The 57,671-nt window shown below is 69.4% G+C and carries 46 protein-coding genes, 3 pseudogenes and 3 CRISPR repeat arrays (1 of these 52 running past the window's edge); of the genes and pseudogenes, 18 read left to right on the forward strand and 31 right to left on the reverse strand.

Annotated features, from left to right (window positions below; translation table 11 throughout):
* Nucleotides 1-1,532, reverse strand: a 1,532-nt coding sequence (locus ACWDSL_RS11105) for an ABC transporter substrate-binding protein (protein WP_450483965.1), incomplete at its 3' end; no start/stop codon positions are given.
* Between the two features lie 323 nt (nt 1,533-1,855).
* On the opposite strand from ACWDSL_RS11105, the gene ACWDSL_RS11110 reads away from it, so the two are divergent.
* The 4 genes from ACWDSL_RS11110 to ACWDSL_RS11125 all read left to right on the forward strand — a co-directional run bounded on the left by ACWDSL_RS11110 (nt 1,856) and on the right by ACWDSL_RS11125 (nt 6,020).
* Entirely contained in the window at nt 1,856-2,140 is a 285-nt protein-coding gene (locus ACWDSL_RS11110) for a hypothetical protein (RefSeq protein ID WP_450483967.1), read from the forward strand.
* Nucleotides 2,141-2,428: 288 nt separating this feature from the next.
* Nucleotides 2,429-3,274, forward strand: a complete 846-nt coding sequence (locus ACWDSL_RS11115; protein ID WP_089505032.1) for a hypothetical protein — start codon at nt 2,429-2,431, stop codon at nt 3,272-3,274.
* A 17-nt stretch (nt 3,275-3,291) separates the two neighbouring features.
* Nucleotides 3,292-5,253 carry a fumarate reductase/succinate dehydrogenase flavoprotein subunit gene (locus ACWDSL_RS11120; RefSeq protein ID WP_450483969.1) on the forward strand — a complete coding sequence of 654 codons (1,962 nt, stop codon included), beginning with the start codon at nt 3,292-3,294 and terminating at the stop codon, nt 5,251-5,253.
* The gene (locus ACWDSL_RS11125; RefSeq protein ID WP_450483971.1) at nt 5,250-6,020 is read left to right on the forward strand and encodes a succinate dehydrogenase/fumarate reductase iron-sulfur subunit; all 771 of its coding nucleotides are present in this window, start codon (nt 5,250-5,252) and stop codon (nt 6,018-6,020) included. The genes ACWDSL_RS11120 and ACWDSL_RS11125 overlap by 4 nt, the downstream gene beginning before the upstream one ends.
* 40 nt (nt 6,021-6,060) lie before the next feature.
* Here the strand turns inward: ACWDSL_RS11125 and ACWDSL_RS11130 are convergent, their stop codons facing one another.
* From ACWDSL_RS11130 to ACWDSL_RS11155, 6 genes are all read right to left on the reverse strand, one after another.
* Nucleotides 6,061-8,847 (reverse strand): SpoIIE family protein phosphatase, encoded by a 2,787-nt coding sequence (locus tag ACWDSL_RS11130; protein ID WP_450483973.1) that lies wholly within the window; start codon nt 8,845-8,847, stop codon nt 6,061-6,063.
* 169 nt (nt 8,848-9,016) lie between these two features.
* The gene (locus ACWDSL_RS11135; RefSeq protein ID WP_450484055.1) at nt 9,017-9,460 is read right to left on the reverse strand and encodes an ATP-binding protein; all 444 of its coding nucleotides are present in this window, start codon (nt 9,458-9,460) and stop codon (nt 9,017-9,019) included.
* Nucleotides 9,461-9,602: 142 nt separating this feature from the next.
* Nucleotides 9,603-9,998: a (deoxy)nucleoside triphosphate pyrophosphohydrolase gene (locus ACWDSL_RS11140; RefSeq protein WP_450483975.1), complete on the reverse strand. Its 396-nt coding sequence runs from the start codon at nt 9,996-9,998 to the stop codon at nt 9,603-9,605.
* An 85-nt stretch (nt 9,999-10,083) separates the two neighbouring features.
* Nucleotides 10,084-10,269 carry an SPOR domain-containing protein gene (locus ACWDSL_RS11145; RefSeq protein WP_014176736.1) on the reverse strand — a complete coding sequence of 62 codons (186 nt, stop codon included), beginning with the start codon at nt 10,267-10,269 and terminating at the stop codon, nt 10,084-10,086.
* Nucleotides 10,270-10,488: 219 nt separating this feature from the next.
* Nucleotides 10,489-12,165 (reverse strand): APC family permease, encoded by a 1,677-nt coding sequence (locus ACWDSL_RS11150; protein ID WP_450483977.1) that lies wholly within the window; start codon nt 12,163-12,165, stop codon nt 10,489-10,491.
* Between the two features lie 471 nt (nt 12,166-12,636).
* A complete protein-coding gene (locus tag ACWDSL_RS11155; protein WP_450483979.1) occupies nt 12,637-13,389 on the reverse strand; it encodes a GntR family transcriptional regulator in 753 nt (250 codons plus the stop codon).
* Between the two features lie 263 nt (nt 13,390-13,652).
* Here ACWDSL_RS11155 and ACWDSL_RS11160 point away from each other — a divergent pair, with 263 nt between their 5' ends.
* The gene (locus ACWDSL_RS11160) at nt 13,653-15,083 is read left to right on the forward strand and encodes a M1 family metallopeptidase (protein WP_450483981.1); all 1,431 of its coding nucleotides are present in this window, start codon (nt 13,653-13,655) and stop codon (nt 15,081-15,083) included.
* Between the two features lie 43 nt (nt 15,084-15,126).
* Here the strand turns inward: ACWDSL_RS11160 and ACWDSL_RS11165 are convergent, their stop codons facing one another.
* The gene (locus tag ACWDSL_RS11165) at nt 15,127-15,795 is read right to left on the reverse strand and encodes a nitrilase-related carbon-nitrogen hydrolase (RefSeq protein WP_450483983.1); all 669 of its coding nucleotides are present in this window, start codon (nt 15,793-15,795) and stop codon (nt 15,127-15,129) included.
* Nucleotides 15,796-15,847: 52 nt separating this feature from the next.
* Nucleotides 15,848-16,198 (reverse strand): DoxX family protein, encoded by a 351-nt coding sequence (locus tag ACWDSL_RS11170; RefSeq protein WP_450483985.1) that lies wholly within the window; start codon nt 16,196-16,198, stop codon nt 15,848-15,850.
* A 99-nt stretch (nt 16,199-16,297) separates the two neighbouring features.
* On the opposite strand from ACWDSL_RS11170, the gene ACWDSL_RS11175 reads away from it, so the two are divergent.
* The 3 genes from ACWDSL_RS11175 to ACWDSL_RS11185 all read left to right on the forward strand — a co-directional run bounded on the left by ACWDSL_RS11175 (nt 16,298) and on the right by ACWDSL_RS11185 (nt 17,804).
* Nucleotides 16,298-17,209, forward strand: coding sequence for a LysR family transcriptional regulator (locus ACWDSL_RS11175; protein ID WP_450483987.1), 912 nt, complete (start codon nt 16,298-16,300; stop codon nt 17,207-17,209).
* A 69-nt stretch (nt 17,210-17,278) separates the two neighbouring features.
* On the forward strand, nt 17,279-17,548 hold the full coding sequence (locus tag ACWDSL_RS11180) for a type II toxin-antitoxin system Phd/YefM family antitoxin (RefSeq protein WP_450483989.1): 270 nt from the start codon (nt 17,279-17,281) through the stop codon (nt 17,546-17,548).
* Nucleotides 17,541-17,804 (forward strand): type II toxin-antitoxin system RelE family toxin, encoded by a 264-nt coding sequence (locus ACWDSL_RS11185; protein WP_450483991.1) that lies wholly within the window; start codon nt 17,541-17,543, stop codon nt 17,802-17,804. The genes ACWDSL_RS11180 and ACWDSL_RS11185 overlap by 8 nt, the downstream gene beginning before the upstream one ends.
* A gap of 344 nt (nt 17,805-18,148) precedes the next feature.
* On the opposite strand, the gene ACWDSL_RS11190 is transcribed toward ACWDSL_RS11185, so the two are convergent.
* From ACWDSL_RS11190 to ACWDSL_RS11225, 8 genes and pseudogenes are all read right to left on the reverse strand, one after another.
* Complete coding sequence (locus ACWDSL_RS11190) at nt 18,149-19,567, reverse strand: ATP-binding protein (RefSeq protein WP_450483993.1); 1,419 nt, start codon at nt 19,565-19,567, stop codon at nt 18,149-18,151.
* Nucleotides 19,568-19,720: 153 nt separating this feature from the next.
* A pseudogene (locus ACWDSL_RS11195) lies at nt 19,721-20,546 on the reverse strand (SDR family oxidoreductase).
* Nucleotides 20,547-20,886: 340 nt separating this feature from the next.
* The gene (locus ACWDSL_RS11200) at nt 20,887-21,021 is read right to left on the reverse strand and encodes a hypothetical protein (protein ID WP_450484065.1); all 135 of its coding nucleotides are present in this window, start codon (nt 21,019-21,021) and stop codon (nt 20,887-20,889) included.
* Nucleotides 21,022-21,976: 955 nt separating this feature from the next.
* Nucleotides 21,977-22,554: a CRISPR direct-repeat array (repeat unit 29 nt; unit sequence GGGACCATCCCCGCGGGTGCGGGGAGCAG).
* A gap of 274 nt (nt 22,555-22,828) precedes the next feature.
* Entirely contained in the window at nt 22,829-23,593 is a 765-nt protein-coding gene (cas6e, locus tag ACWDSL_RS11205) for a type I-E CRISPR-associated protein Cas6/Cse3/CasE (RefSeq protein WP_450483994.1), read from the reverse strand.
* A complete protein-coding gene (gene cas5e / locus ACWDSL_RS11210; RefSeq protein WP_450483996.1) occupies nt 23,590-24,432 on the reverse strand; it encodes a type I-E CRISPR-associated protein Cas5/CasD in 843 nt (280 codons plus the stop codon). Before cas5e ends, cas6e begins: the two co-directional genes overlap by 4 nt.
* Nucleotides 24,429-25,805, reverse strand: coding sequence for a type I-E CRISPR-associated protein Cas7/Cse4/CasC (locus ACWDSL_RS11215; RefSeq protein ID WP_450483998.1), 1,377 nt, complete (start codon nt 25,803-25,805; stop codon nt 24,429-24,431). The genes cas5e and ACWDSL_RS11215 overlap by 4 nt, the downstream gene beginning before the upstream one ends.
* Nucleotides 25,802-26,419: a type I-E CRISPR-associated protein Cse2/CasB gene (casB, locus tag ACWDSL_RS11220; protein ID WP_450484000.1), complete on the reverse strand. Its 618-nt coding sequence runs from the start codon at nt 26,417-26,419 to the stop codon at nt 25,802-25,804. The genes ACWDSL_RS11215 and casB overlap by 4 nt, the downstream gene beginning before the upstream one ends.
* Nucleotides 26,406-27,926 (reverse strand): type I-E CRISPR-associated protein Cse1/CasA, encoded by a 1,521-nt coding sequence (locus tag ACWDSL_RS11225; RefSeq protein ID WP_450484002.1) that lies wholly within the window; start codon nt 27,924-27,926, stop codon nt 26,406-26,408. Before ACWDSL_RS11225 ends, casB begins: the two co-directional genes overlap by 14 nt.
* 110 nt (nt 27,927-28,036) lie before the next feature.
* On the opposite strand from ACWDSL_RS11225, the gene cas3 reads away from it, so the two are divergent.
* Nucleotides 28,037-31,051, forward strand: coding sequence for a CRISPR-associated helicase Cas3' (gene cas3 / locus ACWDSL_RS11230; protein WP_450484004.1), 3,015 nt, complete (start codon nt 28,037-28,039; stop codon nt 31,049-31,051).
* 174 nt (nt 31,052-31,225) lie between these two features.
* A CRISPR array of direct repeats spans nt 31,226-31,922; the repeat unit is 29 nt; unit sequence GGGACCATCCCCGCGGGTGCGGGGAGCAG.
* A gap of 705 nt (nt 31,923-32,627) precedes the next feature.
* Here cas3 and ACWDSL_RS11235 read toward each other — a convergent pair.
* Both ACWDSL_RS11235 and ACWDSL_RS11240 read right to left on the reverse strand, forming a co-directional pair.
* Nucleotides 32,628-33,845 carry a tyrosine-type recombinase/integrase gene (locus ACWDSL_RS11235; protein ID WP_450484006.1) on the reverse strand — a complete coding sequence of 406 codons (1,218 nt, stop codon included), beginning with the start codon at nt 33,843-33,845 and terminating at the stop codon, nt 32,628-32,630.
* Nucleotides 33,846-33,881: 36 nt separating this feature from the next.
* On the reverse strand, nt 33,882-34,064 hold the full coding sequence (locus ACWDSL_RS11240) for a helix-turn-helix domain-containing protein (protein ID WP_450484008.1): 183 nt from the start codon (nt 34,062-34,064) through the stop codon (nt 33,882-33,884).
* 1,447 nt (nt 34,065-35,511) lie between these two features.
* On the opposite strand from ACWDSL_RS11240, the pseudogene ACWDSL_RS11245 reads away from it, so the two are divergent.
* Nucleotides 35,512-35,827: pseudogene (locus ACWDSL_RS11245) on the forward strand (TrmO family methyltransferase domain-containing protein); the annotation flags it as partial.
* A gap of 476 nt (nt 35,828-36,303) precedes the next feature.
* Here ACWDSL_RS11245 and alaS read toward each other — a convergent pair.
* The 6 genes from alaS to ACWDSL_RS11275 form a co-directional block, all read right to left on the reverse strand.
* Nucleotides 36,304-38,964, reverse strand: a complete 2,661-nt coding sequence (alaS, locus tag ACWDSL_RS11250; RefSeq protein WP_450484010.1) for an alanine--tRNA ligase — start codon at nt 38,962-38,964, stop codon at nt 36,304-36,306.
* 238 nt (nt 38,965-39,202) lie between these two features.
* Entirely contained in the window at nt 39,203-39,868 is a 666-nt protein-coding gene (locus ACWDSL_RS11255; protein ID WP_450484012.1) for an HAD family hydrolase, read from the reverse strand.
* A gap of 8 nt (nt 39,869-39,876) precedes the next feature.
* The gene (locus ACWDSL_RS11260) at nt 39,877-40,422 is read right to left on the reverse strand and encodes an orotate phosphoribosyltransferase (RefSeq protein WP_450484014.1); all 546 of its coding nucleotides are present in this window, start codon (nt 40,420-40,422) and stop codon (nt 39,877-39,879) included.
* Complete coding sequence (locus ACWDSL_RS11265; RefSeq protein ID WP_450484016.1) at nt 40,419-40,991, reverse strand: SLOG cluster 4 domain-containing protein; 573 nt, start codon at nt 40,989-40,991, stop codon at nt 40,419-40,421. The genes ACWDSL_RS11260 and ACWDSL_RS11265 overlap by 4 nt, the downstream gene beginning before the upstream one ends.
* A complete protein-coding gene (locus ACWDSL_RS11270; protein ID WP_450484018.1) occupies nt 40,988-41,887 on the reverse strand; it encodes a nucleotidyltransferase domain-containing protein in 900 nt (299 codons plus the stop codon). The genes ACWDSL_RS11265 and ACWDSL_RS11270 overlap by 4 nt, the downstream gene beginning before the upstream one ends.
* Before the next feature lie 36 nt (nt 41,888-41,923).
* Entirely contained in the window at nt 41,924-42,757 is an 834-nt protein-coding gene (locus ACWDSL_RS11275; protein WP_450484020.1) for an aspartyl/asparaginyl beta-hydroxylase domain-containing protein, read from the reverse strand.
* Between the two features lie 337 nt (nt 42,758-43,094).
* On the opposite strand from ACWDSL_RS11275, the gene ACWDSL_RS11280 reads away from it, so the two are divergent.
* Nucleotides 43,095-44,666, forward strand: coding sequence for a tetratricopeptide repeat protein (locus tag ACWDSL_RS11280; protein WP_450484022.1), 1,572 nt, complete (start codon nt 43,095-43,097; stop codon nt 44,664-44,666).
* Between the two features lie 9 nt (nt 44,667-44,675).
* A complete protein-coding gene (locus ACWDSL_RS11285) occupies nt 44,676-45,035 on the forward strand; it encodes an ASCH domain-containing protein (RefSeq protein ID WP_450484024.1) in 360 nt (119 codons plus the stop codon).
* A gap of 90 nt (nt 45,036-45,125) precedes the next feature.
* A CRISPR array of direct repeats spans nt 45,126-46,740; the repeat unit is 29 nt; unit sequence GGGACCATCCCCGCGGGTGCGGGGAGCAG.
* A gap of 334 nt (nt 46,741-47,074) precedes the next feature.
* Here ACWDSL_RS11285 and ychF read toward each other — a convergent pair.
* Nucleotides 47,075-48,163, reverse strand: a complete 1,089-nt coding sequence (ychF, locus tag ACWDSL_RS11290) for a redox-regulated ATPase YchF (RefSeq protein ID WP_450484026.1) — start codon at nt 48,161-48,163, stop codon at nt 47,075-47,077.
* 518 nt (nt 48,164-48,681) lie between these two features.
* On the opposite strand from ychF, the pseudogene ACWDSL_RS11295 reads away from it, so the two are divergent.
* Nucleotides 48,682-48,912 (forward strand): annotated as a pseudogene (locus ACWDSL_RS11295) (DUF6542 domain-containing protein); the annotation flags it as partial.
* A 70-nt stretch (nt 48,913-48,982) separates the two neighbouring features.
* Here the strand turns inward: ACWDSL_RS11295 and ppgK are convergent.
* Both ppgK and ACWDSL_RS11305 read right to left on the reverse strand, forming a co-directional pair.
* The gene (gene ppgK / locus ACWDSL_RS11300; protein WP_450484057.1) at nt 48,983-49,834 is read right to left on the reverse strand and encodes a polyphosphate--glucose phosphotransferase; all 852 of its coding nucleotides are present in this window, start codon (nt 49,832-49,834) and stop codon (nt 48,983-48,985) included.
* Nucleotides 49,835-49,958: 124 nt separating this feature from the next.
* Entirely contained in the window at nt 49,959-50,969 is a 1,011-nt protein-coding gene (locus tag ACWDSL_RS11305; protein ID WP_450484028.1) for a 4-hydroxy-3-methylbut-2-enyl diphosphate reductase, read from the reverse strand.
* 54 nt (nt 50,970-51,023) lie between these two features.
* On the opposite strand from ACWDSL_RS11305, the gene xseA reads away from it, so the two are divergent.
* The 3 genes from xseA to ACWDSL_RS11320 all read left to right on the forward strand — a co-directional run bounded on the left by xseA (nt 51,024) and on the right by ACWDSL_RS11320 (nt 53,296).
* Complete coding sequence (gene xseA, locus ACWDSL_RS11310) at nt 51,024-52,256, forward strand: exodeoxyribonuclease VII large subunit (protein ID WP_450484030.1); 1,233 nt, start codon at nt 51,024-51,026, stop codon at nt 52,254-52,256.
* A gap of 10 nt (nt 52,257-52,266) precedes the next feature.
* Entirely contained in the window at nt 52,267-52,560 is a 294-nt protein-coding gene (locus ACWDSL_RS11315) for an exodeoxyribonuclease VII small subunit (protein WP_450484032.1), read from the forward strand.
* A 145-nt stretch (nt 52,561-52,705) separates the two neighbouring features.
* Nucleotides 52,706-53,296: a malonic semialdehyde reductase gene (locus ACWDSL_RS11320; RefSeq protein ID WP_450484038.1), complete on the forward strand. Its 591-nt coding sequence runs from the start codon at nt 52,706-52,708 to the stop codon at nt 53,294-53,296.
* 73 nt (nt 53,297-53,369) lie between these two features.
* Here the strand turns inward: ACWDSL_RS11320 and ACWDSL_RS11325 are convergent, their stop codons facing one another.
* Entirely contained in the window at nt 53,370-53,909 is a 540-nt protein-coding gene (locus tag ACWDSL_RS11325; protein ID WP_450484059.1) for a DUF4245 domain-containing protein, read from the reverse strand.
* 171 nt (nt 53,910-54,080) lie between these two features.
* Between ACWDSL_RS11325 and glpX the strand changes: the two genes are divergently transcribed.
* Nucleotides 54,081-55,112, forward strand: coding sequence for a class II fructose-bisphosphatase (gene glpX / locus ACWDSL_RS11330; RefSeq protein ID WP_089505048.1), 1,032 nt, complete (start codon nt 54,081-54,083; stop codon nt 55,110-55,112).
* 122 nt (nt 55,113-55,234) lie between these two features.
* Here the strand turns inward: glpX and ACWDSL_RS11335 are convergent, their stop codons facing one another.
* On the reverse strand, nt 55,235-55,591 hold the full coding sequence (locus ACWDSL_RS11335) for a WhiB family transcriptional regulator (protein ID WP_014176756.1): 357 nt from the start codon (nt 55,589-55,591) through the stop codon (nt 55,235-55,237).
* Between the two features lie 149 nt (nt 55,592-55,740).
* The gene (locus ACWDSL_RS11340) at nt 55,741-56,421 is read right to left on the reverse strand and encodes a DUF1707 SHOCT-like domain-containing protein (RefSeq protein WP_450484043.1); all 681 of its coding nucleotides are present in this window, start codon (nt 56,419-56,421) and stop codon (nt 55,741-55,743) included.
* A 413-nt stretch (nt 56,422-56,834) separates the two neighbouring features.
* On the opposite strand from ACWDSL_RS11340, the gene ACWDSL_RS11345 reads away from it, so the two are divergent.
* Nucleotides 56,835-57,671, forward strand: the 5' portion of a protein-coding gene (locus ACWDSL_RS11345; protein WP_450484045.1) for a fumarate hydratase. Its footprint extends 825 nt past the window's final position; only the first 837 of its 1,662 coding nucleotides appear in the window; it begins with the start codon at nt 56,835-56,837; its stop codon lies off the right edge, out of view.

Consider the following 57,671-nt stretch of genomic DNA (forward strand, 5'->3'; position numbering starts at 1 on the left):
GAGCGGCCCGCGTCGCCCGCGCCGGGGCCCGCGCCCCGGCCGCCGTCGCGCTTCCCGCCGTCCCGCTGCCCGCTGTCGCGCTTCCCGCCGTCCCGGGCGGTGTCGTGGCCCTGATCGTCCGTCTTGGCGCCGAGCGCCTTCTGCCGGGCCGAGGCGGGGGCGGCGCGCCAGCCGGCGTCGGCGAGCAGGGCCTGGGCGGCGTGGGTGTCCTTGCCGCCGAGGGCGCCGCTGTGGTCCTTGTAGCCCTGCTGGCCGGCCATCAGCAGATGGTTGCCGAGCGGCTTGGCGGGCAGCCCCAGGGGGCCCAGCACCAGCTTCGCGAGGTCCTTGCGGTCGATCGCGCGGGCCACCGCCCGGCGCACCCGCTCGTCGGCGAGCGGGCCCTTGGTGCCGTTCAGGGCGAGCTGGGTGTACGCGGGCTCCAGGGCCTTGCGCACGACAAGCCTGCGCAGGGCCGCCTTCTCGGCCCGCGCCTCCTTGGAGGAGTTCTCCTCCGCCCAGGCGCGCATCGCGTCGGCCGCGTCCCGGCCGCCCGCCGCCAGGTCCGTCCCGGCCTCGGCCCCGTGCTGAGCCGACGGCTCGGCCGCGGCCTGTTCGTCCGTCCCCCTCTTCCCGTTCTCCGCCTTCTGCGCCTTCTCCGCCGCCTTGCCCTTCTTCTTGGGCACCTCGGCCGCGTCCTCGATCCGCTCGGCCATGGCCCGGTCGACCTCGGCCAGATCGAGCTTCCCGGCCAGCAGCGCGGCGGGCCTGTCCTTGACCGGTACGGCCTTGAAGACCAGCTTGTCGAGCCGGGCCCGGTCACCCCACCAGCGGGGGTTGCGCACCAGCGTGACGCTCTTCGTGCCGCCCGTGATGCTGCGCATCAGATACGGTCCCGCGCTGACCGCGAGCCCCCGGCGCCGTCCGTCGTTGAAGGCCGTCGCGTCGCTCATCACGGTCTTCGGGTAGAGCGGGGTGAACAGCGAGCGCCAGTCCGCGTACGGCTTGGCGAAGGTGACCTCGACCTCGTGCTCCCCGTCGCCGGGCTCGACCTTGGCGATGCGGTCGTACCCGGCGTTACGGGCCGTCCAGTACGCGCCGTCCGCGCCGCGCAGCGCCTTCCACTGGGCGGTGAAGTCCTCCGCGCCGATCGTGCGCCCGTCGGTCCACACGGCCTTCGGGTTGAGCTTGTAGCGCACGACCTGCTTGGGCTCGCGGTCCACCACGTCGGCGGCCTGGAGATAGTCGGAGTTGCGCTGCGGGCGGCCCCGGCCGTCCAGGGTGAACAGGGACGGCAGGACGGCTCCGGCGATCCGCTGGGTGCCGCTGTCGGCGTTGGTCTGGAAGGCGTTGAACGTCCCGGGCGCGGCGTCCAGGGCCCAGCGCAGCGTCCCCGTATCGGCCACCCGGTCGCGGGCGGCCGTGGCCACGTCCCGGCGGGCGGCGGCGGGCGAGCTGTCGTCGCCGCCGGAGCTGCATCCGCTCGCCCAGGGCAGCGGCAGCAGCACTCCCGCGGCGAGCAGCACGACACGGCGGCGCTTGGCGATGGACATGGCGCGGTACCTCCGGGGTGGGCCTGCTCGGCCGGACGGGCCGGGCGAGCCGGAATTGTGCATATTTGGCATATTGTGACGCTCATCGCATATACTCCTCACTCAAAGCGACGGTTCAGGAAACAGCACGCCGAGACGGCCATGGAGGGGAAAGGATCACCCGAGCGGGTCAATCCGGTGGGCGCGTACCCCGCGCGCGAAGGTGCCTTCGCTCCGGTGGCCGCGCCAATCCCGACAGATCCCTTCCCAACCGCGACCATGACGCGTAACACTCGCTGTCGCATGAGCGTCGCCAACCGCAACCGCGGAAGTGAGGGCAAGTCATGTCCTTGAACGACGACTTGACGGCCGTCCAGCGCTGTCTCGACGATCTGGTCCGCTCCGTCCACCGGCTGGAACAGTCGGTCGGCCCCGGAGGCCTGGACATACGTCGCGTCCGTACCGACGCGGACCATCTGCGCGAAAGCCTGGCCCTGCTGCGCGCGACCACCCCCGGCGAGCGGTCGAGCCCGGAGATGGTGCTGGTCCCCGACGCGCCGTACAACAGCGCGCTCTGGTTGGACGTCGACGACGAGGGGCTCGGCGCGCGCGACCGCCACGCGCCCTGAGGCGCGCACGCGGCGTGACCGGCGCCCCGCCCCACGAGGCGGACCCGCCCCACCAGGCGATCCGCCCCACGGGACGATCCGCCCCACGGGACGATCCGCCCCACGGGACGATCCGCCCCACGGGGCGACCCGGCACCCGGCGCCCCGCCCCAGCGGGCGACGCGCCACGAGGCGACCCGGCAGCTGACGCATACGGGCGCCTACCCGAGGGGCCCGAGCGTGTCCCGCCCTCACGCCGCGTGAGTGCCGCCCCATCACCCACCCGCACACTCCACCACGGAGTCCCTTTTGGCCACAGGCACCGACCCCCAGGCCCGTACGGCCTCCGGAAAAGACCCCGCCACGCACGGCGTACACGCGCCCTCGCGCGCCGCCGTCCCGGCCCGCCATCTGCGCACCGACCGCTGGTGGCTCTCGCCCGCGGCGACCGCCGCCGGTCTTTTCGCCTTCGTCGTCTACTCGACCTGGCGGGCCTTCTCCGGAGACGACTACTACGCCGAGCCGTATGTCTCGCCGTTCTACTCGCCCTGCGTCGCGCAGAACTGCGTGCCCATGAAGGGCGGCGCGAACTGGGAGATCTTCGGCGCGTGGTGGGGCCTGTCCCCCGCCCTGCTGATCCTGATCTTCCCGCTGGGCTTCCGGCTGACCTGCTACTACTACCGCAAGGCGTATTACCGGGGCTTCTGGGCCTCGCCGCCGGCCTGCGCGGTCCCCGAGCCGCGCGCCAAGTACTCCGGCGAGACCCGCTTCCCGCTGATCCTGCAGAACATCCACCGCTACTTCTTCTACTTCGCGGTGATCGTCGCCGGGATTCTCAGCTACGACACGGTGCTCGGCTTCCGCGACGAGCACGGCCGGTGGGGCCATATGGGCCTCGGCACCCTGGTGCTGCTCGCCAACATCGCGCTGATCTGGGCGTACACCCTCTCCTGCCACTCCTGCCGGCATATCGTCGGCGGCCGGCTCAAGCACTTCTCCCGGCATCCGGTGCGCTACCGACTGTGGGGCTGGGTCAGCAAGCTCAACGCCCGCCATATGCAGCTGGCCTGGGCGTCGCTGGTGAGCGTCGCCGTGGCCGACTTCTACGTCTATCTGGTGGCCAGCGGCGCCTTCGACGACCCGCGCTTTTTCTAGGAGAGGTGCCCAACAAGATGACCCAAGTCGAACGGCAGTCGTGGGACGTGGTCGTGATCGGCGCCGGCGGCGCCGGGCTGCGGGCCGCGATCGAAGCGCGCGAAGCGGGCAAGCGCTGCGCCGTCATCTGCAAATCGCTCTTCGGCAAGGCCCACACCGTGATGGCCGAGGGCGGCATCGCCGCCAGCATGGGCAATGTCAACGAGGGCGACAACTGGCAGGTGCACTTCAGAGACACCATGCGCGGCGGAAAGTTCCTCAACCACTGGCGGATGGCGGAGCTGCACGCACAGGAAGCCCCGGACCGGGTCTGGGAGCTGGAGACCTGGGGCGCGCTCTTCGACCGCACCGCCGACGGAAAGATCTCCCAGCGGAACTTCGGCGGCCATGAGTATCCGCGCCTCGCCCATGTCGGCGACCGCACCGGCCTGGAGCTGATCCGCACCCTCCAGCAGAAGATCGTCTCCCTGCAGCAGGAGGACAAGGCCGAGTTCGGCGACTACGAGGCGCGGCTGAAGGTCTTCCAGGAGTGCACGGTCACCCGCATCCTCAAGGACGAGGCGGGCGAGCGGGTCGCCGGGGTCTTCGGCTACGAGCGCGAGTCCGGCCGCTTCTTCACCATCGAGGCCCCCGCGGTGGTGCTGGCCACCGGCGGCATCGGCAAATCCTTCAAGGTGACGTCCAACTCCTGGGAGTACACCGGCGACGGCCACGCGCTGGCGCTGCTGGCCGGGGCGCCGCTGGTGAACATGGAGTTCGTGCAGTTCCACCCGACCGGTATGGTCTGGCCGCCCTCGGTCAAGGGCATCCTGGTGACCGAGTCGGTGCGCGGCGACGGCGGGGTGCTGCGCAACAGCGAGGGCAAGCGCTTCATGTTCGACTACATCCCGGATGTGTTCAAGGAGAAGTACGCCCAGACCGAGGACGAGGGCGACCGCTGGTACGAGGACCCGGACCACAACCGCCGCCCGCCCGAACTGCTCCCCCGCGACGAGGTCGCCCGCGCCATCAACTCCGAGGTCAAGGCGGGCCGCGGCTCCCCGCACGGCGGGGTCTTCCTCGATGTCTCCACCCGGATGCCCGCCGAGGTCATCAAGCGGCGGCTGCCCTCCATGCACCACCAGTTCAAGGAGCTTGCGGACGTCGACATCACCGCCGAGCCCATGGAGGTCGGCCCGACCTGCCACTACGTGATGGGCGGCGTGGACGTCGACCCTGACACCACGGCCGCGACCGGAGTGCCAGGGCTGTTCGCCGCCGGCGAGGTCGCGGGCGGGATGCACGGCTCCAACCGGCTGGGCGGCAACTCCCTCTCCGACCTGCTGGTCTTCGGCCGGCGCGCGGGGCTGCACGCGGCCCGGTACGCGGACGAGACAGCCTCCTCGGGAGCGCGGCCGGCCCCGGACGACGCGCAGATCGATCTGGCGGCGGCCGAGGCGCTGCGCCCGTTCAGCGCGGAGGGCGGCGACCCGTCGCGAGCACCTCGGTCCACGGTTCCGGCCGAGAATCCGTACACGCTCCACCAGGAGCTCCAGCAGACCATGAACGACCTGGTCGGCATCATCAGGAAGGCCGGCGAGATGGAGGAGGCGCTGCACCGCCTGGCCGCCCTGCGGGTGCGGGCGCGGCGCGCCGGGGTGGAGGGGCACCGGCAGTTCAACCCCGGCTGGCACCTGGCCATCGATCTGCGCAACATGCTGCTGGTCAGCGAGTGCGTGGCGCGCGCCGCGCTGGAGCGGACCGAGAGCCGCGGCGGGCACACCCGCGACGACTATCCGGAGATGGACCGCGAATGGCGGCCGGTCAACCTGGTGTGCCGGCTCGCCGACCCCTCGGACGGGCCGGCGGCGCCGGACGCGCGCCAGGGCCAGATCCGGCTGGAGCGGCGCCTGACCCCGCCCATCCGGCCCGATCTGCTCGGCCTGTTCGAGAAGGACGAGCTGGCGAAGTACCTGACGGACGAGGAGCTGACCCAGTGAGCGCGTACGAGGCCCACTTCAAGGTGTGGCGGGGCGATGTGGAAGGCGGCGGTCTGAAGGACTTCCACGTCGAGGTCAATGAGGGGGAGGTCGTTCTGGACATCGTCCACCGGATCCAGGCGACCCAGGCCCCGGACCTGGCGGTCCGCTGGAACTGCAAGGCGGGCAAGTGCGGCTCCTGCAGCGCCGAGATCAACGGGCGGCCCCGGCTGATGTGCATGACCCGGATGTCGGTTTTCGGCCGCGACGAGACGCTCACCATCACCCCGCTGCGCGCCTTCCCGGTCGTACGGGACCTGGTGACCGATGTGTCGTTCAACTACGAGAAGGCGCGCGAGGTGCCGTCCTTCGTACCGCCGGAGGACCTGGGTCCTGGCGAGTACCGGATGTGGCAGGAGGACGTGGGGCGGTCCCAGGAGTTCCGCAAGTGCATCGAGTGCTTCCTGTGCCAGGACACCTGCCATGTGGTGCGCGACTTCGAGGAGAACAAACAGGTCTTCGCCGGGCCCCGGTTCCTGATGCGGGTCGCCGAGCTGGATATGCATCCGCTGGACGGGGCGGCCGAGACCGGGCTCGACCGCAAGCGCACGGCCCAGGAGGAGCACGGTCTGGGCTACTGCAACATCACCAAGTGCTGCACCGAGGTCTGCCCGGAGGGGATCAAGATCACGGACAATGCGCTGATCCCGCTCAAGGAGCGGGCGGTGGACCGTAAGTACGACCCGCTGGTCTGGCTGGGCAACAAGATCCGCCGCCGCGAGTCCTGACCGTTTACAGATGGCCCGGGCCGGGTTTCCGGTCCGGGCTTCACCACATGCTCAGCAGCGCCTCCACCGAGTCCGGGCCGGACGACTGCCCGCCCGGCAGCGCCAGCTCGAACCAGACCGTCTTGCCGTGCGGCGTGCGCCGGCTGCCCCAGCCCGCGCTGAGCAGACCGACCAGCTGCAGCCCGCGCCCGCCCTCGTCGGTGTCGCGGGCGCGCCGGCGCCGGGGCTGGACCAGGCCGCTGTCCCAGACCTCGCAGACCAGCGTGCGGTCCAGCAGCAGCCGCAGCCGGATCTCGCCCTCGCCGTACCGCAGTGCGTTGGTGACCAGCTCGCTCACCAGCAGCTCGGTGGTGTCCACCAGTTCGTCCATGCCCCAGGACTCCAGCTGCTGCCGGGCCAGTTCACGGGCGCGGCCGACCGACTTGGGCTCGCTGGGCAGCTGCCAGTCCCCGACCGACTCCGCCGACAGGCCCTGCATCCTGGCCATCAGCAGGGCGATGTCGTCCTCGCCGTGGTGGGTGTCCAGGGTGGACAGCACGTGGTCGCAGACGTCCTCCAGGGACACCACGCTGTCCGGGGTGTTGAGGGACGCGCGCAGGGCTTGTAGGCCCTCGTCGAGGGTGTGGTCGCGGGACTCGACCAGGCCGTCGGTGTAGAGGGCCAGCAGCGCCCCGTCGGGGAGTTCGACCTCGATCTCCTCGAACGGTTCGCCGCCGACGCCCAGCGGCATCCCGGGCGGGACCTCCATCAGCAGGGCGGATTCGCCCGGCTCGACGAGGACGGGGGGCGGGTGACCGGCGTTGGCGAACGTACAGCGGCGGGTGACCGGGTCGTAGACGGCGTAGACGCAGGTGGCCAGGTACACCTCGGCCAGGTCGGAGGAGCCGTCGGCGGCCTTGCCGCGGCGGGCGCGCGAGCTCGCCCGGCCTCCGGAGTTCGAGCCGCCGGGCGCGCCGAGCCCGCTGGCGATCTCGTCGAGCGCGGAGAGTACCTCGGCGGGCTCCAGGTCGAGCAGCGCCAGGGTCCGTACGGCGGTGCGCAGCTCGCCCATGGCGACGGCGGCGCGCAGACCGCGGCCCATCACATCGCCGACCACCAGGGCCGTGCGGTGGCCGGGCAGCTCGATGACGTCGAACCAGTCGCCGCCCACCTCGGTCGCCGCGTTGCCCGGCAGATAGCGGCAGGCGATATCGAGCCCGGCGGCCTCCGGGTCGCCGGGCGGTAGCAGGCTGCGCTGGAGTATCAGCGCGCGCTCGTGCTCTCTGCGGTAGAGGCGGGCATTGTCGATGGAGACGGCCGCGCGGGCGGCCAGCTCCACGGCCAGGGCGGTGTCCCGCTCGCCGAAGGGCTCGCTGCCCTTGGTGCGGGAGAACTGGGCGAGGCCGACGACCGTGTCGCGCGCGACCATCGGCACCACCAGGGTGGACTGGAGCATGGTGCCCATCTCCAGGCTCTCGCCGCCGTCCCGGCCGGGGACGACGCGGGCGCGGGCGGTGCGCAGGGCCACGGCGCTGGGCGAGTTGAAGGGGTAGCGGTGCACCTCGCCGACCTGGACGGGCTTGGTGGCGCCGCCGGCTCCGTCACCACCGGCTCCGCCACTGGACAGATAGCTGTCGCCGAAGCCGACCGGCCCGGCCGATACGGCGCTGGCGAAGGCCACCCGGCGCAGCTCGGCGCTGCCGTCGGCCAGTCCGGGCGGGGTCTCGTCGCCGACGAGCAGCCCCTGGTAGAGGTCCACGGAGGCCAGGTCGCAGAACTGCGGTACGGCGACGTCCAGCAGCTCGCGCGCGGTGGTCTCCAGATCGAGGGAGGTGCCTATTCGGGCCCCCGCCTCGTTGAGCAGCGCCAGGTTGCGGCGTACGCCCGCGGCTTCCTGTTCGGCGCGGCGGCGGCCGGTGACATCGGTGGCAAGACCGGCGACGCCGATGGGCCGGCCCGAGCCGCTGTGCAGCCGGTACAGCGAGATGGACCAGCGGCGCCGCTCGGGGTTGCCGGGCACGGTGCCCACGATGGGCATATCGGTCAGCGACTGCCCGCTGTCGAGAACTTGGCGCAGGGCGGCGGCGAGCCGGTCGGCCTCGCCGCGCGGCAGCAGGTCGTACGAGGAGGCGCCGCGATACGTCTCGGCGGGGCGGCCGAAAACCGTGGCAAACCGCTCATTGACGCGAAGCATGCGCAGATCGGTGCCGAAGAGAAAGAAACCGAGCGGAGATTGACCGAAAACGGCCTGCGACGCGGCGAGGTCGGTCTCCAACCCCCGTAGAGCCGTCACATCCACGGCGATACACAGCGCGGACCGCTCACCGTGCTCGGTCTCGGCCGGCATCACATAGACCTCGGCGATGCCATGCGCCTGCGGCGCCTGCGGGTTGTGATACGGGACGAGCCCGGTCCACTCCCTGCCGTCGAGGATGTCGGCGACCGTCCGGCGGCTTGCCTCACGCAGCTCGGGCGGTACGAACGCCTCCACCGGGTCCTTGCCGATGGCCTCTTCATGGCTCAGACCAAGGAGCTCGGTGGCGCGCCGGCTCCACTGGGCGATCCGGCCATCGGGCCCCAGCGAGAAGGAGGCGACCCGGATGTAGTCGTAAATCGAGCCGGGCGGGCTGCTCTGCCAGACCGACGGGGCGGAGGACAGTGAGGATTCCGACGATCGGTACGGCACGGGCAAAGACGATGAGCTGGACACAGGAGACGAAGACGGCGATGAGGAAGGCAAGGCGGGCACAATGGGCGAACGTGATGATGAGGACGTACGGGACTTTGGCGACATCTGCGAACCAACCGCCTCCTCGGGCATCTCCGCCCCCGCTGGCTTCTCGCTCATGCGCCCGTCCCCTCCGGCTCAGGTGCTCCGACCGGCTCTCAGATAGCGAGTATCCAGCACCTCGGCCATCCGGAGTACGGTCTTCACGATCACAGCACTATCTCAGCCTGCATTCAGGTTCCGTCCTGGCTTTTTGACAAGCGCTCAAGATCAGCGCTCACTCACACTCTTAACCGGGCAGAGCCAGCTCGAACCACACCGTTTTCCCGGTGGCGCCGGCCCGGGCGCCCCAGCGCAGCGCGGAGCGGGCCACCAACTGCAGGCCGCGGCCGCTCTCGTCCTCCGCGGTGGCCACGCGCTCGCGCGGCGGATCGGTGAGCGGGTCGGAGACCTCGACCAGCAGGACCGGGCCCCCCGCGGCGCGTTCGCGACGGGCGTACATACGGACGCCGATCGGACCGCTGGCATGCCGCAGCGCGTTGGTGACCAACTCGCTCACCAGCAACACCGTCATATCGCCCAGCGGCGCAAGCCCCCAGCGCTCCAGCGCCTCACGCACCTGGGAACGGACCACCCGGACGGCACCGGGCTCGGCGGGGAGGACCCACTCGACGGAGCCGGGCCGGCCGGGCCCGGAACCGGCCGCTCCTGTGCCGTCCGTCACGCCGATCACTTCCCCCGACACGTCCAAGCCCCGCCGGAATATATGGATTCAGGGAGGTTAATCAGTACATACCCGATATCCGGGCGGGGTACCGTCGACCGTCTTGATGGGTACGTGAGCGGGGACCGGAGGCGGGCCGCCAGGGCAGGCCCTACGCGCTCAGCAGCCGCCGTACCGCCTCGGCCACCGCCGGACGGTCCTCGTCCAGCCAGTCGACCTCGTCCACGCGGTCGGGCGGCAGCCAGCGCAGCTCGTCGTGGTCCTCCAGCGGGCGCGGCTCACCGGAGCACAGCTCCGCGGTCCACACCTGCAGGACGTACCCCGGCTTGAGGATCCACTCGCCGGGCAGCCGCTCCAGCGGCCGCACCTCGACGCCCAGCTCCTCGCGCAGCTCGCGCACGAGGGTCTGCTGCGGCGTCTCGCCCGGCTCCGCCTTGCCGCCGGGCAGCTCCCAGCGGCCCGCGAGCTCGGGTGGGGCGCTGCGCCGCGCGGCCAGCAGCCGCCCCCGGTCGAACACCGCTCCGCCCACCACCACGCGCACCGTCATGCGCCGCACCCTACGGGAGGAGTCCCCCGGGATGCGGCGCGGGCGATGACGGTGAAAGGCGGCGGGAACGAGGGCCGGGGGGCGGTCAGCGGGCCTGTCGGGAGGCCGCGGTCCGCTCGACGACGTAGAGCTGCTCCTTGCTCTGCGAGTCGAGCCGGTCGGCCACTTCCTGGGCCTCGGTCTTGGTGGCGTAACGGCCGACGCGATAGCGATTGCCGTTGTCGTCCTGGCGGATGACGAGCCATGGCAGGACGGCATTGCTGTCACTCATCGGTCCGCCCCCTCCAATCTGGCGCGCCCCCGCGCACGCCTCTCTGACTCCGGTAAGGAATTCCCGATCCGCATATGCCCGAGCCTACGCCCAACCTTCACGCACCGGATACGCCTTCTTACAACGAGGTACTCATCCGGCCAGCGGCCGGTCATCGGCGGAGTGGCCGGTCGAGGTGTCGCCCCGCCAAGGCGGCACCCTCGTCCGGCCCGCACCATGTCAGACGCCCGCGGTCGCCTTCTCGCGCCGGTCGTCGTCCGCCTCGCCCGCGGCCTCATTCGCGGCCTCCGCGGCCTCGGCCTCGGTGGCCAGTTCCCGCTCGGCCTGCACCAGGGACGGGTTGCGCCATGCGCTGCCCACGCCCCAGGCGTAGAAGAGCAGAGCGATCACGGCCACGATCAGGAAGTCCCAGCCGTCGGCCAGATCGCCACGGCCGCCGTACTTCTTACTGCCGAGGAACGAGACCGTCGCCATGACCAGCAGGTACGACACCATCCAGGCGCCCCCCATGAGGTGCGGCTTCAGCTCGGCCCATGGCTTGCGCAGCTCGTACCAGGCCCAGATCGGCAGACCGATCGCCATGATCAGGATGACCTTACCGGTCAGCGGCCAGCGGGCCCAGTACAGGACGAGCGAGCCGAAGACCATCGCGATCGGCGCGATGATCGGCATCGCGCGCAGCTTCACCGGGCGCGGCAGGTCCGGGGAGAGCCGGCGCAGCGACATCACGGCGACCGGGCCGGTGATGTACGAGATGACGGTCGCGACGGAGACGATCTCGGCGAGCGAGCCCCAGCCGCGGAAGACCGCGAGGAACGCGAAGGCGATCGCCAGGTTGAGCAGCAGCGCCGGGCGCGGGATACCGGTCTTGGGGTCGACCTTGCCGAAGATCTTGGGCAGATGGCCGTTCTCCTGGACACCGTGGATCATGCGGGAGGTGGTGGCCGCGTAGATCATGCCGGTGCCGGACGGGGAGATGAAGGCGTCCGCGTACAGCAGCAGCGCCAGCCAGTTCAGGCCCCAGGCGGTGGCCAGGTCGGCGAGCGGGGAGTTGAAGGACAGCTCCTTCCAGCCGCCGTGCGCCAGGTCGGCGGCCGGGACCGCGCCCAGGAAGGCGACCTGGAGGGCGACGTAGATCACCAGCGAGATGAGAATGGAGCTGATGACGGCCTTGGGCAGGGACTTGCCGGGGTTGCGCGCCTCGCCCGCCATGTTGAGCGGGGACTGGAAGCCGTTGTACGCCCAGACGATGCCGGAGACCGCGACGGCGGTGAACACCGAGCTCCAGCCGTTGGGGGTGAAGCCGCCGTTGCCGCTGATGTTGCCGCTGTCGAAGTGGGCCAGCAGCAGGGCGCCCGCGGTCAGCGCCGGGACGACCAGCTTGAAGACGGTGATCGCGGTGTTGGTCTTCGCGAACAGGGTGATCGCGAACCAGTTGAGGAAGAAGTAGAAGACCAGCAGGACGGAGGCGAGGATGACGCCGGTGCCGGTCAGCTCCTTCCCGTCGTACAGCTGCTTCGCCCAGTGGAAGTCCCAGGAGCTCATGTACTGGATGGAGGCGGTGGCCTCACCCGGGATCACCGAGACGATGGCGATCCAGTTGGCCCAGGCGGCCAGATAGCCGGCGAGCGAGCCGTGCGAGTACTGCCCGTACCGGACCATGCCGCCGGCCTTGGGGAACATCGAGCCGAGTTCGGAATAGGTCAGGGCGATGGTCAGGGCAACCACGGCGCCGATCACCCAGGCGAGAATGGCGGCGGGGCCGGCCAGTGACGCGGCTCGCTCGGCACCGAAGAGCCAGCCGGAGCCAATGATGGAACCGAGGCCGACCGCGGTGAGCGACACCGTTCCGAGCGACCTTTTGTAATGCGAGTGGGAACCTTGTTCATTGCTCAACGTCCCTGACACTCCCTTCGTCCCCCATAGCTGTACCTGATGCAAACGGCCGTCATCGTACATACGAATTGAAGGGGTGCCTCGCGGGTTTGAGCTGAGTTTGAGGTCCGGCTCCAACAGATGCACTCTGGGGTGCATCTGCGCAGGTCAATCGCTGGTAAAATCAATGAGAAGCATAAGTCAAGGCGGGCCGGTCGGGCCCTTCGTCGAATCTTTACCAGCCGGGCACGGGACTTATTAATCCCGCCCATAATCGCCTGTAAATCACCGGGGAAGCGGCGACTCTTCCGTAAAGTTCGTGCCCAGCTGCCGCGAATGAACCCGGATGGCTGAGTGACGCGAGTTGAGCACGATGTGCCGCTTTTCATGTAGCAGGCACTGAGCTCAAATCTACCTCAAATTCCACTGAGCTCAAATTCAGCTCAAATCCTTTTGTGAATAGTGAAGTTGAGGAATGCTCGGACCGGCCCGTCAACGCACCGGAAGGTGGTACGCGACGCGGTACCGCTCGGCCAGCACCACCACATCGGCGGTCTCGACGGGGCGACCGCCCGCGAAGTACGTACGCGAGATGACGAGTACGGAGTGGCCCGGCACCCCGCCCAGCGTCAGCGCCTCCTCCGCCCGGCCGGGCCGCGCGGAGACCTCCTCCGTCACGTTGTCCACCACGACGTCGATCGCGGCCATCCGCTCGACCACACCACGCCCGGCCAGCGGCCCCTCCTCGGGCAGCATCACGGGCGAGCGGCCGGTGAGGGCAAGCGGCTCCCAGGAGGTGGAGATCATCACCGCGTCCCCGGCGGCCCGGAACACATACCGGGTGCGCATGACCCGCTCCCCTGGCGCGATACCCAGCCGGAGCGCGGTCTCGCGCCCGGCCTCCTCCCGCTCGCTGCTGGACTCCCAGGTGCCGATGATCCGGTCGTCGGCCTGCTCCTGGCGGAACGGATTGGACCGGTCGCCGTCGCGGAAGCCCGTACGGACCAGACGGCGCGGGACGGGCCGCGCGCGGACGTAGGTGCCGGAGCCGGAACGGCCCTCGACCAGCCCCTCGGCCATCAGCACCTTGCGCGCCTCGAGGGCGACGGTGTCGGAGACCCCGTACTCCTCACGGATCCGGGCCTGGGAGGGGAGGCGGGTCTGCGGTGGCAGCTCGCCGGTGGTGATCTTCTTCCGGAGGTCGTCGGCGACTCGGAGATATGCGGGCTGATCACCAAAGGCCACGAGCGCTCCCAGCGGTTGACAATCGGCAACAGCTTCGCAACCGAGGGTTGTCATCCGCAACTGAGGGCCAGAGCTTCACCGGAAGTGGTGAACTGCAGCTCAGAGACGTTTACTTCGACAACGACGCATAAGGTCGGTATCAATGGCGATCAACGCCTGACCATCGCCGTAAGGCAGCGTTGCATCGCCGTACATCGCCGCCACACTGGCGAGCATCGCCGTACACCGCCGTTCATCCGCCGGTCCCCCCACAGGAGCCCGCCGTGCGCACTCGCCCCACCCCGCGGCCACTGCCCGCCGCCCTCGCCCTGCTGCTGTGCGCCGCGTGCACCGGCGGCGCGGGGGCCAAGGATGCCGCCGGCAACGCCCCCGGGGTCTCCGGGGCACGGCCCGGCACCGCCGGGGTCGGCGATCCGCTCTTCCCCAAGCTCGGCAACGGCGGCTACGACATATCCCGTTACCGCCTCACCCTCGACTACGTCCCCGACTCCCACCGCCTCAAGGGCACCGCCGAACTCACCGCCCGCACCACCCGCGCCCTGACCTCCTTCCACCTGGACCTCGCCGGACTGCGGGTGCGCGAGGCCACGGTCGACGGCCGACCCGCGAAGACCGCGCGCAGCGGCACGGAGCTGACGCTCACCCCCGCCGCCGCCCTCCCCAAGGGCCGTACGTTCAAGGCCACGGTCGTCTACGACGGCAAGCCGAAGACCATCACGGACCCGGACGGCTCGGAGGAGGGCTGGATCAAGTCGGCCGACGGGGCCGTGGCGGTCGGCGAACCCACCGGCTCCATGGCCTGGTTCCCGGGGAACCACCACCCCTCCGACAAGGCCGCGTACGACATCACCATCACCGTCCCCCAGGGCTACACCGCCGTATCCAACGGCGAGTTGGCGCGGCGCAGCGATCATGGCGACCACACCACCTTCCGCTGGCACACCGGCGAGCCCATGGCGAGCTATCTGGCCACCGTCGCCATCGACGACTTCGACATCCACACCACGACCACCGATGGCACGCTCCCCCAGTACGTCGCCGTAGAACCCGAACTGGCCGACCGGGCCGCCGACGTCCCCGACCAGGTCACCGATGTCATCGACTGGGAGACCCGGACCTTCGGCCCGTACCCCTTCTCCTCCACCGGCGCGATCGTCGCCGACCTGCCCGACCTCGGCTACGCCCTGGAGACCCAGACCAAACCGCTCTACCCGTCCCCGCCCAGCGAACCGCTGATCGTGCACGAACTCGCCCACCAGTGGTTCGGCAACTCCGTGACGCCCCGGACCTGGAAGGACATGTGGCTCAACGAAGGGTTCGCCACCTACGCCGAGTGGCTGTGGGAGGAGGATCACGACGGCCGCACCGCCCAGGAGACCTTCGACGACTTCTACGACGGCACGGACGACGAGAGCGAGGGCATCTGGGACTTCCCGCCCGCCGCCCCGCCCAGCGCCGGCCGGGTCTCGGACCCGCCCGTCTACGGGCGCGGCGCGATGGTGCTGCACAAGGTGCGCGAGGCCGTCGGCGACAGGACCTTCTTCGCCATCCTGCGCGCCTGGACCCGGGACCACCGCCACGGCAACGTCGACACCGCGCAGTTCATCGCGCTGTGCGAGAAGAAGTCGGGCAACGACCTCAAGGACCTCTTCGACGTCTGGCTGTACGCGGACGCCAAGCCGAAGAAGCCGTGACAAGGACGCCAAGCCGAGGCGGCCGTAATGCGATCGCCCAGGGCTACGGCCGCCCTGAGCGCCCCGCGCCGGGTGCCGGGATGGCGAGGACGCGGTCCCGCAGGACCGGAAGCTCCGTACGGATCGCCGCGACCGCTTCCATCTCGACCTCAGCGGTCAGGATCTCCTCGCCGGTCCCGGCCTCGGCGAGCACCGTGCCCCATGGATCGACCACCAGACTGCCGCCCGCCTGCTCCATCCCGCCGTGGGTCCCCGCGGCGCAGCACGCCAGGACGACGGCCTGCTCCTCGACCGCACGGGCGCGCACCAGGATCCGCCACTGTTCGCGGCGCCGGGCCGGCCAGGCGGCGGGCACGGCCAGGATCTCCGTCCCGGCATCGACCAGGGCCCGGAACAGCTCGGGAAACCGCAGGTCGAGCGCGGTGTTGTAGAGCGCGCCGTCGCCGTCGCGCTCGACCACCGTGCCCGCGTGCAACCACACGGCCGCGGATCTGGCCGCGGCCGACATGGCGCGCAGGGTCGGCCCGTCGGTGCTGATGGGCTCGGCGCCGGTCTGCCAGTCGTCGTAGGCCCAGGCGCCGGTCGTCCAGAGCTCGGGCAGCACCACGATGTCGTCGCCCGCCCGGCCGCGGACCAATGCGGCGGCACGTGCCCGGCGGTCGTCGGCGGATTCGGCGTCCGAGACCGAGAGCTGGACCAGAGAAACGCGCATCAGTGACATTCTCCCCGCCGGCCGTACGGCCTGCTACCGCACCACAGCGCGGCTACCGCACCAGAGCAAGGACGAGAGCCGCGACAGCCAGCCCCAGATACCCCACGGGAAACGCGATGTTGTGGAAGACGCGCTTGCGCATATGCGCCCCGACGGCACCGACGAAGAACAGCACCAGCCCCACCGCGGCAGCGACCCCGATGAACCGGACGCCCGCAAGCCCCAGCAGCAGCCCGGCGGCCCCAGCGGCCTTGAGCCCGGCGAGCCAGGGGATCCAGCCCCGCGGAACACCCACTTCCGCCGAGTTCGCGAGCACGAACTCCGCCTTCGCCAGATCCACCACCGCGACCCCGGCATTCGCCACGATCGCGACGACGGTGACGGCCACGTACACGCTGAACACTCGCGCCCCTTCCTCTCTGTCCCCGCCAATCTGTCCCCGCCAACCAGCCTCGTCAGGGCTCGGAGCGCCGTCCAATACCTGCCTCCATAACCTGACGGCATGGACATCGACACGCGGTTGCTGCGCTACTTCGTCGCCGTCGCGGAGGAAGGGAACCTCACCCACGCGGCCCAGCGGCTGTTCGTCTCCCAGCCCGCGCTGACCAAGCAGATCAAGCAGTTGGAGACCCAGCTCGGCACGGCGCTGTTCACCCGCTCCCGCTCCGGTATGACCCTCACCGAACCGGGCCGCGCCCTGGCCGAGCGGGCACCCGCCCTGCTGGCCGGCTGGGACCGGATCCTGCGCGAGACGAAGGCCGCCGCGAGCCGGGCCGCCCGTGTGCTGCGCATCGGCTTCGTGGCCAGCGGGGCCAACGAGGCGACCCAGCCCATCGTCGCCGAGTTCTCCCGCCGCCGACCGGGCTGGCGCGCCCAGATGCGCCAGGCCTCCTGGGCCAACCCCTCGGCGGGCCTGGCCGACGGAGAGGCCGACGTCGCCCTCGTACGCCTCCCCTTCCCCGGCCAGCACACCCTGCGTGTGACGCCCCTGTTCACCGAACCCCGCTGCGTCGCCCTCGCCACGGCGCACCCGCTGGCCGCCCGCGACGTGATCCCCTTCCGCGCCCTCTGGGACGAGCCCTTCGTCGCGGCCCCGGCCGAATCGGGCCCCTGGCGCGACTACTGGCTGGCCGCCGACGAACGCGAAGACCACCCGGTCCGCGTCGGCGCCGTCACCGACCAGCCCGACGACTGGCTCAACGCCATCGCCAACGGCTACGGCATCGCCCTCGCCCCCGAATCCGCCGCCCGCTTCTACGCCCGCCCCGGCATCGTCTACCGCCCCGTCACCGGAGTCAGCCCGAGCCGGGTCGCCGTCGCCTGGACCCCGCCCGATGACGACAACCCGGTCGTCCAGGACTTTGTCAACTGCTGCCTGGAGGTCGGATCCAGCGACCACACGGCTGCGCCGTGACCACCCTGCTCCCCCGCCGCCACATGGTGGACCATGTGTACACCTGTGACGCTTGGTACGCTTAGGCGCATGACGCAGCCACTGCCCATAGAGTCCATCCGCGACGTCCGCGCACACCTGGCCGAGGTTGTGGAGCGGGCCGACCGAGATGACGTGCCCACGGTGATCACCCGCCGGGGCAAGCAGGTCGCCGCCGTCGTTTCCATCGAGGTGCTGCGCCGGTACCAGGAGTGGGAAGAGCGCGAGATCAACCGCATCATCGATGAGCGCATGGCAAATTCGGCAGCCGGCGTCCCCATCGAGGACGTCATGAGGGAGACGCTGGCGCGCAGTGAGTGAGTACCGCACCGTCTTCCGACCCGAGGCCCAGGCCGAGCTGCGGAAGGTCCCCCGGGACATCGCCCTTCGCATCCTGGCCAAGCTGACCGAGCTGGAGAGCGACCCGTTCGGCTTCAACACCACGGCCCTCGTGTCCCAGCCCGACAGACGCCGTCTCCGAGTGGGTGACTACCGCGTGATCTACACGATCGACAACGGCGAGCTGGTGGTGTGGGTGGTCCACGTCGGGCACCGCTCCACCGTCTACGGCAGCTGAGAGCACATCCGACACCAACTCGGAAAATCCAGCAACGATCCGCCGCGAGATCGCCAAAGGGGTCGGGCACTTCCCAGCCCGACCCCTTTTGACCTGCACGTTTGCCAGATCTAGACGTTGAAGCGGAACATTGACAACTCCGCAGTGACCTGCGGAAACGTCCCCCGGTGGCGCCCGATCCAGCACGTATCCGGCTGTCGGCGATCGCCACCGTCGCGCAGCTCACGCAACAGCGGCGATGTCCCCGGCGAAACGGCTGCGACGACGGACCGTTCCCAGCAACTGAGCGTACGACCGACTGGCAGCCTCGCGTGGGACCATCCCCGCGCCTCGCAACCCGCCACTCACAACGGCCAGGCGGTGAGCAAATCGCCGGGGCCGTATGCGGCATCGAGGCCCAGAGAGTCCACGCCGCTTCGCGAGACCGCCATCACCGGAACGGGTTCGTCGGTGAGAGCGGCCCGGTGTCGATGAAGAGCTGCCAGGTCGTGCCGGTCGAAGGGCGACTGCTCCAGCCACTTGATGGAGCCGACGAAGAGCAGCTCCTTGGCAATTGGGGCGCGATCCGCCCCGACGATATCGATCTCGACGTCCTTGGTGCGGGTCCAGTAGCCGCCCACTGCGGGGGCCGCGGGCAGCCGGTCATCGGGCAGTATCCGTGCCAGGGCCTCACGGACAAGGGGCTCGACGGCCCGGCCGCGCCAGCTGGTCCAGTTCTCCCGGATGCGCGCCAGGGTCAGATCGCCCCGCCCCCGCTCGATCTCCTCCATGGACGGGCCGAGCAGATGCAGCCAAAACCGCAGGTGGGGATCTGTCACCCGGTAGCGGCGATCCTTCGACGGACGCAGCGATACGGGCAGCTCCGCGGCGACGATCCGCTTGTCCGTCAGCAGCTCCAGCGCTCGCTGCAGTGGCGTGGCCCCGATTCCGCCGGCCGCACGGGCGATGTTGGTGAAGGTCCGCTCGCCGCTGCCGATGGCCGCCAGCACCGTACGCGCCTGGGCCTGCGGCGGAAATTCGGCAGCCAGCGAGCGCTCGGCCGACACCAGCAGGGCGGAGACCGGATCACTCAGCGCCTCGCCGAGGAAATCCCACAGCCCCGCGCCACGCGGCCACTCCGCGCAGATCAACGGTAGCCCGCCGGTGACCAGCGCAGCGTCGAAAGCTTCCGCCGGATCCAGCCCAAGCATCTGTCCCACCTCGGCGGGGTTGAGTGGTCCCAGCACCATCTCCCGGCCGCGCTGATGGAAGGGTCGCCCGTAGCTGTTCAGCGCCTCCATCATCGACAGATCGGAGCCGATGAGGACCAGCAGCACCGGCTTGGTTTCCAGCACCCGGTCCCAGGCCCGCTGCAGCATCCCCTCAAAGGCGCCACCGGTATCCATCAGGTACGGCACTTCATCGATGACCAGCACGCTCGCCCGGTCAGCGGGCAGCGCCGCAGCCAGCACGTCGAACGCGGCATCCCAACTCTCCGGCCGCGCGGCGGCCACCAGCCCCGCCAACGGCAGCGTCGATGCCTGGGCGTCCCGAGCCAGCCGCGCCAGATCATCCCTGGGGGACGCACCAGTGGCCGCGTAGAACAGGAACGGGGCTCCGGAGTGCTCCGCAAACCGCTCGACCAGTCGCGACTTGCCCACTCGGCGCCGCCCGCGCAACATCACGCACCGACCGGGCCGCTCCCCGCCAACCCCTGCCGCGACCTTCCGCAGCTCTCGCTCCAACGTCGCCAGTTCCTGCCGACGGCCTACAAAGTCCGCCATGCCTACCGACCTCCATCCATGATACTAACATCAACGTTAGCAACATTGATGTTAGTGTGACGCCTCCCTCCGGCCGTGCGGCACCGGGCCGGTCGTGCCACGCAGGGGCCAAGGCCAGCATCACGGTGCCCGCCAGGGGAGCCCGCACTTCTCCTACGCCTCGCCAAGGAACTCCCGGGCACCACGGAGCCTGGTGGTCAGGCGAAGCTCAGTAGCGCGGCTGTCGAGGCGCACGTCGAGTGGCCCGGGCCAGGCGCGTGTCCGCTCGGCGCCCAGACGGCAGACGGGATGCGTCCAGGCCGTCGCGCCGGGCGATGCGCGCACCGAGGTCGTAACGGCTGAGAGCGTCGGGGCCGGCAAGGTGGAAGAGGCCGACCCCGTCCGATCGCGTGAGTTCCCACAAGGCGGCGGCCAGGTCCTCGACGTGCACGGGGCAGCGCACGTCGTCGGTGAAGAGAACACCTTCCCCCGTTCCGGCGATCAGCGCGTGCGCCAGGCGTTCGTGTTCGGACTGGCCGTTCCCGATGATCAGCGAGGTGCGGGCGACGGCCGCGTCCGGACACAGGAGCCGCACGGCTGTCTCGGCGGCGGCCTTCGCGGCCCCGTACGGCGTGATCGGGTCTGGGGCGCAGGTCTCGTCGTAGTGGACCCGGCTGCCGGAGAAGACGGCGTCGCTGGAGACGTGCACCAGACGGATCCCGAGCTTCGCGATGGCCATGGCGATGTGGATGGAACCGTCCGCGGTGACCTTCCAGTCCGCCCCGCCGCTGGTCACGTTGATCACCGCGTGCGGCGCCACCACGGTCAGCACCGCCTCCACGCGTACGGGATCGCGGATGTCCAGCTGGTGCCAGGCGGCGGCTGCGGGGTCGCCAGGGCGGGAGTGGAACGTCGCAGCCGTGTCCCAGCCCTTGGCGCGCGCCTCGCGCAGCAGCTCCGTCCCCAAGAACCCGCTGCCACCGATGATCAGCACCGTCATGCCGCAACACGCTAAGGCACGCTGCCTCGGCCTGGAGGGTGAATCGAGAGCCCGGCGCAAAGACGGGCGGTTCGGCCCTACGCAAGACGGCACGAGCATCGTGCGGGAGATGGCGGCGGACGGTGCGCGCTGTGTAACCGCTACCTGCTACCTCTACCGCCAAGATCGATGGTCATTTAGACGGACTCCTTATGGGCAAATAGCCGATAAGGTGGCGGCATTCGGACGAATGATGGCCCATCGATCACTCAAGCAACCGACAGCTGAAGATCCTGAGCGGCCAAGCAGCTCGGCGAGTAGCCGCCAGGCAACGGGCACGTCACCGCCACCGCAGCCGCCCTCAGCCCGGGCCGCCCCGCACAACAGCCGGCACGCGAAGAGTGAGCGGCGCCTCCATCATCGACAGATCCGAGCCGATGAGGACCAGCAGCACCGGCTTGGTTTCCAGCACCCTGTCCCAGGCCCGTTGCAGCATCCCGGTGTGGCCGATGCGGCAAGGTCTGCTGTCCGGTGTAGAGCACGTGGCCGACGACGAACCCCAGCAGGTTGGCGATCGGGGAAGTGGGGTGCGTCCCCGCGTCGTCCGGTGCAGGGCACCTTCCGGCGGTAACTGGGGGAGGCACCCCCTGCCGCGGCGTAGCGGGCGACTCCGACAAGGCAGCGAGCTGCCGTGCCGGGCGGCATGGGGGGCCTCACTTCCCAGAGGCCGCTCAGCCACGCCGACCGAACCAGCAAAAATCCAGCAACCGGAAACCCCGCCCGGATTCAACAAGTCGGGCGGCAACGCCCTGACTTGCACAAACGCTGCGTCGCATCTCGCGAACCCCGACCTTGAACATTCCGCCGCAACGCACGAATCCAAGCAGCAAACCGCCCCCTGAACTGCGCAAATGTCGATCAGGGGGCGAGCTCGGGGAGGAACTAGACGTTGAAGCGGAACATCGACGACTCCGCAGTGACCTGCAGAAACGTCCCCTGGTAACGCCCGATCCAGCACGCATCCAGCAGTCGGCGATCGCCACCGTCGCGCAGCTCACGCAACAGCGGCGATGTCCCCGGCGAAACGGCTGCGACGACGGACCGTTCCCAGCAACTGAGCGTACGACCGACTGGCAGCCTCCCGTGGGACCATCCCCGCGCGTGCAGGGAGCAGCAGGTCGCGATCATGCCCGCGCTGATGACGTCGGGACCATCCCCGCGGGGGCGGGGAGCAGGTGGGTTCATGGTGTCGCGGTTCGGGCGGTGCGGGACCATCCCCGCGGGGGCGGGGAGCAGGCCAGGCTCCGCTCGGCCTGCTGAACCTGCTCGGGACCATCCCCGCGGGTGCGGGGAGCAGCAGCTCACCGCCGGGCCGATCACCGAGATCGTGGGACCATCCCCGCCGGGTGCGGGGAGCAGTCCCGACCATCCGCACCTGGTGCCGACGAGGCGGGACCATCCCCGCGGGTGCGGGGAGCAGACCGGCGCGTAGTTCGGCGCGGGTGCGGGCGAGGGACCATCCCCGCGGGTGCGGGGAGCAGCCCTCGGTGCCGTTGTAGAGCCACCACCCGTTGGGACCATCCCCGCGGGTGCGGGGAGCAACGGAGGCTGGAGGCCGAAGGGCGGCCGCCGGCGGGACCATCCCCGCGGATGCGGGGAGCAGGCCGTCATCGGCGGCACCGGCGCCCTCGGCTGGGGACCATCCCCGCGGGTACGGGGAGCAGAGGCTTTCCCCATCCGGCCGGGTCTGTTTGACGGGACCATCCCCGCGGGTGCGGGGAGCAGTAGGAGCCCCAGGCTCCAGAGGAGCCTTGGTAGGGACCATCCCCGCGGGTGCGGGAAGCAGTTTGTCGGGCCGCGTCGCCGCCCGCTCGAATCGGGACCATCCCCGCGGGTGCGGGGAGCAGGCGGCTGGTGGATTGGCTGGCACTCCCTCGGCGGGACCATCCCCGCGGGTGCGGGGAGCAGGCTTCTCACGTTGAGCGGCTAACTCTCACAACGGGACCATCCCCGCGGGTGCGGGGAGCAGTGCCGACGGCCCATTCCAGGTCGGTGAACCCAAGAACCATCCCCGCGCGCACGGGGACGACGCCTGGACCGCCGGAGCGTTGTCCGCCATGCCGAAACTGCCCCGCATGCTGGCGGGGAACGTCTCGTTGAACGTGTCCAATGGGGTCTCGGCCTTGGAAGCATCCCTGCGGTCGCGGGGATCAGGTAACTGGCGCCGCCCTGGTGACTCGTACGACGGGACTATCCCCACTCAAGCGGGGAACACATCGATCCGCTGCTGGACCACTCGTACATCACGCTCTGCCTCCATCACCGCCCTGCCGCCCGACCAGAACCAGGCCGGAGCTGTACGCACGGGCGCGGCCGATGCCGTTGGCCAGGGCATGGGTGAAAGCGTCGGGGTCGGTGACGGTCAGGGCGCCGCGGATTTCAGCGCGGCCTAGTTTCTGGCCACGGTGGCGCTCGCCGAAGGTGAGCTTGGGGAGGATGCGGACAGCCATGGTGGAGGTGTCGCCGGTGGCACCGATCCGGCGGATACCGGCGCGGCCAACGGGTTCGGCGCCCTCAGGCTGGAGGCGGTCGGCGAGCCATTCGCGGGCGTGCTTGGGGGTGGTGTCGGCGAGCCTTTGGCGGGTGAGCTGGCGGCCCTGTGGAGTCTCCTTCCAAACCTGGCGTTCGCGGGCCGGGTTGACCACGGTGCGGAAGGTGAAGGTCTCGCCTTGCTGGATGTGCATGTCGATGGGCAGGACCGCGATGTCTTCGAGGAGAGCCTTGGAGGGGATGGAGGACCAGTCGGGCTGGACCCGGGACTGGACGACGATGAGCAGCTTGTTGCTGCGCAAGTCGAGACTCCACAGGTTGAGAATGCCCATCTGGGCCCTGGGCTCGGGACCGTCCGGCTCCACCCATCCGTAGAAGCCGGACATGACTGTGCGGTGCATGATGTGCGGGTCAAGAACAGACCGTTGGGCCAGCGGGTGCCGGGCGTCGAGTTGGAGGATGCTGTGGCAGGCGATGAACTGGGCCGCCCGGACCGGTCGTGACGAGGTCGTGGTCATAGAAGCTGGTCCCATCCGATGGACTGCCCGGGGGAGATACGGGTGCGCTGCTCCCAGCGCGGGGCGTAGGTGGTGTGGTCGAGGTCGAAAGAAACGGGTTGGTCGTTGACGCGGACGGCTCCGGGGGTGCCCGGTGGGACTTCCAGCCAGCACCAGGGGCGGTCGGTGGTTTTGTTGGGCAGGAGCGCGGTGGCGGCCAGTACCTCCTCAACGGTTCCGGGGTGGACACCGCCTGAAATCTCGCCAGCAGGTGGACACGATTTGCGTCCGAGCCAGAGCAGGCTTTGGGGCTGCTCCAACGCCGCGGAGAGTTTCTCCAGGTAGTCACGATCGGAGTGCTCGACAGCAGCGACGAACGCCGCGTCGGCGAGGTAGCTCCGGGAGGTGGTCATGGGATCCCGGCTGAGGTTCTTGGCTATCAGGACCCCGCTGTCGGGGTCGGGAGCGATGTTCTTGGGCGCCCCGTACCAGCCCGGCAGGTGATGCTCGGCGGTGCTGCCGAAGAAGTCCCCCGTACCCGCTTCGAGCCCCCGAGCAGCCCGGTTGGAGCGACGATGGTCGGTGATCAGGTCTCGAGGACGTACGGGGTAGCGTCCTCCGCCGACGAGGTGGAAGTCCTGTACGGACTTCCCCGGTTTGTCTGCGCGGACGGCAAAACGCAGCTCGAGCAGGCGGCGGTCGAGGTCTTCGGAGCGGTCGTGTCCCAAGGCAGCAGCGAGGAGGCCGACGAAACCGGACTTGGTGGGATGGACGAGGGTGTCCCGGCGGTCGAACCGGGACGCGACGCCCCACGACTGAAGAGGCCCGGCCAGACGCGCGATCAGAGTGAATGCGGTCATGCCCGGGTCAGTTCCTCGACAGTGTCGACCGGCTCAGGGACCAAGTCCCCGGCGCTGAGGAGTTCGCCGAAGAGATCTTCCACGTCCACGTCGTAGGTGAGGGCACAGCCAGGGGCGATGTCAGCGCGCTTGCGTGTCACCAGGCGGTGCTGCGCCAGCACGCGCCGGACCGCGACGAGGCTGGCCGGGCCTTCGGACTGCTCGTCGACAGGGCGCTCGAAGACCGCGGCGTAATTGAATGGACGCTTGCCGTCGAAGGCCAGGACGAACTTGGGCAGGGTGCCGGTGGAGGCGGTGGTGTTCTTCTTCGCTGCCGGGACGGCATTGACGAACGCCTCGATGAACTCCCGCTCGGCGGCTCGGGCGGCCTCTTCCACTCGCTCCGGAGCCATTCCGCCGAGCTGGAGATTGAAGCGGAGCCGGTTCCGGTCGAGGGCAGCATGACGGTAAAAGGTTCCAGAGATCAAGGACTGGTAGCCGGTCATTCCGGCTCCGCCGTCATCGGCTGCGTCGAGGTAGTCCAGAGCGCTCGCCTTACGGCGCAGTTTGGCGTCGTCCGCCGCGCTGTAGAAATCGTCCACCTGCTCGGCGGCGTGCACGGTGAAGGCCGCGCCGGTCTGTACTGCCCCGTCGACGTCAGGGGAGTCGGCGATCCCTGCGAGGAACCGACCATACAGGGCGATGTCGATAGCATCGGCCGGGGCGAGGGCAGCCAGGACCCCCGCCCTGAGCTCCTTGGGCAGCGGCGGTAGCTTGTCCTTGGCTTCCTTGCCCTCGCCAGGTTCATCCGCTTCAGTGTCGGGCACCTCGCTCGGTGTTTCGTCGCCGCTGGCCTTCCTGTCTCTGCCACGCTTATTGGCCTTGCGCGCCTCAGCCGCCGCTTTTGCCTTCGCGAACTCCGCTACCCAGGTGGAGGCAGCCTCTCGGTTCTCATCGAGGACTTTCGCAATCTTGTCTCCGGCGTCTTCGGGAGCGAAGAGCAGCACCTTGGTCAGGTCTCGCGTCCGCTCCTTGTCGCCGAACTTGAGCCCGATGCCTTCCAAGACCGCCTTGGCGGCGGCAACCGCCTCCTCCCTGTCCTCCCACCCGCGCTTTACCAGGGCGTCGGCGGTGAGCAGCGCCCACTCGCGGGTGCGAATGCCCATGGTGTATGGGGTCAGCGGGCCCTCGCCGGCATTGGCCCGGTCCCGGCTGTACGTTCGTTCGGCACGCCGTCGGGACTGAGAAGTGACCATGTGGCGTTCCTCGCCGCCGAAGGGAATGCTCTTGGGCTGGCCGTTTTCATCACGTACGGGCAGCACTGCGATCAGCGTCTCGATGGCGTGCAGGGAGAGGAATTGGTGGCCGACTGGAGCTTCCTGGGCGGCGGTCATACGAGGTTTCCGTTCTTCTTGTCGAACGTCGGGGTGTAGAAGGAGCGGGCCCACGTTTCGGGCACATCGCGATCGCGGGATTTCCAGTCGGTGAGGTCGTCGGCGAGCTGAGCCCAGGACGGTGGGGCGGTGTCTCCGGCGCGCATGCGCTCCACCGCGTGCTGAAGATGCCGCCATGGAATGTCGCGTGCGGCCGCCAGGCGATCGAGTAGTCGCTTGGCACCGGGATCCTTGGGGCCACGCCCCGCAATGCTGCCGACCTTACGCAGGGCGTGGCCCATGTCTCCGTAGGCTGCATGGGGGTGCGTTGCTCCAGCGTGGTACCGCGCGAAGAGAAACGCGACGCCCTCATAGATCGCCCGCTGGTGCTCCTGAGGAGCGAAGTTGGCGGCCAGCAGCCGTGCTTGGTTCGGCGCCGATCGACGGGAGCGGGAGCGTCGCGGGACGGTCAGACGACGCAGGTCGGCCAGCGTTCCGTACTCGTGGCTGTGGACGAGGCCGCGCAACCATGCGTTGAGCCTTTCGGCCGGAGGCCGCTCGTCAGCCGACGCCCCGGCGATGATCTGGGTAAGTTCGGCAGGGTATTCATCAAGCCCTTCGTCAGCGTGGGACACGTGCGGCCTCCTGGAGGAAATGGGGCGCCCTGCTTCCGGTCAGCGATCCCCGCAATCGGTCCTGAGCCTGAAGGCGGGCCTGCAGGCCGGATCCATGGGAGGGGAGTGAGTCGAGACGGTTGTTCAATGATGTACGAGCGAGAGCCGCGATCTCGGCCGCGAAGCCGACGAGGGCTTCGGCAGGCTCGAGCCCCTCGGCAACAGCGTCGAGCAGCACATGAAAGTGGTCACCGGCACCCGCCCACATATCGGCCGTGCCGTTGAATCGCACGGTCTGTTGCTTGATGTCGGAAGGCTTGGGGTTCGGATAAATGATGACGCGTGCTGTGTCCGCAGCCTTCCACAGAGCCCGGGCAATGTATTCGCAGATGGCCGACCCACCCTCCGAGACCTCCCGGAACTCCATCTCCTGACCCGGTACGTACGGGAACTCATCCGCCACCCACGCGACAGGAGTGGACCTACGCGCGATCAGACCAACGGCCCACAACTGGACGCGCGTTCCGGGAAGCAGGGCGAGCCGGTTGTACAGGTCCTTGTCCTTGGTCCGTTCCGCCACGGTTGCGTACAGCGCATGCGCCTCACGCCACATAGCGCGATCGGCACTTGGCCTGAGCTGTACCCAGTTGACCTTGCCCTTGGAGCCGCGCTTGACCATGACGGCGTCCTGGCAGAACTCCCCAGGCAAGTCCGGCAGCACTTCGCCACTGCCCATCAGCACACGGTCGACGCCGAGACTGCCGTCGCTCATCCGAGTCGGGTGCAGAAGCATGGACCGACAGAGGTACGAATGGGCATCGGCAGGCCCGTCGGGGAGGCGTGTGACCTTCCGACCTCGGAAGGTACGACGGGAACGGCCACCGGTCCACGAGTAGTTGAGCCCGTCATTGGGCCGCCTGGTACCCGGAGCCAGGTTGAGCCGGAGCGTCTCGCCCAGGGTCCGGCCGAGTGCCAGGACACGGACCCGTCCACCGAGCCTCGCCACTGACTGAGGATGCAACAAGGGCCCCAGCCAGTCCTTTCCGACCTTCGCGTTGCCCCCGAGCCCGTACGACATCTGGGTGAGCAGACCCCGGAAGGCGATGTCCGCAGGCACGGGGTGCGCATGATGTAGATGCCGGTGATCGAAGAACTGGTTGTAGTCGCCGGCCTGCTCGATCACGATCTGCGCCGGGCCGACGCCCTGCTCGGCCATGAAAGGGGCGAGAGCGATGTTCTGCCCCAGTGGGTGCACTGGATCGAAGAGGTTCCAGCGCTCATCGGCGTCGTTCCGAAGCCATGCCGCGGCGGGTGCCAGCGACGCCCCCCGCAGGACCCACTCACGCCACTCCGAATCCGTGCGGGGTACGTGGTCGGAGGCGTAGAGCAGCGCCAGCAAGTACTCGATCACCGCCACGGTCTCGCCCGGAGTGGCGCCCGCGATAGCGGTGAACGCGTCGGAGTCTTCCAGAGCCTGAACCAGGCTGATCTTGGTGACCTGCGGCCTGGCGGCCGCTGTCAGTGCCATGAGGCAGGCTTCGCTACGCGGGTCATAACGGGCAGGCATGAGACAGAACTTGATCCCTGTGTGACGGTCCGAGGCGGGGATGCGACGCTACTACAAAAGAGGGCTTTGATGTGATTGATCATCAAAAAACAGGATCTGGCGCATACCGATGGCTGCTGCCCTGGGGCAAGACCGACCGCGAAGGGATCAGCCGAGGCAGGGGCGAAGAGCCATGGAACCCCCTGTTCGCCCATCTGCTGGACACAGCCGCGTGCGCCGGGGAGCTATGGGACCGCTATCTCTCGGTCTCCGTACGGGCCCGGCTCACGGAGGCATTCGGCGATGAGGACGCCGTTCTCGCCCGCCGTGTGGTGATGTTCTTCGCCGCGCTCCACGACCTCGGCAAGGCCTCAAGCTGCTTCTTGCGCCGGTTCGGGAAGCGCGCCCGCTACGCCAAGGACGCCGAAGCGCTGAGACGGGCAGGGTTGCAATGGGAGACCGCGGCCCGCGCAGCCCGAGTGCCCCTGGCTGCTCGGCTGGACGCCGAACCATTCGCTCGCCATGAGCACATGACTGCCGCATGTCTTCCGCGACTGCTCGGTTGTACCTGCTACGCATGCCTCGGGAACGGGCCACGTCACGACGGGCTCCACACTGTTGCGACCCTCCTCGGCGGTCACCACGGGCACATCCCGAACGCCGACACGATCGGGAACGCGCTCAAAGCAGCCCGGCCCAGAGTGTGGGAGCCGGACCATAGGGCAATCCTCGACAACCTCGCCCGCCTGCTGGACCTCGACCTCACCCGGCTACCCCACGTCGTCCGGCCAGAGCGTCCGAGCGCTCTCCCACTCTTTGCGGGATTGGTGGTCCTCGCGGACTGGGCTGCCTCCGATGTAAGCCGCTTCACCTATCGCAGCCTCGACAAACCTGTCGAGCAGTGGTGGGACGACTCCAAGCGCCAGGCGGCCCAAGCCGTCACCGACCTCCATCTGGAGTCGTGGCGTCCCGAACCCATGACATGGTCGTCGATGTTCACGGACACCCCCAACCCGCTCCCGTTCCAAGCTGCTGCGATGGCCGCCCTCCCGGCCGCCGGCTCCGCCCTTGTACTGATCGAGACCGACACAGGCTCCGGCAAGACACGCCTCGCCCTGTCCTGCGCCCACCACCTGGCCCGGTCCTGCGGACACCACGGCCTCTACATGGCCATGCCCACCCGGGCGGCCACCGACCAGACGGCCCACGAGATCCGTACCTTCCTCGGCGCATCCCTGGGCAACTCCACGACCGCTAACCTCGCCGTGGTGCACCACACCGCAAGCGTCACCCCCCTCGTCCACCAGCTCATCGACGGTGCCCGCGGCGTGCTGGGAGACATGGACAGCCTCAGCAGCCTGGACTCCATCAGCGATCCGATGTTGGAGTGTGACGACCTCGCGCAGGAGCGTCGCATCGTCCTCGACCCTTGGTATCTGCTGCGCTGCCGCGGTCTCGTCTCCCCCTTCGGTATCGGCACCGTCGACCAGATCACCCTCGCCTCCCAGCCCTCGCGCCACTGGTTCCTGCGCTTGTTCGGACTGGCCAACAAGACCGTGATCATCGATGAGGCACACGCCTACGAGCTCTTCCAACGATGCCTGCTCAGCGCCACGATCTCCTGGCTCGCCGACGCCGGCGCATCAGTCGTCGTGCTGTCCGCCACCCTGCCCGCCGACGCCCGACAGGCCCTGATCACCGCATGGTGCTCCGGGCACCGCACTACGCCGGACACACTCGGCGCAGCCGGCCCCATCACCGTCGTGGACCAACACGGCACCGTACGCCGCCCGGTGCCCACCGATCAGCCCGAGCCCACGAACACCACGGTCGACCTCCTGCCAGACCCCGGGCCCGACGAACTCGCCGAAAACCTGCTCACCGAAGCGGCCGCCGGAGGAATCATCACTGTCGTCCGCAACCGCGTCTCTTCAGCGAGAGACGTGTACACGGCCCTACTGAAACAGGCAACGGCGTACGGCTGGCGAAGCAGCGACATCCTCCTCGTCCACGGCCAGTTGCTACCCCGGGACCGCCTCCCCATCGAAGAACGCATCACAACCCTGCTCGGCCCCCACGACGATCGCCACAACCGCAATCCACAACGTCCCCAGCGCCTGATCGTCATCGGTACCCAGATCATCGAGCAGTCCCTCGACATCGACGCGGACCGTCTCTACACCGACCTCGCCCCCATTGACCTGCTTCTCCAGCGTCGTGGCCGCCTCCACCGTCACGCGGTGAACGACGCCGACCGCCCGGCCGGCTTCCAGGAAGCCCGCATGACAGTGCTGTGGAACCGCGGTGCCGACGACCTCCCCTTGGTAGAGCCCCCAGCCCCACAGATCGATGAGCCGGGCAACCCGGACGCCTACGTCTACGCTCCTTACACGCTCGCCGCCACCTGGCGAGCCCTCCATGAGCGCGCCGAGGCGGACTGCAGGTTCAGGATCTCCACCCCCTCGGATACCAGGAAACTGATCGACTCCGTCTACGCCCCACCGACCGACACCACTTCCAGCCTGCTGGGAAATCTGCTCACCCGAACCTGGTCCGACTGGCAGGCCGAACTCGCTGACCAGGACAGCAACGCCCACTCGCGCGCCTTCCTCCCTTACAGCGGCGGAAACCCAATCGAGGTCACGAGTCTCGTCTCCGGTGAGGCAAATGGCGATGGCGACGTCAGACCAGACGAACCTGGATCAGGGTCTCGTGGACTCGCCGCCCTGTCCCGCCTTGGCGACCCGACCATCGACGTCATCCTGCTCTACCAACAAAATGACGGCGAGTTGACGTACGACGCCGCAGGAGACTTCCCGGCCGATCTGCGCGATCACCGAGCACAGGAGACCGAGGAGACCCGTGCCGCCCACCGTGCTCAGCAGCGCGCCCTGCTGGGAAACACACTCGCCATCCCCCACTCCTGGTTCCATGGCGACAACCCGCTACCGCCGCTAGCCACGTGGCAGCCACTTCCTCACTCTGCGGTACACCACCGTGCGACCCTCGTCCTGTCCCCGACGGGCTCCTGTATCCGCGGCCCAGAGGGGAGCATCACGTACCGCCCAAGCACTGGCCTTGCCCGTTCGCTCTCTGCTGGAGGTTGAGGATTGAAGAGCAACCCTGGAGAGCCTAGCCCCGAGCAAGGGCGACCGAGAACGCCATTTGGGTGTCGTTGAGATTCCCAACGCCGCATGTACGGGGACCACACGGACTCGGCAATGACCTTATCGTTCCACGCGGGAGCAGACCTACGGCCGCCGCAGCGACTTCCAGGCGGCGGGACCATCCCCGCGGGTGCGGGGAGCAGCTCACCGACCTCCCCGAGGACGTCGACCGCTGGGGACCATCCCCGCGGGTGCGGGGAGCAGAGCGGCAGGCGCGTGAACGACGAGTGGGGCGAGGGACCATCCCCGCGGGTGCAGGGAGCAGTTGGCACCGAGTGTGCCAGCTGCGGACCGAGCGGGACCATCCCCGCGGGTGCGGGGAGCAGGCGGGCATCGTCGCGGTGACGGAGATCGTGTAGGGACCATCCCCGCGGGTGCGGGGAGCAGCGCTGGGGGCTTCCTCATCGAGTGCTATTGCTGGGACCATCCCCGCGGGTGCGGGGAGCAGGTTCCTCCCGGTCACCGTTGCCGGTACCGGGCGGGACCATCCCCGCGGGTGCGGGGAGCAGCAGCAGGCCCTCCGTCGGAGGGTCCCGTTTTTGGGACCATCCCCGCGGGTGCGGGGAGCAGACCAACCACGGCCAGGCCGCCGCCGCGGCGGGACCATCCCCGCGGGTGCGGGGAGCAGCAGTCGACGCGCGTCCGTGCCGTAACGGTCTTGGGACCATCCCCGCGGGTGCGGGGAGCAGTTGACCCGGACGAGCCAGCCGTTCTCGTAGACGGGACCATCCCCGCGGGTGCGGGGAGCAGTCGCTGCCGGGGAACGGTCCGAAGGCGTAGTAGGGACCATCCCCGCGGGTGCGGGGAGCAGACTGCGTGGCCTGCGAGTTTGGCACAGGGAGAGGTCGGATTCCCACACTTTCATTGATTCCGACAATCACGCTAAATTGCACATATCTTCCGAAGTGGCGGAGCGCGGGTGCCTGACTCGTGGTCGACCCTGGGGAAGGTGAAGTCCTGCTCGTTGTTAGCGGTGTGGGCGAGCAGGGAGCAACGCTGGCCCGCATGTAGGCACACCCATCCAACGGCGTCACGGATACGGCCCCGGAAGGGTTTCCGATGGAGATGCCCGGAGCCAGCAACTGAGGAAGCACCGTCGATAGTCGGGACGTCAGGCTCCGCCACCATTCCGGCTACGATCTCACGCGCAATCAGAACATGGCCGTCCGCGCGTGAGGCTGGCGCAGAGCATGTGATGCTGCCGCTCCTGGACGACGCCCGGGACCAGTTCACCACCACCGTCCGGCTCCGGGGCACACGCCCCGCCGGCCTCGCTCGCGCAGGACTACGGGCTGCGGCGCGAAGCCCGCGCGGCTCCGCAAACCTACCGGTTCCGCTGTCTCCATGATGGAGTTCTGCGCGATGTGGAGCGCTCACTGTGGCGGGGCCATCATCCTCAGCCCCTCTGAGCGCCGCCGCCTGCACGTGTTGCGCGAAGCCTCCAACATGCTCCAGGGGCCATCCCCGCGGGCGCGGGGATGGCCCCACGGGAGGCAACACAGGGAAGTTACTCCCCTCACGTGCGGGGACGGCCCTCGGATCTGCTATGCGTGGGCGCCCCGGGGCGCAGGGCGGTCTGCATGACTGTCCGGCAGCGGTCCCAGGAGGCGGGTACGAGATGCCCGTAGACATCGACCGTGATCTTGATCGATCTGTGGCCGAGCCAGCGGGAGACCTCGTGGATCGGGATGCCATGGGCGAGGGCGGTCGAGGCGAAGAAGTGGCGCAGGCAGTGCGGGGTGTACTTCGGGCTTCCGTCTGGCTTGACGACGCCCGCGTCCGTGAGTGCCTTCCGGAAGTGGTAGGCGTACGTCGTAGCCGTAGGCATAGTGCCCTTACCCCGGTCACGCGGCGCAAACAGGACCTCCTGGCCCGACGCGGTCATCGTGCCCCAGTCGCGCAGGTGCGCGTCAATCTCCTGGGCCAGGAAGTCGGGCAGGGGGACGTCCCGGTACTCCCCCTCGGCCCGGTGCTTGAGCGGGATGAAGCGGGTCTTGCAGTCCTCGCGGTGCGCTTTGGAACTGACTTGTCGGCGCACGCGTAGGAAGTCGGACCGGCGGCAGTCGGCGGTGAAGGCCAAGGTCTCGCTGATGCGCAGGCCCGCACCGGCTTGCAAGTACACGGTCAGCCGGTACTGGGGTGAGATCTGTTTCGCGATGAGATCGACCTCGTGCAGGGTGGGGATCTCGTCCTCGTCGACCGCGTGAGTTGCGGTGCGGGGCAGTTTGACTCCCTCGGTGGGATCGTCCGCCCGTCTCTTCTCCTTGATGGCTGTCTGGAAAAGGCTGGTGACCATCTTCATGCGGTCGCACACCGTGCTCGCGGCGAGCTTCTGGCGCAGTGCTGCGATGAAGGATTCGATGTCCTTTTGCTGCACGCCCGCGATCGTCTTGTCGCCAAGGCGAGGGATCAGATGGATCCGCAGGAAGCTCTCGTAGTTGCGGTACGTGGAATCGCTGATGATCTGGCGTTGCAGCCACTCGGTGGAGTAGGTGCGCAGAGTGATCTCTCCGCGCTTGGGGTCGAGGTAGAAGCCCTCGTACTTGTCGTGCCGCAGTTTCGCGGCGAAGGCCTCCGCTTGGGACTTCTTTTCGAAGCTCTGCAGGCGTTCTCGCGCTCCGGCGCCGCCCGGCTCGCGGTAGCGGATCGTCCATGCGTGTCCGCACCGGAGCTTCTCGCACAGGTAGTGGACGCTCCGTTTGTCGCTCTTGCATCTCTGGTAGACGGTGGCCATCGGGCCTCACTCCTTGCTCACTGCGGGCCATGGACCTCACCCGTAGTGGTCGTCCAGGTAGTTCGCGATGTCGCGCTCGCGGAACCGCAGGAGACGCCCGACCTTCTGGGGTTTGATGCCCCATGCGCGGTACTTGTTCCTGACGGTGGTTTCACTGACCCTGAGCCACGCGGCGACCTCTTCCACGGTCATCAGCCGGTTGCTTCCGCCTCGCGTCATGCGCGCACCGCAGTCAGCGGGTGCATGGGCTCTCCCCTCATGTTCGGACCTTCAGACAGCGGCGGATGCCGCTGTGCGACAACCATGGACGCTCCGTCTCGGGCGCGTCGTCAAGCCGCGATTTCGCACGTTGCCGCTGGGCTGCGGAGGCTGGCTTCAAGAACTCCACGAAACCGGGTGCAGCTCTCATGTACCTGGTTCGCTTCAGCGTTGTGTGTGGGGTGTTGGGAATTTTGCTGATGGCGTCTGGGAGGAGGGATTCGGTCGTCGCCTGGTGCTGACACTCATACATAGAGATTCCGGAAGTGGGTCTTTGCCATCACCACGAGCGTGTGCGACCCCGGCCAGGTTCGGGGCATGTCCCTGACCGGCTCAAGTACCCGTCGGCTAGCCCGCACATCACGGCAGGTCAGAAGGCGCCCGAGCCAGTAGCGAGCCAGCTACGACCCGCCATGACTCGGAGCAGGAACCGGCCACAATCTTCATCAAGGTTGTCTGCTTCGACTTCCGGTACGGCGGCAACGGCACGATCGCATCGAGGCGCCGGGGGCATCCCCGGGTGCGCCCCGCCCCGCCGCGCGGCCACCCCGGGCCGCCCGTCCGCCCAATGACGCCCCGCACCCGGCGCACGGCCACTGCACCCGTCCCAGGCACACAGCGGCCGGCAGACGTCAGCGTGCACCCCTGGTCCGCACCCCGGACATCGTCACCGGCAGCGCAGCTACCCGACCTCGCCACTCACCACACACGCGTGCGCCCCAGCAAACCATCACAGCAGCCTCGCGCAAGCAGTAGCCGACGGCCCTGCGCATGAGTCCGCACAGGGAGGATCATCCGACCGATGACTGGTAAGCAAACCTGCATCAGCTCAGGTGCGGACTACGGCCCGGGGGCCGCCGTGATCACCTATATCGGGATGCGCTGCTCTACCGATATACAGTCGCCCTCACTGGCTCGCGGCTCGCGTGCCCTGTGACCTGCGGTGATCCGGCATAAAGGGTGTCGCATCCAAGGACGGCCGGGGAAACGGCCCCCGGTTCGAACCCCGAAACGACAGGGGGAATGCCAGCGAGCCACTTGCGCTGAGGCCGCCACTATGTTTGCTCCCGAAGGGGAGGCTCCGGCCGTCTTCTACCTCCTCGGCGAGGTGCGGGGGTTGTCTCCGTCATGCCAACTCAAAGGCCCCAGACGGGACGTACTGCGTCCTACGGGCGCGCGACGCTCTCGCGGCCCCCGCTACTCCCTGGCCAGCCCGTGGGAGAAGGCGCTGCTGGGCGTGGTGCACGCCCGTGCCCTCGCTGCAGACCGACAGAAGTCCGCGGCCATGGCGGCCCTCCGGCGCGCCGAGGGCGACCTCCGCAACGCTGACGGCACAGAAGAGCCAGGCCGGGTCTTCTCTTTCGCGGAAGCCTCTCTCGCCCACGAGACGGCCTGCACCCTGCGCGACCACCACCAAGTGACCTGGTTCTTCAGCGAGGGCTCACCCTACGATGTGGCTCTGCGCGCCCGCAGTCCGCGTGACGACCCCGGATGGCCACGGACGGGCACTTTCGTGCAATACAACCACCGACGGCCGGCCCGCTTGGCGGTCTCCTTCCCCGGCTGCTGCGAGTCGACGGACTCGACCTCCATGTGACCGGCCTGGACGCCGATGACGGTACACCGGTGATCGACGTAGTTGCGGCCTGACCCAGCCCTCGTGGCCGGGCGAGATGCTCGCCAACTACTGGACCGACGCGAGCGGGCGCCCGCACAACGGGTAGCGGCAGAGCACGGCCGGAGGCGAGGAAGCGGCACTCCGGCCGGTTCGCCTGTCGACGGACGGCGCGGCGAGCCCAGCCGCTGCTCGGCCTCGCCCTCGGCCTGCGCCGGGTTTGTGACGGGCGGCTCGGCCAGGCCTTGCTGCATCGTCACGGCGAAGGAAGTCACGGTCGCCCTCCGAGAACGGCCTCCCGGACGGCGCGCGACCAGATGGATTGATGCCGAGTCGTGAACCCCATGCGTTCCAGTGGAAGAGCACGTGGCGCGCGAGGATGCCGCGCCGACCGAGGTTGGGTCGCTCATCGTCTGCGGCGTCCGCGAGGGCTCGACCGCTCCGCTCCAGGGCTTCGATCCAGTTCTTCACGGGCGTGAGAGGCCGTCGGCGAGCAGGGGTGAGGCGTCCCGGAAGGTCCCCGCGGGAATGCGGGGACCCTCTCATGCGCGTCCGTTTGGCGCTCTAGGACCAGCAGAGTGCCGGTCAGCGGTCGCTGAGCAGGCGGGTGGCCTCGTGGGCAGCAAGGTCCAGGGCCTCGTTGAGGGCCTCTGGGCGGCGCCCTCCGGCACTGGCGAGCGGCCCGCGACCTCCGGAACCTCCGCCGACCGTCCGGGCCGCCTCCGTGAGGATCCGGCTGGCCTGGATGCCTGCCTGGTGGAGGTCGGAGGAGACCGCGGCGGCGAGGAGAGCCTTGCCCTTGTATTCGGCGCCCAGGACCACGACGGCGGGGCCGCGACCGAGCCGCGTGAGGGTGTCAGCGGCGAGGCCGCGCAGCTCGTCCGGGGCGACGCCGGTGATGAGTCGGACGACCAGCTGCCCGTGCCCGGCTGGCTGGGGCTGGTCGGCGAGCTGTCCGGCCTGGTGCCGCAGTTCCTCAGCTCGCAGCCGGGACAGCTTCTCCTGCGCGACCGCCAGCGCTTCCAGGCGCTTGCGCAGGGCTCCGGGGGCCTCGGTGGCGGGGGTTCCGAGAAGGCCAGCGAGTTCGCCCAGCAGCCGCCGTTCGGTATCGAGGTGGCGGAGGCTGCTGTGGCCGGTGAGCGCTTCGACGCGGCGGAGGTTGGAGCCGATCGAGGACTCGGACAGCAGACGGAAGGCGCCGACCTGGGAGCCGTGGGCGACGTGGGTGCCGCCGCAGAGCTCGCGGGAGAAGTCGCCGATGTCGACGATGCGGACCCGCTCGCCGTACTTCTCTCCGAACAGCGCGATGGCGCCCGCGGCTTCGGCCTCGGCGCGGTCGGCGTGCCAGGCCCGCACTTGCGGGTCATCGAGGACGTGGCCGTTGACGGCCTGCTCGATCTGGTGGAGCTGGTCGGGGGTGAGGGCGGTGAAGTGCGCGAAGTCGAAGCGGAGCCGGTCGGGCTCGACCAGGGAACCCTGCTGCCGGGCATGATTGCCGAGGGTGGCCATGACGACGGCGTGCAGGATGTGGGTCGCCGAGTGCGACCGCATCAGACCCGCGCGTTGCGAAGCGTCCACGGAGGCCAGGCCGACGGAGGTGGATCGGACCTCGCCCTTAACAACGCGTCCCGTGTGGACGCGCAGTCCTTCCAGACCCCACTTCGTGTCGGTGATGTCCACCAGGGCGCCGTCATCCGTGCGGAAGGTTCCCGTATCCCCGATCTGCCCGCCGGCCTCCGCATAGAACGGTGAGCGGCTCAAGAACAGCTCGACGACGTCGCCTTCAGTAGCCGAACGCACTCGCTCGCCATCTTTGAGCAGAGCGAACACGGTGACCTCGGCCGTGAGCCAGTCGTAGCCCAGGAACGGCGCGTTGCCGCCGGTCTCGGCAAGCACCGAGCGGTAGGTGTCCATCTTCTTGAGGGCCTCGGCAGTCTTGGCCTTGCCTCCGGCTTTCGCGCGCTTCTTCTGCTCGTCCAGCAGTGCAGCGAACCTCTCCTCGTCGACGGTCAGTCCGGCGTCGCGGGCGGCCTCGACGGTCAGTTCCAGGGGGAAGCCGTAGGTGTCGGCGAGTTCGAAGGCGGTCTCGCCAGGCAGGGCGGCCGACCGTGTCTCGCGGGTGTGGGTGATCGCGGCGTCCAGGAGGCGGGTGCCTTGGGTGAGGGTGCGGGTGAAGGACTCTTCCTCGGCGGTGACGACCTGCTCGATCAGCGCGGACTGAGCCGTCAGCTCCGGCCAGACGCTGCCGAGGTTGCCAATCACACTGGCAGTCGCTGCGGGCAGGACGGGCCCTTCGATTCCGAGCAGACGGGCGTGCCGGATCGCGCGGCGCATCAGACGCCGCAGGACGTAGCCGCGGCCGTCCTTTGCGGGCAGGACACCGTCGGCGATCAGGAAGGCGATGGAGCGGGCGTGCTCCGTGACCACCTGGAAGGAGACCTTCCCCTCGCCCTCGCTGGGGCAGGGCCGCCCGGCGAGGCCCTGGACGGTGAGGAAGGTCGGCATCAGCAGGTCGGTAGTGCAGACGTTCTGGGCGTCCTGGAGGATCGCGGCGAGCCGGTCCAGGCCCAGGCCGGTGTCGATGCTCTTGTTCGCCAGTTTGCCGAGGATGGGGAAGTTGCCCTTCTTGTCGCCCTCGCCTCGCTGGAACTGCATGAAGACCAGGTTCCAGATCTCGACGTAGCGTTCGTCGTCGATGGCGGGGCCGCCTTCCTTGCCGAAGGCGGGACCGCGGTCGTAGTTGACCTCCGAGCACGGGCCGCAGGGCCCAGGGACGCCCATGGACCAGTAGTTGTCCTCCATCCCCAGCCGCTGGATGCGGCTCGCGGGGACGCCGATGCGGCGCCAGAGATGCTCGGCCTCGTCGTCGTCCTCGAAGACGGTGATCCAGAGCTTGTCCTTCTCCAGCCCGTATCCGTCGGTGAGCAGTTCCCAGGCGAAGGCGATGGCGTCTTCCTTGAAGTAGTCGCCGAAGGAGAAGTTGCCCATCATCTCGAAGAACGTCGCGTGCCGGTTGGTCCGGCCGACGTTGTCGATGTCCGAGGTCCGCGCGCACTTCTGAATGCTGGTCGCGCGGGAGAACGGCGGGGTGGTCTCGCCCAGGAAGTAGGGCTTGAACTGGTTCATTCCGGCGTTCGCCAGTAGAAGGGTGGGATCGTCCGGAATCAGCGGGCTGGACGGCACCACCTGGTGGCCGCGGGAGGTGAAGAAGTCGGTGAAAGTCTTGCGGATCTGCGTCGAGCGCATGGCGGCATGGCCTCACGAAAGAGTCGTGGAAGGTGGGGGAAGATCACACGCCGAGCCGGGCCGAGAACAGGGACTGAGAAGGTTCTCAGTTCTCCAGCTCGACGCAGATAGCTCGCGCGCCCACGGTGTAAACCATGACTCCAGATCCGTTGATCACATCGGTGGTGCGGCAGGCCATCAGGGCTGCTGTCCTGGTCTGCCGCACCACCGACTGTAGCGGGTCCGGCGTCAAGATCGCCTAGAGTGCGGCGGCCGACACCCGCCGCGGAGCCCGCCCGGCCGGGACCAGGTTGAGCAGGCCGGGGCCGATCTGAGCCGGGTCGGTCAGCACCACCGGGCAGCCGGCCGCGGCGAGCGCTTCGGGCCCGGCATAGCCCCAGCCGGCCCCGGCGAAGGCGACGCCGGCGTCGAAGGCCGCCGCCCGGTCGGTGAGGGTGTCGCCGACGAACACCGCGTCGTGTGGGGCCGCAGCGAGGCGGGCCAGGGCCAGGAAAATCCCGTCCGGGGCAGGCTTGGGCTCGGCATCCTCGCGGCAGACGGTCACATCCAGCAGATCCAGGACCGCCGGGGTCAGCAGCCAGGGCAGCCGGATGCGGGTCTGCAAGGTGACGAGGCCCGTCGCCGCCCCAGTGTCCTTAAGGGCCATCAGCCCCTCCAGAATGCCGTGAAAGATCCTGGTGCCCGCGGCGGTGGCCAGGGCGACGTCCCACCACAGTTCGCAGAGCCCGTCCGGGTCGGCGACGCCGAGGGCGGACAGCACCTCGACCCTGGGGGTCGTCGCGGCGCCCGGTGGCAGGTCGCAGGCGGTGACCCGCCGCCCGAGGGCGGCAGTGGCGACCCCGGCGAGGGTGGCCAGCATCGCGTCCCGGCTGTCGAGCAGCACCCCGTCGAGGTCAAACAGCACCGTCCCCCTCACGATGCCGCCCCCGACGGGCCAGGCAGGTCGGCCTCGGTCAGCAGCGGGTGCAGGGCGACGCCGTGCTCGTCCAGCAGCAGCCGCCCGCCGAGGGGTCGTTCGAGGACGCAGAGTGCGTCGGTGACCGGGGCGCCGGCGACCCGCAGTATCCGGGCCATGGTCAGCAACTGGCCGCCGGAGCGGACCACGTCGTCGACCAGAACGACCCGGCGTCCCTCGATGCGGGCGCCCTCGATCTGCCGCTTGGAGCCGTAGCGCTTGGGCAGCCGCCTAAGGAACGCGGCCGGCAGGCCGGTGGCCGCCGACAGGGCGATGACCAGCGGGACCCCGCCCAGTTCGATCCCGGCGAGCACCTCGGCGTCCTCGGGGACGAGGGCGGCCATGACGTCGGTGACGTCGTGCAGCAGCTGCGGGTCGGCGGCCAGTCGGTACTCGTCGAAGTACCCGTCCAGCACCTGCCCGTCAGGCAGGGTGAACCTGCCGGTGATGCAAGCGGTGTCGGCGATCCTGGACGCCAGGATGCTCGCAGCGGTGACAGTCACGCGTCAGCCTCCTTCTCGTCGGTGAGGTTGTGGAGCTGGGCGGCGAACGCGGACGCCGACGCGATCTGGCTGAGGAAGCCCAGTGGCCGTGTGGAGGTCTCGAACAGCCACTTCTCCCGCCGCAGGAAGGCCAGCAGCCCGAGCGCGGCGGGGCCGGTGATCCAGACGGGGATGGGGCGGATGTTGCCCGCGTAGTAAAGGGCAGCAGTCAGCTCGTGCAGGGTGCCGACCCCGCCGCCCATCGCAACCACCAGATCCGCCGTGTCCAGATAGTGGTTGAGGCGGGTGCCGACGTCGGGCAGGTGGACTTCGTCGGTGATGTGCGGGTTGAACTCGCCCCACTCGGGGTGCTTGTCGGCCAGGGTGACGGCCGTGATCGTGCCGCCCTTGGAAGCCGCCCCGCGGGCGGCCGCTTCCATCAGCCCGTTGTAGCCGCCGTGTAGGAGGGCGAACCCGGCCCCGGCCAGGGCCATGCCGACCTCCTCGGCGAGCCGTTCCTCGTCCGGCGAGGCCGGGACGACGCCGCCGAAGAACACCGCCGTCCTCGCCCGGCGGCTGCGGGGCGTCACGCCAGCTCCAGGTAGGTGCGGTAGGCGGTGATGGCGTCGGTGAGGCCGTCCAGGGCAGTCGGGCAGGCCCGCTCGGTCAGCACGAGCACCCGGTCCAGGGCAGCCTCGACATCGGCGGCCTCGGGGACGGCCGGGGAAGTGATCGCCGCGTCCAGGTCGGCCAGGCAGGCCCGGCCGATCGGGGTCAGCGCGATCTCCTCCCGCAGCTGATACCAGCCCCAGAACCGCGATGCCGGCACGAGGGCGGTCTTGATCAGGTCCTTCGTCGCGGTGTGCAGCATGTGCCACTCGGCGTAGGCGACGAACCGCTGACCGCGCTGGATGCGCTTGTGCAGCAGCACCGCCAGCACCAGGTGCTCGATCAGCAGCTCGGTGCACGACCTCGGCCGCCCCCGCAGCCCGGTGATGTGGGAGCGGGCCTGCTCGATCTGTGCAGTGGTGATCTCGGCCGGCGGGCGGTCCAGCAGCACCTTCCCGGCGATCTTCCGGCGAACAGCCGTGATCTGCGAGGCGGGCGCGAGGTAGAGGTCGATCTGCTGGAGCTTTCCCTCGTGCTGGATTAGGAAGACGAACCCGATGCCGCCCAGGTCCGCGACGATGGTGTCGCGCCAGCCGGGCAGCAGGGCCCCGCCCGTAACCGTCATCAAGTCGTCCAGGGCGGCGGTGAAGGCGGGCAGGTCACGGTCGTGGACGCCGACGAGGAAGTCCACGTCGGAGAGGCGGTCGGCGGTGCCGGACGCGAGCGAGCCGCGGACCAGCAGGTGGGTGACGGCCGGGGCGGCGGACAGCAGCTCGGCGACGCGGGTCAGCAGCGGCAGCTGGGTGGGCCGGTTGGCCTCGGTCAGTTCGGCCAGGTGCAGCTCGGCCGGAGCCGGCGCCATCGTTGCGGTGGGCATGCGCGAAGTCCTTCCAGGGCTCGAGGTCGTGCGGCGTCAGGAGGCGAGGGCGAGGAGCTTGGACTTCGCCGCCGTCCAGCGGAGGCTCGCCTCGGCATCACCGCGGCAGGTGTGCAGGTCAGCGATCAGGTCATAGGCGGTGCCCTCGGACAGGGCGAAGGAGTAGAACAGCCGCAGCAGCAGCCCTTCGGCGGCAACCGTGTAGCCGAGGTCGGCCAGGCGCCGGGCGGCGGCAAACCGCTCGGCCAGCACCGCCTCCGTCGCCTGCGGCAGCCGCTCGGCAGCCGCAGGCGCATCGGCCCGTGTGGCCAGGCGGTCGTAGGCGTCGTCCCCGTAGACGTCCGCGATCAGGTGGATCCGGTCCGGGCCCAGCAGGTTGCATACCCCGTGCGCGTAGGTTGGGGTCAGCCGCCAGATCCGCCCGCCGGCCATGTGGACCTTGGTCCCGCCGGTCACTAGGAACGCGGAGGAGTTGGTGTGCAGCGGGATGTGCAGCCGGTGGCGTTCGACCTGGTCGAGCTCGTCGTAGTCGCGGTGTTCCCAAAGGAACGCGTTCGCCTCCAGACGGGCAAGCCGAACCCACATGTAGGACAGGCCCAGTTCGGCCAACAGGCTGGCGGTTGCGGGCATGTGCTGAAGCAGGGCGGTGGGGCGGGCGGTGCAGTCGCCGATCCTCACGTCTGCGGCCTCGCCGGAGGCGTTCATCAGTGATGTGGTCCACCAGCCGCCGGACTGGAACTCACCGTACTCAGCCTTCCAGGGCGCCGGGGCGGTCAGGGACTCGTGCCGCATCCGTTCGATCAACTGCCCGTCCAGCCGGTCCAGCTGGGCGATCTGCCCGGACACGGCCGCGGTCGGTCCTTCGTCCATGGTGTCCCTCTCGTTTTCCCACCCCTGGGCGAAGCCCGGGGCGGGTGGATGGTGGGAGGCGCGACGCGTCCGGCTGGATGCCCTCGTTCCGTCGCCGGGGGAGCCGTCCGATGTCCAGGGCCCGCTGGCCGGACGCGGCGCCGTCATCAGAATGGTCCGGCGGCGTTATCGCAGGTAGTGAGAGGTGACCGCCCCCGGTGGGCGGTGTGGCCGCCCATTGAGGGCGGCGGGTCCGCCCTCGCAAAAGGGTTTGATCGCCTGCCAGGGCAGGCAGGCAATCGTTGGACACCAACGGCACAACCAGCGCTGCCTCGCGGGGCAGGCGGGGAGACAAACGGTGCAATCCCAGACGACGCAGCAAGCCAAAGCGGTCCACGACGTCTCCTGCGGGAAAGCCCTGCGGGAACGTGCCCTGGGCCGGGTCGGGTCCCCCGACCCCGTGCCGGTGGCCCTGATCGCGATGATCGCCTCCAAGATCGCCGACCACTGCGGCCATCGGCGCCTCAAGTGCCGCCGCGTGGCCATGGGCTGGACCGTCGCCCAGGCCGTCGCCGCCGCCCACCGGCTCGTCGACACCGAGGGCCTGGCCAAGGTCGGGATGTCCGAGCGTTCCTGGAAGGACTGGGAGGCAGGGGGCCTGCCCAGCCCCGACTATCAGGACCTGTTGTGCCGTCTGTTCGCCACCAGCCCGGTCGGGTTGGGCTTCGCCCGCGACTACTCACCAGGCCCCGCGGCAGACGAGAACGCTCCGCTCTGGAGCGGGGACGGGCCCGATGGAACACTTTCCGAAGGGGATGTGGCCCGGACCGATGCGGGCTTGGCGGAGGTGGAGGCAACGAAGCGTCGCGACGCGGTGAGACTCGCCGGACTGGCCATGGCTGCCCCGGCCGCCGCAGCACAGATCCTGGAACAGGCCGCCGCCGAGGCCATGGAGTTCACCCAGCAGGCGGAAGCGACCTCGCTCGGCTCGGGAACCCTGGACCACCTCGACCTCGCGGTCACCGAGTTCAATCGCGCGTACTCGCTCAAGCCGCCCAGAGCACTCTTCGACGCGATGATGGACTACCGGCGCAAGGTCAACCGTCTGCTGAAGGCCAAGCACACCCACAGCCAAGAACGCGAACTGCTGGCGTTCGCCGGATGGCTGTCCGAGCTCCTGGCCTGGCTCGCCCACGACCTCGGAGACGCCCGCACCGGACTCGCCTTCGCCACCGACGCGTTCGCCCACGGCCAACAGGCCGGACACGGCCAGCTGTGCGCGTGGGCGATGGACGCCGCCGCCTCCATCAACCTCTATGAACAACGGCCCGCCAAGGCCCGCAACGCGGCCCTCAAGGGCCTCACCGAGGCCCCAGCCGGCCACCCGCTGACCGTGCGGCTGCATGCCCAGGCCGCCCGCGCTGCCGCCGCCGACGGCGACGCGGAGGGCTTCACCACCGCCTTCCAAGCCGCCGAGGACGCCCACCAGCTCCTGCCGCCCCGCTCGCCCCGCCGCTTCGGCATGGACGTGATGCCGCTGGCGGACTATGCGCTCACCTCGTATCCGGCGACCTCGTTCATCTGGCTCGGGCAGGCCGAGAAGGCCCGCCAGCATGCCGAACACGCACTGGCGACCTATGAAGCGGCCCCCGAAGCGTCCCGGTCCCCGAGCCGGGAGGCCATCGCCCGCATCGACCTGGCCATCGCCCATGCCCAGCTCGGCGACCCCGGCGACGCCGTTGCCCTCGGCCACCAGGCCCTGGACTCGGCCCGCGTCGTCGATTCCGTCCGAAACCGTGCCGGGGACCTCACCTCGTTCCTGACCCGCCGCTATCCCCGCCAGTCGGCGGTCGAGGGCCTGCGCGAGCACCTCGCAGCTCTGAACGCGGCCGCCCGCCCGGCCCTGCCCGCAGCACCCTCTGGAGCGTGAAGGAGACCGATGCCCACCCAGCAACCGCAGCCCGCCGAGTACTCCCTCAACATCCGCAAGCCGTACTTCGACCTGATCGCCAGCGGCACCAAGACCATCGAAGTCCGCGTCGGCTATCCCAAGATCCGCAAGATCACTGCCGGCGACACCCTGCGGTTCACCTGCGAAGACGAGTCCCTGACCACCCGCATCACCGGGGTGAAGGAGTACGAGTCCTTCAAGGCGATGCTGGACGCCGAGGACGCCGCCGCGATCGGCGGCCCGGACATGACCCACGACCAGCTCGTCGCCGCGATCCGCGACATCTACCCGCCCGAGAAGGAAGCCCTCGGCGTCTTCGCCCTCCACCTCGCCCCGCTGCCTGACTAACGATCCTTCCCCCCAAGGACGAACGGGCGAGCGTACCCAGTCACGGTGCGGGGAGCAGTCTTCGCGGGGGTCAGCGATCTTCCCCGGGGTGGGACCATCCCCGCGGGTGCGGGGAACAGTTGGCGCGCTGGGCGTGGGGATTCGCTGTGGTGGGGCCATCCCCGCAGGTGCGGGGAGCAGACCGGCGCGCGCTACTCCGGTGTCGCCGACCTGGGGCCATCCCCGCGGGTGCGGGGAGCAGACGCTGACATCGATCCCCAGACCGCCGTAGTAGGGACCATCCCCGCGGGTGCGGGGAGCAGCCACACCGTCCCCCTCGACATGCTCGGCATCGGGGACCATCCCCGCGGGTGCGGGGAGCAGTCACGCCGGGCTTCGAGCCAGCGGCGGCCGAGGGGACCATCCCTGCGGGTGCGGGGAGCAGGTTGGGGTGATCGTGACGGTGCCGGTAGCGATGGGACCATCCCCACGGGTGCGGGGAGCAGAAGAAGATCATCAAGGACTCGGTTTCCGGCTGGGGACCATCCCCGCGGGTGCGGGGAGCAGATCCTGCTGCGCGCCGAGGTCACCGTCGAAGAGGGACCATCCCCGCGGGTGCGGGGAGCAGGTCTCCGTGTTCTCGCCGCTGACCAGCCAGCCGGGACCATCCCCGCGGGTGCGGGGAGCAGGAAGATGTCGGCCAGCTCTGCGTGCGGTACCTGGGACCATCCCCGCGGGTGCGGGGAGCAGGCCGCAACGAGCTGGTGCGCCAGCCGGTCAGCGGGACCATCCCCGCGGGTGCGGGGAGCAGAGAGGGCCAGGGCGGCCGTATTGCGCCGTCCGGGGACCATCCCCGCGGGTGCGGGGAGCAGCGGGCTCGGGGGAGCCGGCGCTGCCTGGCGATGGGACCATCCCCGCGGGTGCGGGGAGCAGCGAGGAGGCTTCCCATGACGGACCTGGTCGAAGGGACCATCCCCGCGGGTGCGGGGAGCAGCCTGCATCGTTCCCCTATCCACCCTTGGAGTAGGGACCATCCCCGCGGGTGCGGGGAGCAGAGACTTCCCCCGGAGTCGTAGAGCCGGTAGCCGGGACCATCCCCGCGGGTGCGGGGAGCAGGCAACAGCGCCAACCACCCGACGAATCAGGTCGGGACCATCCCCGCGGGTGCGGGGAGCAGCCGGTCGATCTACTCGCCCGGGTTGTCCGTGAGGGACCATCCCCGCGGGTGCGGGGAGCAGTTCACCGCGACCCTGGTCAGCGTGTCCGGGTAGGGACCATCCCCGCGGGTGCGGGGAGCAGAAGCCGTCATGTGATCTTTCCTTGCCAGGTTGGGGACCATCCCCGCGGGTGCGGGGAGCAGTTCCTGGTGTGCGGGTGCCAGGCCTCGTGCCAGGGACCATCCCCGCGGGTGCGGGGAGCAGCCAAATGGTTTCCAGTTCCGGGGTCAGGCCGAGGGACCATCCCCGCGGGTGCGGGGAGCAGTCTCTGGGTCGCATCGCAGCGTCCGGCCTACATGGACCATCCCCGCGGGTGCGGGGAGCAGATCACATACGCCCCCAAGAAGATCAACGGCAAGGGACCATCCCCGCGGGTGCGGGGAGCAGGAGTCGCCATGCGGGTGCCTCTCCCTGTACTCGGGACCATCCCCGCGGGTGCGGGGAGCAGCTCCTACCGCTGGCGCGCATCCAGAAGCGATGGGGACCATCCCCGCGGGTGCGGGGAGCAGACTGCGTGACCTGTGGGTTTAGCGCATGGAGAGGCTCGTTTCCCACACTTTCATCGATTCCGGCAATTCAGTCACTTAGTTGGTTATTGGGCACGCCAGCCGAAGTGGCGACGCTTGGAAGCCTTACTGCAACCTGCCGACGGTTCAAAATCAGCTCGATCCAGCGCGGATCCAGCAGCGGTAAGGATGACCAGGCATGACGACAGGTGACGAGACGTCAGGTGATCCAGCACGGATCCAGCAACAGGTACGGCGACGGGGTCGACCCCGTTGCGGGCCTACCCGGTTTGACCTGCGTGTTTGCCAGATCGCCACGACGATGCTACGGCGCCCGTCAAACGTTGAAGCGGAACTCCACCACGTCCCCGTCCCGCATCACATAGTCCTTGCCCTCCATCCGCGCCTTCCCCGCCGCGCGGGCCTCGGCGACCGAGCCCGTGGCGACCAGGTCTTCGAAGGAGATGACCTCGGCCTTGATGAAGCCCTTCTGGAAGTCGGTGTGGATCACACCGGCCGCCTCCGGGGCGGTCGCGCCCTTCTTGATGGTCCAGGCACGAGACTCCTTGGGGCCGGCCGTGAGGTAGGTCTGCAGGCCGAGGGTGTCGAAGCCGACGCGGGCGAGGGTGGCGAGGCCGGGTTCGTCCTGGCCGACGGACTGGAGGAGTTCGAGGGCTTCCTCGTCGTCGAGTTCGGCCAGGTCGGCTTCCAGCTTGGCGTTGAGGAAGATCGCCTCGGCGGGGGCGACGAGGGCGCGCTGCTCGTCCTTGAAGGCGTCGTCGGTGAGCTCGTCCTCGTCGACGTTGAAGACGTAGAGGAAGGGCTTGGTGGTGAGCAGGTGCAGATCGTGGAGGACGGCGGCGCGCTCGGTGCCCTGGACGATGCCGGCGGAGAACAGAGTGCGGCCCTCGTCGAGGATGGCCTTGGCCTCCTCGACGGCCTTGACCTGGGCTTGCTTGTCCTTCTGGATCCGCGACTCCTTGACCAGGCGCGGCAGCACCTTCTCGATGGTCTGGAGGTCGGCGAGGATCAGCTCGGTGTTGATCGTCTCGATGTCGTCCTTGGGCGAGACCTTGCCGTCGACGTGGACGACGTTCTCGTCCTTGAAGGCACGGATGACCTGGCAGATCGCATCGGACTCACGGATGTTCGCCAGGAACTTGTTGCCCAGGCCCTCGCCCTCGGAAGCGCCCTTGACGATGCCCGCGATATCGACGAAGTCGACCGTGGCGGGGAGCTTACGGGCCGAGCCGAAGATCCCGGCGAGGGTGTTGAGGCGGGGGTCGGGGACGCCGACCACGCCGACGTTGGGCTCGATGGTGGCGAACGGGTAGTTGGCCGCCAGCACGTCGTTCTTGGTCAGGGCATTGAACAGGGTCGACTTGCCGACATTCGGCAGACCGACGATTCCGATCGTGAGCGACACGTTGGCGACTTCCCGTAACTTCCCATAGCGAGAATGTGACGACAGGGACGAGGCCCGCTGCGGGGCCGATGCACCAGTCTACGGGGCCGCTCCGCGTCACCCGGCCGGACTGACAATCGGTCGAACACACTGCCAAGGTCCTGCGAAGGGCGTGTCCAACGCCGGATTCTCGCCGTCCCTCGACCTACGTTGGTCGGGTGGAGCCATACAGCACCCGTCCCCCGCGACGTTCATACGCCCCGTCGCCCCGCCCGGCGGCGGACGACAGAGACGTGAGCCGAGGCAGCCAGCAGACTCGGGACAACCGGGACAACCGGGACGACCGGGAGAGCCGGGACGACCGGGAGAGCCGGGAGAGCCGGGACAAGGAGAGAAGCGAGGCGGCTCGGCGGCCGGCGCCCGCGACCGCGACCGCGGCGGGCGCCGTGGGGCCGGCCGTGCGGCGGGCGGTGGCCGGGCTGCGCTATCCCACCCCGCGCCTCACCGGCTTCGGGGCGGGGCTGCTGGCCACCGTCGCGATGCTGGGCTTCGGCTGCCTGGACGCGCTGCTGTTTTCCGGCTCCACCACCTCGTACGGCGTGATCTTCCTGCTGGTGAGCGCGGCCTGCGGGCTGTGGGTGCGGCCCGTGGACCTGGCCGCGGGGCCGGTCGGGGTGCCGATCGCGTTCGCGTTCGGGCTGCTGCCGATCAACGAAGGGACGGCGGGCCTGGCCGGACAGACGATGGGCGTGTTCACCTCGCTGTCGCTGACCGCCGGCTGGCTCTACGCCGGGACGCTGCTGACCTCGCTGATCGTGCTGGCGCGCAAGGGCGCCCTGGTCAGTCGGCGGAACCAGCGCCAGCAGTGGGAGCAGCAGCAGAGCCGCGGGTCGCGGACAGATCAGCCGTCGCGGTCCGACCAGCCGTCGCGGCCCGATCAGCCGTCGCGGCCTGGGCGGCCATCGCGGTCCGGGCAGCCATCGCGGCCCCCACGATCCCCGCGTTATTCAACAGCTGCGCAGGCACGATCTCGGCCTTGATCCCCTCGATCAGCGGCAGGAACTTCGACGCCTTGCGGCTCACCCCGCCACCGATCACGAACAGCTCGGGCGAGAACAGCATCTCCACGTGCTCGAGGTACTTCTGCACCCGGTGCGCCCAGCTGTGCCAGCTCAGGTTGTGGTCGTCCTTGGCCTTGGTCGAGGCCCGCTTCTCCGCCTCGTGACCGGCCAGCTCCAGATGGCCCAGTTCGGTGTTGGGCACCAGCCGCCCGTCGATGAAGACGGCGCTGCCGATGCCGGTCCCGAAGGTGAGCAGGATGACCGTGCCCGTACGGCCGCGCCCGGCGCCGAAGGTCATCTCCGCGATACCGGCCGCGTCCGCGTCGTTGACCACCGTGACCGGCGACCCCAGGCGCTCGCCGAGCAGCGCCGCCGTGTCGACGTCGATCCAGCTCTTGTCGACGTTGGCGGCGGTGCGCGTCGTACCGCTGGTCACCACGCCCGGGAAGGTCACCCCGACCGGCCGCCCGGCCCAGCCGAAGGAGTCGACGACTTCCCTGACGCTCTCCGCCACCGCTTCGGGCGTGGACGGCTGCGGGGTGAGGACCTTGAAGCGCTCCACGGCCAGGTCTCCGCGCGCCAGGTCCACCGGCGCGCCCTTGATGCCCGAGCCGCCGATGTCCACGCCCAGGACGCTGACGGCGTCGCCGGGACGGACGGCGGCCTCGGGCTGCGACTGCGCTTGCGCTTGCTGCTGCGCCTGCTGCGGCGCCTGTTGCTGCGGTGCGGTGTGCGTCGATTCCATGATCAGAAGGCTAGAGGGTTTCGGCAGGAGCGGTCTCCGCCGCCGCGGCCGCCGCCTCGGACCTCAGGTCGCGGCGCAGCTCCTTGGGCAGCGAGAAGGTCAGGCTCTCCTGCATCGGCTGGACGACCTCCACATCCCCGAAGCCGCGCTCGGCCAGCCACTCCAGCACGCCCTCGACCAGCACGTCCGGCACCGAGGCGCCCGAGGTCACGCCGACCGTCGTGACGCCCTCCAGCCAGGCCTCGTCGATCTCGCTGGCGAAGTCGACCAGATGCCCGGCCTTGGCGCCGGCGCCGAGGGCGACCTCGACCAGCCGTACCGAGTTGGAGGAGTTCTTGGAGCCGACGACGATGACGAGGTCGGCCTCGGCGGCCACCTGCTTGATCGCGGTCTGGCGGTTCTGCGTCGCGTAGCAGATGTCGTCGCTCGGCGGGCTGATCAGCGCCGGGAACCGCTCCTTGAGCGCGTCCACGGTCTCCATCGTCTCGTCGACGGAGAGGGTGGTCTGGGACAGCCAGACGACCTTGGACTCGTCGCGGACCTCGACGTTCTCCACGTCCTGCGGGCCGTCGACGAGGGTGATGTGGTCCGGTGCCTCGCCACTGGTGCCGATGACCTCTTCGTGGCCCTCGTGACCGATCAGGAGGATGTCGTAGTCCTCCTTGGCGAACCGGACGGCTTCCTTGTGGACCTTGGTGACCAGCGGGCAGGTCGCGTCGATGGTGGCGAGCCGGCGCTGCCTGGCCTCCTCGTGGACGACGGGCGCGACGCCGTGGGCCGAGAAGATCACGATGGATCCCTCGGGCACCTCCTCCGTCTCGTCGACGAAGATCGCGCCCTTCTTCTCGAGGGTCTGCACGACGTATTTGTTGTGGACGATCTCCTTGCGCACGTAGATCGGCGCCCCGTACTGCTCGAGGGCCTTCTCGACGGCGATTACGGCACGGTCCACGCCTGCGCAGTAGCCGCGGGGGGCCGCGAGCAGGACCCGGCGGGCTGTCGTTGCGGTCATGTTCCCCATGGTAGGGGCCATGGCCCCGGGTCTTTGTCAGTGGCGGCCGATACGCTCGCGTACATGGCTGTCAACACGTCCGCGGAGACGCCGATTCCGGTCGGCGAGGTGTCCCGGCTGATCGGCGGGTGGATCGACCGGCTCGGGGCGGTATGGGTGGAGGGGCAGATCACCCAGCTGTCCAGGCGCCCCGGCGCCGGGGTGGTGTTCCTGACCCTGCGCGACCCCTCGTACGACATCTCGCTCAGCGTCACCTGCTTCCGCGCCGTCTTCGACAAGGTCGCGGACACGGTCACCGAGGGCGCCCGGGTGGTGGTCCACGCCAAACCGGAGTGGTACGCGCCGCGCGGCCAGCTGTCCCTGCGGGCCGTCGAGATCCGGCCGGTCGGGGTCGGGGAGCTGCTGGCCCGGCTGGAGCTGCTGAAGAAGTCGCTGGCGGCGGAGGGGCTGTTCGCGGCCGAGCGCAAGAAGCCGCTGCCGTTCCTGCCGCAGCTGATAGGGCTGGTCTGCGGCCGCGCCTCGGCGGCCGAGCGCGATGTCTTGGAGAACGCGCGGCTGCGCTGGCCCGCGGTCCGCTTCGAGGTGCGCAATGTCGCGGTGCAGGGTGTCCATGCCGTACCGCAGGTGATCGAGGCGGTCCAGGAGCTGGACGCGCTGCCGGAGGTGGACCTGATCATCGTGGCGCGCGGCGGCGGCAGCGTTGAGGATCTGCTGCCCTTCTCCGACGAGCAGCTGGTACGGGCCGTGGCGGCCTGCGCCACCCCGGTCGTCTCGGCGATCGGGCACGAACCGGACTCGCCGCTGCTTGACCTCGTCGCCGACCTGCGCGCCTCCACGCCAACCGACGCGGCCAAGAAGGTCGTCCCGGACGTGGGCGAGGAGCTGATGCGGATCCAGCAGCTGCGCGAGCGCGCGCTGCGCAGCGCGCGCGGCCTGCTGGACCGGGAGGAGCGGGGGCTCGCGGCGGCGCTGGCCCGGCCCTGTATGCGACAGCCGCACCGGATGGTGGACGAGCGGGCCGAGCAGGTCTCGGGGCTGCTGGACCGCGGCCGGCGCTGCCTCGGCCATCTGCTGGACCGGGCGGACTCGGAGCTGAAGCACACCCACGCCCGTGTGGTGGCCCTGTCCCCCGCCGCGACGCTGCGGCGCGGCTATGCGGTGCTGCAGCGCGCGGACGGGGCGGTGGTCCGGGCGGCGGCCGAGGTGAGCGAGGACGAAGAGCTCAGGGCGCGGGTCGCCGAGGGCGAATTCACGGTCCGCGCCGTTGTCAGCCCCGTTGTCAGCGCCTCTGAATAGGCTGTGCGACATGGCAAAGACCGAAGAGAAGGCGGGGAAGGCGAAGGCCGCGCAGTCGGCCGGGGACCCGGCCGAGGCGTCCACGCTCGGCTATGAGCAGGCCCGCGACGAGCTGGTCGAGGTGGTGCGCCGCCTGGAGGCGGGCGGGACGACCCTCGAGGAGTCGCTTGCCCTCTGGGAGCGCGGCGAGGAGCTGGCGAAGGTCTGCCGCCGCTGGCTGGAGGGCGCCCGGGCGCGGCTGGACGCGGCGCTGGCCGAGACGGCGGAGGGGGACGAAGGCGAGGAGGGGGACGGCGGCAGCTGACGCGGTCTGCGGGCGGCAGGCGGCGGGCTCGGGTGCTGTGATTCGGAGCACCCCGCCCGCCATTTAGTTGAACATTAACCTAATCCGCGTATGGTGGGGCTCCGTAAGCGCACCCCCCACAGCAAGCAGAAGGTTGTTCACGCTCATGTCTCTGGCCCTCGACCCCGCCGCCCAGGACCTCCTCTTCCGCGAGGCCCACACCGCCAACACCTTTACCGACGAGCCGGTGACCGAAGGGCAGGTGCAGGCGATCTACGACCTGATCAAGTACGCCCCCACCGCCTTCAACCAGTCGCCCCTGCGGGTCGTGCTGGTCCGCTCGGCCGAGGCCCGCGAGCGCCTGGTCCCGCATATGTCCGAGGGCAACCGGGCCAAGACCGCCACCGCCCCGCTGGTCGCGATCCTCGCCGCGGACAATGAGTTCCACGAGGAGCTGCCCGCCCTCTTCCCTCACTTCCCGCAGGCCAAGGACGTGTTCTTCAGCGAGCGCGCCGCCCGCGAGCAGGCCGCGGCGCTGAACGCCTCGCTCCAGGCCGGCTACTTCATCCTGGGCATCCGCGCCGCCGGCCTGGCCGCCGGCCCGATGACGGGCTTCGACGCGGCCGGTGTGCAGAAGGAGTTCCTGGACGACGACCACACTCCGCTGATCATCGTCAACATCGGCAGGCCCGGCGAGGACGCCTCGTTCCCGCGCGCCCCGCGGCTGGCCTACGACCAGGTCGTGACCGCCGTCTGAGGCCCCTGTCCCAGGCCCCTGCCTGAGACCCCCGATCCGCCCCGCTCCCCCGGCGGGGCAGGTGCCGTCGCGCTCAGCCCTTCCCCGTGTTGAGCGCGGCGGCCATTTCCGTCAGCTGTCCGAACGACGCCGTGCCGGTGACCACCGTGGTCACGCCCGGCTCCGCGCTCACCAGCGCGTCGTACTTGTCGCCCTCGTAGCGGATCCACTCCTTGCCGTCGATCCGCTGCTTCTTGTCCGTCTTCTTCGCCTGCTGGGTGACATCGTCGATGTACGGCCCCGCCTTGGCGTCGCTCTGCTCGACCGCGACGTAGTCCTCCTTCGGGGTGAGGAAGCCGAGATGCCACGCCGTGCCCTCCGCCTGCGACGACTGCACGGGTCCGTACGTCACCGAGGTCGCGCGCCAGCCCTTGGGCAGGCTGCCGGGCTCCGGCGCTGCCACCGGATACGGCGCCGCGCGCCGGGCGGTGATCAGCTCTACCCTGTAGTCGACCGTCTTCAGCGGATTCTTGCTGTCGTCGTGCGGAATGGCGAAGACGTAGATGCCCGCTGCGACGGCGCCTATTGCCGCCACCGACAGCACCATGTCCCGCACCGTCTCTTTGCCTCGCATACCTGCCACGCCCCCTATCGTCCCTCATGACTGTCGCGCTCATGCGTGGGGCCCTCTGCTCACATTCCTAATCAGCGGATACTGTGCTTTTCGGGGGGCTGTCCCCAGCCCCCGCACAATGCACGAATCACCCTCACATCCGGCCGTCGCCGTACAGAAAGGTGCGATCCGATGACCGAGCATCATCTGCCGTCCCAGCTGGAAGTCAGCCCCGAGGCCCCCGACCGCAACCTCGCCCTGGAACTCGTCCGGGTCACCGAGGCCGGTGCCATGGCCTCCGGTCGCTGGGTGGGGCGTGGCGACAAGAACGGCGCCGACGGCGCCGCCGTGAAGGCCATGCGCTCCCTCGTCCACACCGTGTCCATGAACGGTGTCGTGGTGATCGGCGAAGGCGAGAAGGACGAAGCGCCCATGCTCTTCAACGGAGAGCGCGTGGGCGACGGGACCGGCCCGGAGTGCGACGTGGCCGTGGACCCGGTGGACGGCACCACGCTCACCGCCAAGGGCATGGCGAACGCGGTATCCGTCCTGGCCGTCGCCGATCGCGGCACCATGTTCGACCCGTCCGCGGTCTTCTATATGAACAAGCTGGCCACCGGCCCGGAGGCCGCCGAGTACGTCGACATCACCGCACCGCCCGGCGTCAACATCCGCCGGATCGCGAAGGCGAAGAAGTCCAGCCCCGAGGACGTCACGGTGGTCGTGCTCGACCGGCCCCGGCACGAGAACATCGTCAAGGAGATCCGGGAGGCGGGCGCCCGGATCAAGTTCATCTCCGACGGCGACGTGGCCGGCGCGATCATGGCCGCGCGCGAGGGCGCCGGCGCGGACCTGCTGCTGGGCATCGGCGGTACGCCGGAGGGCATCATCGCAGCCTGCGCGATCAAGTGTCTGGGCGGGACCATCCAGGCCCAGCTGTGGCCCAAGGACGACGAGGAGCGGCAGCGCGCGATCGACGCGGGCCATGACCTCGACCAGGTGCTGGAGACGGACGACCTGGTCAGCGGCGACAACGTGTTCTTCGTGGCCACCGGCATCACCGACGGCGATCTGCTGCGCGGGGTGCGGTACCGCGCGGAGACCGCGACCACCCAGTCGCTGGTGATGCGCTCCAAGTCGGGGACCATCCGGCAGATCGACTCGGTCCACCGGCTGTCCAAGCTGCGCGCCTACGCCTCGGTCGACTTCGACCGCGCGCGCTAGCCGCCAGTACGCGCTGCGGTTACGGGCGGGCCCCTCCTCCCCGGCGGGGCCCGGCCGCCTGTTTTTGCTCGGTTCTCCCCCAGCTGCCGCCGGGAGGTTCCCCGCCGGAGGTCAGCCAGGAGTCAGCCGGCCGCCGCCACCCGTACGGCTCGCTGCAGCTCCGCCTCGCGGCGCCGGCGGCGGGCCAGTACGACGCGGCGCTCGGCCGCGGTCAGCCCGCCCCACACCCCGTACGGCTCGGGCTGCAGCAGGGCGTGCTCGCGGCACTCGACCATGACCGGGCAGCGCGCGCAGACGCGTTTGGCGGCCTCCTCCCGCGACAGCCGCGCAGCCGTGGGCTCCTTCGAGGGAGCGAAGAACAGCCCGGCCTCGTCCCGGCGGCACACCGCCTCCGAGTGCCAGGGGCCTGCCTGATCCCGAGCGGGGATGCGCTGCGGGGGCACGGCGGCGTCCAGCAGGGGCTGATGCGGTTGCAGCACGGTCTACTCCTGACGACGGCTCCGGTGGTCACCCTTGCCCGCCTGGCCCGTACGGCCCGTTAGCACCCCCATCAGCCGTACGAGAGACGATGCACCAAGCCTTACCCGCTGTGCGCGTGCTTATGCACACCGTTGCCCCGCCCGGGAATTCAATATGAACGTAGGTTCTTCAGGCGTTTTCCGCGCTTGCGCTTGACCTCGGCACCGCCAAAGAGGGTGAATCCCCGCACCACGATCGCCGGGGCGTCCGGATCCGGCGACTCGAACGTCTTGATGTCGAATCCACCGAAAACGCCCCCGCCGTCGCCGCTGACCGTGACGTTTTCCGGGACCTTGATCTCGACTCCGCCGAAGATGGCGCAGATGTTGATGACGATCTCCCGATGCTCGAACAGCGCCTCGGTCAGGTCGATTTCGACGCCGCCGAACAACGCGAAGGCATTGGTGGTGCGCCTGACCCGCCAGCGGCCCTTGCGCGCCGCGCCACCGAAGACCGCCATCAGGTTGTCGGAGGCGGGCAGGGCGCGGGGCCCCCAGGGCCCCGAATCGCCCGGCGCCGGGGCGGCGGCGCGGCCGGCCGCCGCGGCCGCGGGCAGATCGCGGACCAAGGGGTCCAGCTCACCCACGGTCTTGGCACGGTAGACCGCGTCGATCCGCTCGGCGTGCTCCTCGGGGTCGAGCCTGCCCTCGGCCAGGGCCTCGCGCAGGATGTCCGCGATCCGGTCGCGATCCGCGTCCGAGGCGCGCAGCTCCCCGGCGGACACGGGCGCGGGCGCGGTTTTCGTGGGCGCGGCGGTTTTCGTCAAAGGCACCGGCTGCTGCTCAGTCACCCGGCCAGAGTACCCAGTCGCGATGTATCGCGACTAGGGGGTGGACCGACTCGACGGACGGAGTCCGGCGCGGCCGACCGAAGCCTGGGAGGCCCCCAGGGCCGAGCAGTGCGAGGACGGCCATCCCAAAGGGGCTACATCGCGACTAGGGGGCGGACCGGCTCGACGGACGGAGTCCGACGCGGCCTGCCGAAGCCTGGGAGGCCCCCAGGGCCGAGCAGCGCGAGGACGGCCATCCCAAAGGGGCTGTATCGCGACTAGGGGGCGGACCGGCTCGACGGACGGAGTCCGGCGCGGCCGGCCGAAGGCTTCGTATGCCCGACCTCACAGATCCCGCGGTCCCGCCCCGTTCTACGCTGGTGTGCGCTGTCGAAGAAGTCAGCCGTAGCCCCGTCGAGTGAGGAATGGCCGCGATGCCAGAGTTTGCCTATTCGGACCTGCTGCCCCTGGGCGAGGACACCACGCCGTACCGCCTGGTGACCTCCGAGGGCGTGAGCACCTTCGAGGCCGGCGGGCGTACGTTCCTCAAGGTCGAGCCGGAGGCGCTGCGCAAGCTCGCGGCCGAGGCGATGCACGACATCTCCCACTATCTGCGCCCGGCGCACCTCGCCCAGCTGCGCCGCATCCTGGACGACCCCGAGGCCAGCCCCAACGACCGCTTCGTCGCGCTGGACCTGCTGAAGAACGCCAACATCGCGGCCGCGGGCGTGCTCCCGATGTGCCAGGACACCGGCACGGCCATCGTGATGGGCAAGCGCGGGCAGAACGTGCTGACCGAGGGCGGCGACGAGGAGGCCCTGTCGCGCGGCGTGTACGACGCGTACACCAAGCTCAATCTGCGCTACTCCCAGATGGCCCCGCTGACCATGTGGGAGGAGAAGAACACCGGCTCCAACCTGCCGGCCCAGATCGAGCTGTACGCGACCGACGGCGGCGCGTACAAGTTCCTCTTCATGGCCAAGGGCGGCGGCTCGGCCAACAAGTCCTTCCTCTACCAGGAGACGAAGGCGGTCCTCAACGAGGGCTCGATGATGAAGTTCCTGGAGGAGAAGATCCGCTCGCTGGGCACCGCGGCCTGCCCGCCGTACCACCTGGCGATCGTGGTCGGCGGCACCAGCGCGGAGTACGCGCTCAAGACCGCGAAGTACGCCTCGGCGCACTACCTGGACGAGCTGCCCACCGAGGGCTCCCCCACCGGTCACGGCTTCCGCGACAAGGAGCTGGAGGAGAAGGTCTTCGAGCTGACGCAG

The sequence above is a fragment of the Streptomyces sp. NPDC000941 genome, from assembly GCF_053599555.1.

What these genes read in the sequence shown, in the direction of transcription:
- ACWDSL_RS11110 (WP_450483967.1), top strand. Translation starts at nt 1,856, where the DNA reads ATGTCCTTGAACGACGACTTGACGGCCGTCCAGCGCTGTCTCGACGAT.
- ACWDSL_RS11120 (WP_450483969.1), top strand. Translation starts at nt 3,292, where the DNA reads ATGACCCAAGTCGAACGGCAGTCGTGGGACGTGGTCGTGATCGGCGCC.
- ACWDSL_RS11130 (WP_450483973.1), bottom strand. Translation starts at nt 8,847, where the DNA reads ATGAGCGAGAAGCCAGCGGGGGCGGAGATGCCCGAGGAGGCGGTTGGT.
- ACWDSL_RS11140 (WP_450483975.1), bottom strand. Translation starts at nt 9,998, where the DNA reads ATGACGGTGCGCGTGGTGGTGGGCGGAGCGGTGTTCGACCGGGGGCGG.
- ACWDSL_RS11145 (WP_014176736.1), bottom strand. Translation starts at nt 10,269, where the DNA reads ATGAGTGACAGCAATGCCGTCCTGCCATGGCTCGTCATCCGCCAGGAC.
- ACWDSL_RS11165 (WP_450483983.1), bottom strand. Translation starts at nt 15,795, where the DNA reads ATGCGCGTTTCTCTGGTCCAGCTCTCGGTCTCGGACGCCGAATCCGCC.
- ACWDSL_RS11175 (WP_450483987.1), top strand. Translation starts at nt 16,298, where the DNA reads ATGGACATCGACACGCGGTTGCTGCGCTACTTCGTCGCCGTCGCGGAG.
- ACWDSL_RS11180 (WP_450483989.1), top strand. Translation starts at nt 17,279, where the DNA reads ATGACGCAGCCACTGCCCATAGAGTCCATCCGCGACGTCCGCGCACAC.
- ACWDSL_RS11190 (WP_450483993.1), bottom strand. Translation starts at nt 19,567, where the DNA reads ATGGCGGACTTTGTAGGCCGTCGGCAGGAACTGGCGACGTTGGAGCGA.
- ACWDSL_RS11200 (WP_450484065.1), bottom strand. Translation starts at nt 21,021, where the DNA reads ATGCTGCAACGGGCCTGGGACAGGGTGCTGGAAACCAAGCCGGTGCTG.
- cas6e (WP_450483994.1), bottom strand. Translation starts at nt 23,593, where the DNA reads ATGACCACGACCTCGTCACGACCGGTCCGGGCGGCCCAGTTCATCGCC.
- cas5e (WP_450483996.1), bottom strand. Translation starts at nt 24,432, where the DNA reads ATGACCGCATTCACTCTGATCGCGCGTCTGGCCGGGCCTCTTCAGTCG.
- ACWDSL_RS11215 (WP_450483998.1), bottom strand. Translation starts at nt 25,805, where the DNA reads ATGACCGCCGCCCAGGAAGCTCCAGTCGGCCACCAATTCCTCTCCCTG.
- ACWDSL_RS11225 (WP_450484002.1), bottom strand. Translation starts at nt 27,926, where the DNA reads ATGGCACTGACAGCGGCCGCCAGGCCGCAGGTCACCAAGATCAGCCTG.
- ACWDSL_RS11235 (WP_450484006.1), bottom strand. Translation starts at nt 33,845, where the DNA reads ATGGCCACCGTCTACCAGAGATGCAAGAGCGACAAACGGAGCGTCCAC.
- ACWDSL_RS11240 (WP_450484008.1), bottom strand. Translation starts at nt 34,064, where the DNA reads ATGACGCGAGGCGGAAGCAACCGGCTGATGACCGTGGAAGAGGTCGCC.
- alaS (WP_450484010.1), bottom strand. Translation starts at nt 38,964, where the DNA reads ATGCGCTCGACGCAGATCCGCAAGACTTTCACCGACTTCTTCACCTCC.
- ACWDSL_RS11270 (WP_450484018.1), bottom strand. Translation starts at nt 41,887, where the DNA reads ATGCCCACCGCAACGATGGCGCCGGCTCCGGCCGAGCTGCACCTGGCC.
- ACWDSL_RS11275 (WP_450484020.1), bottom strand. Translation starts at nt 42,757, where the DNA reads ATGGACGAAGGACCGACCGCGGCCGTGTCCGGGCAGATCGCCCAGCTG.
- ACWDSL_RS11285 (WP_450484024.1), top strand. Translation starts at nt 44,676, where the DNA reads ATGCCCACCCAGCAACCGCAGCCCGCCGAGTACTCCCTCAACATCCGC.
- ACWDSL_RS11305 (WP_450484028.1), bottom strand. Translation starts at nt 50,969, where the DNA reads ATGGGGAACATGACCGCAACGACAGCCCGCCGGGTCCTGCTCGCGGCC.
- xseA (WP_450484030.1), top strand. Translation starts at nt 51,024, where the DNA reads ATGGCTGTCAACACGTCCGCGGAGACGCCGATTCCGGTCGGCGAGGTG.
- ACWDSL_RS11315 (WP_450484032.1), top strand. Translation starts at nt 52,267, where the DNA reads ATGGCAAAGACCGAAGAGAAGGCGGGGAAGGCGAAGGCCGCGCAGTCG.
- ACWDSL_RS11320 (WP_450484038.1), top strand. Translation starts at nt 52,706, where the DNA reads ATGTCTCTGGCCCTCGACCCCGCCGCCCAGGACCTCCTCTTCCGCGAG.
- ACWDSL_RS11325 (WP_450484059.1), bottom strand. Translation starts at nt 53,909, where the DNA reads ATGCGAGGCAAAGAGACGGTGCGGGACATGGTGCTGTCGGTGGCGGCA.
- glpX (WP_089505048.1), top strand. Translation starts at nt 54,081, where the DNA reads ATGACCGAGCATCATCTGCCGTCCCAGCTGGAAGTCAGCCCCGAGGCC.